Raw genomic sequence first — 55,669 nt, 5'->3', positions numbered from 1 at the left:
CGTCGTGTTCCTCACCGCGAAGGTCGGCAGCCAGGACATCTCCCGGCTCGACGGCCTCGGCGCGACCGGGGTCCTCACCAAGCCCTTCGACCCCCTGCGCCTGTCGGCCGAGCTCGCCGCCGTGCTCGGGTGGGACGCGTGACGGCGACGCCCGGCACCCCGAACGGTCGGCCCGGGGCCGGGCCCGACGGCGAACAGGACGCGGCACGAGGCGACACCGGGCTCGACGACACCGGGCTCGACGAGGCGATCGCCGTCCTCGCCCGCCGGGCGCGCGAGCGCAACCGAGGTCGCGCCCGCCGCCTCACGGAGCTGCTGGCGTCGCCCGCCGCGCTCACCCCGGCGGCCCGCGAGGAGGCCATGCGGCTCTGCCACACGGTGGTCGGCTCGGCGGCGACGTTCGGGGCGGAGGGTCTCTCCGAGGCCGCCGGACGCCTCGGCGCCGCGCTCGGCGCCGGCCGCGACGCCGACGTCCCGGCCGCCCTCGACGACGTGCGCGCGGAGGCCGGGACGGGCTGAGGTGCAGCGCCTCAGCCGGCGGCGTCGGCCACGAGCGAGCGCGCCTCGTCGACCGCGGCCCGGACGGCGGCGCCGCTCTCGGCGCCCGCCCCGCCCGACGTGGCTGCGAGCGCCTCGAGCTCGGCGACGAGCTCGCCGGCCGCGGCGAGGTCGCCGGCCCGCACCGCGAGCTCGACGAGGTAGGCGAGCGCGGGCGCGAGCTCAGCCGCGCCCGTCGCGGCACGGGCGCGGCGGACCGCGCCGCCCAGCGTCTTGCGCGCCTGGGCGACGTCGCCCTTCGAGTCGGCCAGCACGACGGCGTTCTCGGTCGCGCGCGCGAGCGCTCCCCCGCCACCGGCGGTCCACGTCATCGTCCCGCCCTCGCCGGTGGCGAACTCGGTCCCGGGATCCGGGGCGCGCGTGACCCGCACCCAGTTGCCGGCGGGGTCGATCAGGCTGAACCCGCTCAGCCCCGCGTTGTTGGCGCGCCGGCGCGGCCGCGTCACCCGCGGCGCGCCCGACACCGGCAGGCGGCCGTAGAGGGAGCGCAGCCCGGCCGCGAACGACTCGTAGACCGGCTCGGTGTCCGGGACCACGACCACGCAGGTGGAGTGGCTCGCCTCCGGGTCCCAGTCCGGCATCCCGTAGTACTGCAGCTGGATGCCACCGCGCCCGAACGACACGACCGGGTAGGGCCGACGCTGCCGGTACGTCACCTCGAGGCCGAGCGCCGACCAGAACGCGACCATCGCGTCCTGCTCGGCCTCCGAGCCGCCGCAGGGCAGCAGCGCCACGATGAAGGCCCGCGCGGCGACGTCGTCGAACCGTGCGTCCGTCACGCGCCCTGCTCGAGCGTCGCGACCCGGCGCAGGAGGAGCGCCTCGGCCAGGACGACCTTGCGCAGCTCGCCCAGGTGCACCGACTCGTCGGCGCCGTGCGCGCGCGAGTCCGGGTCCTCGACACCGGTGACCAGGACGGCGGCGTCCGGGAAGAACTCGAGCAGGTCGGCGATGAACGGGATCGACCCGCCCACGCCGATGTCCACCGGGTCGGTGCCCCACGCCGCGGCGAACGCGGCGCGCGCGGCGCGCATCGCCGCAGAGTCCTCGGCGGCGTGGAACGCGCGCCCCTGCTCCCCCGGCCGCCACGTGACGCGGGCCCCGAACGGCGCGTGCGCCTCGAGGTGCGTCCGCAGCGCGTCCTCCGCCGCCTGCGGGTCCTGGCCCGGCGGGATGCGCAGCGACAGCTTCGCGGCGGCCCGGGGCGCGATCGTGTTGGACGCGTGCGCGACGCTCGTCGCGTCGATGCCGATCACGGACAGTGCCGGCTTGGTCCACAGCCGCCCGGCGATCGTGCCGGCGCCCGCGAGGGCCACGCCGTCGAGCACCGACGAGTCGGCGCGGAGCGCGGCCTCGTCGTAGTCGACCTCGGGCTCGGGTGCGCTCACCAGGCCGGGCACCGCGACGTTCCCCGCGTCGTCGTGCAGCGTGGCGATCAGCCGCGCCAGCAGCGTGTTGGCGTCCAGCACCGGGCCGCCGAACATCCCCGAGTGCACCGCGTGGGCCAGGGCCTCGACCTCGACGACGCCGTCGACGAGGCCGCGCAGCGAGGTGGTGAGGGCCGGTACGCCGACCTTCCAGTTCGTCGAGTCGGCGACGACGATGACGTCCGCCGCGAGGAGGTCGCGGTGGTCGGCGAGGAACTGGCGGAAGCTCGGGGAGCCCGACTCCTCCTCCCCCTCCACGAACACGGTGATGCCGACGGGCAGGTCGGCGCCCGAGTCCTCGGCCAGCGCGGCGAGGGCGCGCAGGGCGCCGACGTGCGCCACCAGGCCCGCCTTGTCGTCCGCCGCGCCGCGGCCGTAGAGACGGTCGCCCACCTGCACCGGCTCGAACGGGTCCGTCGCCCAGGCGGCGGCGTCGCCGGGCGGCTGGACGTCGTGGTGGGCGTAGAGCAGCACGGTGGGCGCGCCCTCGGACGCGGGACGGCGGGCGACGACGGCGGGCGCGCCGGGCGTCCCGTCGGGGCGGTCCGACCGCAGGATCCGCACGTCGGGCAGCCCGGCCTCGCGCAGCAGCGAGGCCACGGCGTCGGCGCTCGCGACGACGTGCGCCTGGTCGAAGGCCGCGGCGGACACGCTCGGGATGCGCACGAGACGCTCGAGGTCGGCCTGCAGGGCGGGGAACTGCCGTTCGACGTGCGCGCGCAGGGTGGTGGCGTCGTCGGAGGCAGGGGCGTTCGAGGAGGTGGCGTGGGTGTCGGTCACGCGGCTCACGCTACCCGCGCGCTCGACTACGCTGAGAGCGTGTTCTCCCGCAACAAGCCCGACGCGACGCCGTCGTCCCCCGACTCCACCGACCCCGTCGACGCGGCCGCCGAGCTCGAGAAATCCGGCGCGCCGTCCGGCAAGGGCCGCCCCACGCCCAAGCGCAGCGTGGCCGAGGCCGCGAACAAGCGCCCGCTGGTGCCGAACGACCGCAAGGCCGCGACGCGGGCAGCACGGGAGAAGGCGCGCGAGCAGCGCAACATCGAGTACCGCGCGATGCAGACCGGCGACGAGCGCCACCTGCCGCCCCGCGACAAGGGTCCGCTGAAGCGCTACGTGCGCGACTACGTCGACGCGCGCTGGAACCTCGGTGAGTTCTTCCTGCCGGTCGCCTTCGTGTTCATCGTCCTGAACTTCTTCGTCATGAACAACGTGACGCTGGCAGGGCTCGTCCTGATCCTGCTGTACGCCGTCGTGCTGCTCACCATCGCCGACGCCTTCCTGCTGTGGCGCGGCCTCCGCAAGCGGCTGCGGGCCAAGTTCGGCGACGTCCCCAAGGGCACGATGATGTACGCCGTGATGCGCGCGTTCCAGATCCGCCGCTCGCGCCTGCCCAAGCCGTCGTCGAAGAAGCACGGCGTCTGGCCGGAGTGACCGTGCACCGGTCGTCCGTGCCTAGGGTGGGCGCATGGTCAACTACCGGTACCTCGGCAACAGCGGTCTGAAGATCTCCGAGATCACCTACGGCAACTGGCTCACCCACGGCTCGCAGGTGGAGAACGACGTCGCCACGAAGTGCGTGCGCGCCGCGCTCGACGCCGGCATCACCACGTTCGACACCGCGGACGTCTACGCGAACACCACGGCCGAGCAGGTGCTCGGCGACGCGCTGGCGGGCGAGCGGCGCGAGTCGCTCGAGATCTTCACCAAGGTGTACTGGCCGACGGGCCCGGGCGGCCCCAACGACACGGGCCTGTCGCGCAAGCACGTCATGGAGTCGATCAACGGCTCCCTCCAGCGCCTCGGCACGGACTACGTCGACCTGTACCAGGCGCACCGCTACGACACCGAGACGCCGCTCGAGGAGACGATGCAGGCGTTCGCCGACATCGTGCGCCAGGGCAAGGCCCTGTACATCGGGGTCTCCGAGTGGACCGCGGACCAGATCCGCGCGGGGGCGGCCCTGGCGAAGGAGCTCGGCTTCCAGCTCATCTCCTCCCAGCCGCAGTACTCGATGCTGTGGCGGGTCATCGAGGACGAGGTCGTCCCCGCCTCGAAGGAGTGCGGGCTGTCGCAGATCGTGTGGTCGCCGATGGCGCAGGGCGTGCTGTCCGGCAAGTACGTGCCCGGGCAGCCGCTGCCCGCGGGCTCCCGCGCCACGGACGAGAAGGGCGGCGCATCGAGCATCCGCCGCTTCCTCGACGAGGACGTGCTCACCCGCGTGCAGAACCTGCGTCCCGTCGCCGACGAGCTCGGCCTGTCGATGGCGCAGCTCGCCGTCGCGTGGGTGCTGCAGAACGACAACGTCGCCGCTGCCCTCGTGGGCGCCTCCCGGCCGGAGCAGGTCGCCGAGAACGTCAAGGCCTCGGGCGTGACCATCCCGGCCGAGCTCATGGCCCGCATCGACGACGTCCTGGGCGACGTCGTCGAGCGCGACCCGGCGAAGACCGCCGAGAACGCGCCGAAGTCCCGCGTGGCCTGACCGACGTCGCCGACGTCGCGGTGGGTCCTCGTCCTGAGACGGGACGACGATCCACCGCGACGTCGGCGCTACGGTGCCGCCATGCCCCGTCGCGACACCGCCACCGTCCGGCCCGCCCGGCACGACGACGCCGACGCCCTGTGGCCGCTCGCCCGGGACTTCGCGACGAGCTTCCAGCCGCGGCGCGACGCGTTCGACGTCGCGCTCCCTGCGCTGCTCGGTCGTGACGACACCCTGCTCGCCGTCGTCCCGGAGCCGGCGACCGACGTGCCGCTCGGCTATCTCCTCGCGAGCACGCACCTGACGTTCCTCGCGAACGGCCCGGTCTGCTGGGTGGAGGAGGTCATGGTCGACCCGGCGCACCGCGGCCGCGGGCTCGGCGCCGCGCTGATGGACCACGCCGAGCGGTGGGCCGTGTCCCGCGGCGCTGCGTACGTCTCCCTGGCCAGCCGGCGGGCCGGTCCCTTCTACGAGGCCCTCGGCTACGACGGCTCCGCCACCTTCTACCGCCGCACCGTGCCTTCCGCCAAGCGATCCGTCGCGCCATGACGGGGCATAGCGCGACGGATCACTTGGTGAATGGAGGTCAGCGGTCGCGGTGCTCCCGGGCGATGACGTCCAGGGCGCGGGAGATCTCGCGACCGCGCCGTGCGACGTCCGCGCCCGCCGGTGACGGGTCCGAGGTGCGCGCCACGGGGCCGGCCGACTCCGTGAGGCCCGTCGGCACCAGCCACCGCCAGCGCACGGTGGCCTGGACCACGGGGCCCACGCCCAGCGCGTAGGCGATCGTCGCCCAGCCGAACGTCCCGCCGAGCAGGACGCCGACGAGCACCACCGCCACCTCGATGCCGGTGCGCACGAGGCGCACGGACCAGCCGGTGCGGCGCACCAGCCCTGTCATGAGGCCGTCGCGGGGGCCGGGCCCGAGGCGCACGCCGATGTAGGTGGCGGTGGCGACGCCGTTCAGGACGATGCCGCCGACGGCGAGCGCGACACGCGCGACCGGCCCCGGGTCGGGCGCGAGCCACGCCATGGCGGCCAGGCTCGGCCCGATCGCCAGGCTGAGGACCGTGACGTTCGCGACGGTGCCGATCCCGGGCCGCTGCCGCAGCGGCAGCCAGAGGAGCAGCACGAGCACCGACGACAGCGCGACGACGGCTCCGAACCCGAGCCCGGTGCTGCGCACGATGCCCTGGTTCAGCACGTCCCAGGGCATCGCACCCTGACCCGCGTGCAGCACCATCGCCATCGACCACGCGAAGGCGAGCAGCCCGACGACCAGCTGGACCCCGCGACGGACGGGCGCCATCGACGCCGCCCGCGGCTCCGCCGCCGTGCCTGCAGCGGCGTCCGCCGGGGTGCGGGGCGCACCACCCCGGGACGAGGCCGGGCGGGCGGCCGGGCCGGTGCTCGGCAGGACCGGCACGACCCGGCGGCGCGGCGGCGCCGTCCGCGAGGGACGGCGGTGGAGGCGGCGGGGCGTGCGGCGGACGGAGGCGCGTGTCGTGCTCATGGTCCCACCTTCGGGCACCAATGGCCTTGCAATCCATATCCATTCAAGCCACAGTGGCCCCGTGACCGTCGCCTCCCCCTCCCCCGCGTCCGCCGCGCCGCCCGCCGTCCGGCAGCTCTCCCCCGCGGCCACGGCACGGCTCCTCGGCGACTGGCGCGCCGGCGGGCCCGCCTACCTCGCGCTGGCCGACGCCCTGCGCGCCGCGGTGCTCTCCGGCAACCTCCCCCCGCTCACCCGGATCCCCAGCGAGCGGGAGCTCGCGACGGCCCTGGCGGTCTCGCGCACCACGACGTCCGGCGCCTACGCCCGCCTGCGCGAGCTCGGCTTCCTCGCCAGCCGCGTCGGGTCCGGCACGGTCACCACGCTGCCGCGCGGCGCCGGCCCGGTGCACGGGAGCGTCCCCGTCGTCGCGGCGGGCGACGCCCCCGCGGACCCGGCCGGCGACGAGCCGGACGGCACTCCCGTCGATCTCGCCCAGGCGACCCCGTCGGCCACCTCCGCCCTGCACGACGCCTACCTCGCAGCCCTCGAGGTGCTGCCCGGCTACCTCGCCACCGGCGGCTACGCCCACCTGGGGCTGGAGGTGCTGCGCGCGGCGATCGCCGACCGCTACACGGCGCGCGGCGTGCCGACCACGCCGGAGCAGATCCTCGTCACCACCGGCGCGCAGCAGGCGATCTCCGTGCTCACCACGGCGTTCGTCGGGCGCGGCGAGACCGCCGTCGTCGAGTCGCCCACGTACTTCCACGCGCTCGAGCCGGCACGACGGCTCGGCGGGCGCGTGATCGGGGTGCCCGTCGGCGACGTCGAGACGCTCGCCTCGGCGGTGCGACGCGCCCGGCCCCGGCTCGTCTACCTCGTCCCGGACTTCCACAACCCCACCGGTGCCACGATGTCCGCCGAGGCGCGGGCGGCGGTGCGCGACCTCGCCGACCGCACGGGCACGACGATCGTGGGCGACGAGACCCTCACCGACCTCGCCCTCGACCCGGGCGCGCGCGTGCCGGAGCCGTTCGCGGGCGACGGCACGTCCCCGCACGTCGTGACGATCGGGTCGGCGTCGAAGTCGTTCTGGGGCGGCGTCCGCGTCGGCTGGGTCCGCGCCGACCCGCAGGTGGTGCGCCGCCTGGCGCGCGTGCGCGAGTCGGCCGACATCGCGACGCCGGTGCTCGAGCAGCTCGCCGTCGTCGAGCTGCTGCGCCGCGCCGACGCGATCCTGCCGGGCCGTGTCGCGGAGCTCCGGGCGCGGCGCGACCTGCTCGTCGACCTGGTCCGCGACGCCCTGCCGGGCTGGCGGGTGCCCGTGCCGGGGGGCGGGCTGTGTCTCTGGGCCGACCTGGGGCGTCCCCTCGCCCAGGCGCTGGCCGCCGCCGCCGTGCGCCACGGCGTCCTGGTCACGCCCGGGCCGGCGTTCACCCCGGACCGGTCGTCGCGCGACCGCGTGCGGCTGACCTTCACGCGCGAGCCGGACCAGCTCGCCTCCGCCGTGCCCCGGCTCGCCCGGGCCTGGGCGCAGGTGGCACCGGGCGCCTGAGCGCCGGCGCCGCGCTCGCCGTCAGACCGACGGCAGCACCACGCCCGGCGTCGCCTGCGAGCCGTCGTGCAGCAGGCGGGCCAGGGTCGCGCCTGCGGCCGCCAGCTCCCGCCAGTGCTCCCCGAGCCACTGCTCCGCGTCGTACTGCGTCGTGAAGACCGGGCTCGGCACGCTCAGCGCACGGCCGTCGGCGTCGTCCAGCGCCCACTCCCACCGCGGCCGGATCATGCTGCGCTCCCGGAGGCGCCGTCCCCGCGGTCGATGCTGCCGGCCGCGACCGACCCGCGCGTGCGCGTCAGCGCGCGGTTGACGCGCGACGGCCAGAACGGCCCGGAGTAGATGAACGAGGTGTAGCCCTGCGTGAGGTCGGCCCCCGCCCGCAGGTAGGCGCGCACGTCGTCGGCGCTCGCGATGCCGCCGACGCCGATGATCGCTGGGTCTGGCCCGAGGCGCTCGCGCAGCCGCGCGACGACCTGGAGCCCGCGGCGGAGCAGCGGTGGGCCCGACAGCCCGCCCGGACCGCGGTCGTGCCCGATGGTCGTGTTCACGGCGACGACGCCGTCCAGGCCGAGCTCCGTGACCAGGTCGGCCACGGCGTCGACGTCGTCGTCCGCGAGGTCCGGGGCGATCTTCACCAGCAGCGGCACCCGGCGCGTGCCCGCGGCGGCGGTGGCCTCGTCGGCCGCGGTGCGCGCGGCCGTGAGGATCGGGCGGAGCTCGGCCGTGGTCTGCAGGTCGCGCAGCCCCGGGGTGTTCGGGGACGAGACGTTCACCACGAGATAGTCGGCCCACGGGGCAAGCTCGCGCGCGCAGGCGGCGTAGTCGTCGGCCGCGGCCTCGGCGGGCGTCGTCTTGTTCTTGCCGATGTTCGCGCCGACGACGACGGCACGGCCCGCGGGCGTGGCGCGCAGCTCGCGCAGCCGGGCCGCCGCGGCGGCGGCCCCCTCGTTGTTGAACCCCATGCGGTTGCGGATGCCGCGCACGTCGAGCTCGCGCCACATGCGCGGCGTCTCGTTGCCGGGCTGCGGCCGGGGGGTGACGGTGCCGATCTCCACGAACCCGAAGCCGAGCATCGTCAGGCCGCGGATCGCGCGGGCGTTCTTGTCGAACCCGCCCGCCAGGCCGAACGGCGCGGGCACGGTGCGGCCGAGCACCTCGATGCTGCCCGGGCCGCCGCTGCCGCGGCCCAGGTACGGGGCGAGGGCGCCCTGGACGACGTCCCGCACGACCGGGACGCGCCCGGCCAGCGAGATCGCGCCGAACGCGAGCTCGTGCGCGCGCTCGGGGTCCATGCGGCGGAACACGCCGTTGAAGAGCAGGGAGTACGGGCTCATCGGACCTCCGGGTCGGGGGCTGCGGGCGCGGGCCTCGTCGAGGCGTCGTCGTCGGGCGTCGCGCTCGGGCGGGTGCGCCACAGCCACCACAGCCCGACGAACGGCAGCACGAGCGGCACGTAACCGTAGCCCTGGCCGAAGCCGGACCACACGGTCGTCTCGCCGAAGACGTCGGGTGAGGCCGCCGAGGCGGCGCCCACCGCGAGCACGCCGACGGCCTCGAAGCCGACGGTCACCCAGGCGACGACGCGCCAGCGCGGCCCGCCCTTGGCGAGCGCGACGGTCGCGAGCACGTACACCACGGCGGACAGGGTGGACAGGGAGTAGGCGACGGGCGCCTCGGAGAACTTGGTGGCCAGCTCGTACGACGACCGGCCGATCGCCGCGAAGGCGAGGATGCCGTAGACCGTGACCAGCAGACGGCCGAAGCCGGAGCCCGTCCGCCGCCCGCCCGGGGCGGGTGCGGTGCCGCTCATGCCGCCCCCCAGATCTGCCAGAGCCGCCAGTCGAGGAAGGCCACCGTGAGGGCGGCGACCGCCAGCACCACCGACGACCACTTGGTGCGCTCCGCGAACGCCCAGATCGCCGCGATCGGCAGCACCACCAGCGCGGTGGCGACGTAGCCCCAGAACAGCGGCCCGTCGACCGGGTGGTCACGCGTGACCATGAGGACACCGGCCACCACGGCCTGCACGACGACGAGCGCCTCGACGACGGCGGCGCCGATGAGCTGCTTGAGGATCACGGCGCGGTCCTGGACGACGAACCACAGCGCCCACCCGGCGAGCGCGGCGCACGCCAGCAGGACGACGATGAGCAGGGGAAGGACCACGCCCGCAGACTACCGGCCGCCGGCCGCCCGACGGCCGCCGCGGGTCGGGGATAGCATCGGCGCGTGGCAGACCTCACCCTTACCGGCAAGAATCCCAGCTCTCTCAAGGTCGACGCGCTCGTCGTCGGGACGTGCTCCACCTCGGACGGCGTGGCCGTCGTCGCGGACCAGCTGCCCGAGGCCTTCGTGCGCCAGATCGAGACCCTCGCCCCCCGCCTCGGGGTCAGCGGCGCCCGCGACGAGGTGCGGCGCGTGCCCGCCGGCGACGGCGTCGCCGCCGACGTCGTCGTCCTCGCCGGGCTCGGCGAGCGCGCCTCGGACGGCACGTTCCCGCACGAGGTGCTGCGGTCCGCGGCCGGCGCCGCCAGCCGGGAGCTCGCCGGGACCGCCACGGTCGCCGTGGCGCTGCCCGCGGTGGACGAGGACGAGCTCGGCGCGGTCGTCGAGGGCGCGCTGCTCGGCGCCTACTCCTACACGCGGTACCGCACCGGCAAGGACACCAAGGGCGCCGTCGGCAGCATCCAGGTCGTCACGCCGTTCTCGCGTTCCGGGCGTGCCAAGGCCGCGGTCGCGCGCGCCGAGGTGCTCGCCGCGGCCGTGCACGGCACCCGCGACCTGGTCAACGACGCGCCGAACGAGCTGTACCCGGCGGCCTTCGCCGACGCGGCCCGCGCCGCGGCCAAGGGCGTCAAGGGCGTCAAGATCACCGTGCTCGACGACAAGCAGCTCGCGGCCGGCGGCTACGGCGGCCTCGTGGGCGTGGGTCAGGGCTCGTCGCGCGGGCCGCGCCTCGTGAAGCTGTCGTACGCGCCCGCCAAGGCCACCGAAAAGGTCGCCATCGTCGGCAAGGGCATCACGTTCGACACCGGCGGCATCTCGCTCAAGCCGCCGGCCAGCATGCCGACCATGAAGTCGGACATGGCGGGCGCCGCCGCCGTGCTGCACACGGTCCTCGCGGCCGCGCGCCTGGGCCTGCCGGTCGCCGTGACGGGATACCTGTGCCTCGCGGAGAACATGCCGGGCGGCAACGCCCAGCGCCCCGCCGACGTCATCACCATCCGCGGCGGCAAGACCGTCGAGGTCACGAACACCGACGCCGAGGGCCGCCTGGTCATGGCGGACGGGCTCGTCGCCGCCGTCGAGGACGGGCACGACGTCGTCCTGGACATCGCGACCCTCACCGGCGCCCAGATGGTCGCGCTCGGCAGCCGCACCTCCGGCGTCATGGGCACCGAAGCGGTGCGTGACGAGGTCAAGGCCGCGGCCGACGCCGCCGGCGAGCCGTTCTGGCCGATGCCGATGCCCGCCGAGCTCAAGGCGGGCCTCAAGTCCACCGTCGCCGACATGGTCAACTCCGCCCCCAGCCGCTGGGGCGGCATGCTGTTCGCGGCGCACTTCCTCGCCGAGTTCGTCGGTGACACCCCGTGGGCGCACCTCGACATCGCCGGTCCGTCGTACAACGAGGGCTCGTCGTTCGGGTACACGCCCGCCGGCGGCACCGGCGTCGGCGTGCGCACGATGCTCGCGTTCCTCGAGGGGCGCGCCGGCGCCTGACGCCGCCCCCGACGCCGACGGCGCCCGCTCACCGTCCCCGGTGGGCGGGCGTCGTCGCGTCGGCTCAGGTCGCGCGTGCCACCGCCCACCGGAACGCGTTCGCCAGACGGTAGCCCCCGCCCGCGGTGCGGAACGGTGCCGCGGCGGTCAGCACCGCCGGCGCCAGCTCGGCCATCGTCGCCTCGTCCTCGCCGAGCAGGACGCCGCGCACCAGGCGGTCGTCGTCGGGCACGGCCCAGGGGACGTCGACGACGCCCGCGGCCACGACGTCGAGGCCGCCGCCGGCGAGCGCCGCCTCGAGACCGCCCGCCGCGCGCAGCGGGCCGTCGGGCGGCACGTCCTCCTCGTAGGCCGCGGCGACGGCGCGCTCGACGACGTCGAGGTCGTTGCGCGCGCCCTCCGCCCAGCTCGCGATCCCCACCCGGCCGCCCGGGACCAGCACGCGGGCAACCTCGGCCAGGGCGTCGTCGACGTCGTCGGCGAACTGCAGGGCGTTGACCGCGAGGACCGCGTCGAAGGAGTCGTCGGCGAACGGCAGGTGCTCGACGTCGCCCTCCCGGACCGTCGCGCCGGGGTTCCGCTCGCGCGCCCTGCCGGCCATCGCCGGGGCGGGGTCGACGCCCGCGGCGACGGCGCCGGCGCGCACGAGGTGCCCGACCAGCTCACCGGTGCCGCATCCGACGTCGAGCACGCGTGCTCCCGGGCCGACCCGCGCCGTGGTGAGCAGCGGCTCCCACACCGGCGCGGCGAACGAGCCCCACAGCTCGGCCCACGCGTCGGCCACCTCCGACCAGCGCTCGCCGCCGCCGTCCATGCCGCTGCTGCCCGCCCTGCTCAGTGCTTGCGCCGCTGCGCCGACGTCCAGTCGCGCATGCGCTGCGGGTAGCCGGTGAACCGCACGTTGTAGACCGGCACCCCCAGCGACCGCGCCACCTCGAAGCCGGTCCGCTCGTCCGGGACCCGGCGACGCGTCCACTCGCCCGTCGTCGCCACCAGCAGGACGGTCGTCGGGGTCTGCGCGTTCGGCGGTTCCACGTAGGCCTCCACGCCCACCCGGGTGCGGACGAACTCCTGCAGGTGGGCGATCGTCTCGCCCCTCGACCCCGACGACGGCGGTGCACCGGGGGCCGGCGACGACGACCTGCCCAGCAGGCGTCCCAGCGAGGTCCTGAGCGACATGGCGCGAGACTACCTCCGCCGTCGGCGTCACGGTCAGGAGACCGCCCGGAGGTGTCCTGGAGGTCATGGGGCGGTCAGGTGTACCCAGCGTCACACCAACCCGGACCCCCGAACGATTGGGGCGCACCCTGTGGAGGTGACAAGATGGCAGGCAGTGACCAGAACGCGGCAACCCCATGTGTCGCGGGCCGGCAAACCGGCTCGCCTCGGCTCGTCGCCTGACCCACTGATCGAAGGAGACTCCACAGGTCATGTCTGAGAACGTGCAGCTCCCTGCACTCGGCGAGTCCGTCACCGAGGGCACCGTCACCCGATGGCTCAAGGCCGTCGGCGACACCGTCGCCGTCGACGAGCCCCTGCTGGAGGTCTCGACCGACAAGGTCGACACGGAGATCCCCTCGCCGGTCGCCGGCGTGCTCGAGCAGATCCTCGTCGAGGAGGACGAGACCGTCGAGGTCGGCGCCAACCTCGCCGTCGTCGGCGACGGCTCCGGTGCCGGTGGTGGCGACGCCGCCCCGGCCGCCGAGGCCCCCGCCGCCGAGCCCGAGGCCCCCGCGGAGCCCGAGCAGCCCGCCGCCCCGGCCGAGCCCGAGCCTGCCCCGGAGGCCCCGGCCGCCGAGGCGCCCGCCGCCGAGGCTCCCGCCGCCGGTGGTGGCGAGGGCACCGAGGTGACGCTGCCCGCGCTGGGCGAGTCCGTCACCGAGGGCACCGTGACCCGCTGGCTCAAGGCCGTCGGCGACTCGGTCGAGGTCGACGAGCCGCTGCTCGAGGTCTCGACCGACAAGGTCGACACCGAGATCCCGTCGCCCGTGGCGGGCACCGTGCAGCAGCTCCTCGTCGAGGAGGACGCGACCGTCGAGGTCGGCGCCGTCCTGGCGATCGTCGGCTCCGGCGCCGCGGCCCCGGCCGCGCCCGCCGCGCCGGCCGAGCCCGAGCCGGCGAAGGCCCCCGAGCCCGTGGGCGCCCCCGAGAAGCCGGAGCAGCCCGCTGCACCGGCCCCGGCCGCCGAGACCCCGAAGGCCCCCGCACCCGCTGCTCCGGCCCAGGCTCCGGCTCCCGCCGCCCCGGCGGCCCCCGCCCCGGCCTCCGCTCCCGCGGCGGGCAAGGGCTCCTACCTCACGCCGCTGGTGCGCAAGCTGGCCGCGGAGAAGGGCGTGGACGTCTCGGCCATCCAGGGCACCGGCGTCGGCGGCCGCATCCGCAAGGAGGACGTGCTCGCCGCGGCCGAGAAGGCCGCCGCCCCCGCGCCCGCTGCTGCGGCCGCTCCCGCCGCGGCCCCGGCCGCCAAGGCTCCGGCCACGCTGCCGGTCTCCCCGCTGCGCGGCACCACGGAGAAGATGTCGCGGCTGCGCAAGATCGTCGCCGAGCGCATGGTCGAGGCCCTGCACACGCAGGCCCAGCTCACCACCGTGGTCGAGGTGGACGTCACCAAGGTCGCCAAGCTGCGCGCGAAGGCCAAGGAGTCGTTCAAGGCCCGCGAGGGTGCGAACCTCACCTACCTGCCGTTCTACACGCTGGCCGCGGTCGAGGCGCTCAAGGCGTTCCCGAAGATCAACGCCTCGATCGACCAGGACAAGGGCGAGATCACCTACCACCCGGCGGAGAACGTCGGCATCGCCGTCGACACCGAGCGCGGCCTGGTCGTCCCGGTCATCAAGAACGCCGGCGACCTCAACCTGGCGGGCATCGCCCGGCAGATCGGCGACCTGGGTGCCCGCACCCGGGCCAACAAGGTGGGCCCGGACGAGCTGTCCGGCGCGACCTTCACGATCACGAACACCGGTTCGGGCGGCGCGCTCATCGACACGCCGATCGTCCCCGGCGGGCAGGTCGCGATCCTCGGCACCGGCACGATCACCAAGAAGCCGGCCGTCGTGACGGGCCCGGACGGCGAGGAGACCATCGCCATCCGCCAGTTCGCGTACCTGTTCCTCTCCTACGACCACCGCCTGGTCGACGGGGCGGACGCCGCGCGGTTCCTCACCGCCATCAAGGCACGCATCGAGGAGGGCGCGTTCGAGGCCGAGGTCGGTCTCTGACCGCTCCCCGTCCCTGACCGACGAAGGGCGTCCCGGCTGCGGCCGGGACGCCCTTCGTCGTCGAGGCGGCACCCGGAGCCGGGTCAGGACACCTCGGCGACCCGCCAGCCGTCGCTCGTCCAGGCGAGCCGCAGGGTCGCGGAGCGCACGTCCGTCGCGGGGACCGCGGTGACGGTGCCGTCGGCGGCCACCTGCTCGTGGGCGCCGACCACGTAGCGCACGACCACGTCCGCCTCGTCGCCCAGGTCCCGCTCGACGCGCGCGCCCTCCACCCGGGCCTCGGCGCCACGCACGCGCGTACCGGCGCGCTCCGCCTCCTCGAGCAGCGCGGCGTCGGCCTCGTGGGCCGCCGACCCGGGCAGGTCCACGGCGCCCAGCGCCCCGCAGTCCGTCGCCCCGTCGGCGAGCAGCACGACGCGGCGGCGGGTGAGCTCCGCGGCCGCGGACGCGGGGTCTGCGCGCTCCTGCGTGGGGTCCGGCGCCGCCGGTGACGCCGCGTCCTGCGCGGTCACGGCCCCCTGCCCCACGCTCTCCCCCGGCCCGGCACCGGGACCGGCCGCGTCCCCGGGGCCCTGCACCTGGAGGGCGACGGCCGTCAGCACCCCGACCACCCCGACCGCGCCGACCACGCTGACGACGCCGAGCGCCCGCCGCGGGCGAAGGGCACGCCGGGACGGCAGGAGGCGGCGCGACGACCTGCTCGGCGGTCGCCCGACGGCGCGACCGTCCGTGTGCCGGACGGCTCGGCGCCGGCCCCGCCCTCCCGCCGCCGACGCGGGCCCCTGTCCTGCCTCCGGCGTAGGGGGCCGCCGTCCGAGGGACGCCGCCGCGAGCGCGGCCGGCTCGGGCAGGCGCACGGGCTCGCCCGGCACGGCGGCGTCGGCCTGGGCCGCGAGCGTGCCCGCCTCGGGACGCACCCGCGGGTCCGGCGCGGACGCCGGGGCGAGGACGGCCCGCAGCGCGACCGCGTCGTCGTCGCTGCGGTCGCCGAGCAGCTCGGCGACGAGCGTCGCGAGGGCGTGCACGTCCCCCGCCTCGCCGGCCACGGGGTCGGACTCGCCTCCGTCGGCGCCGACCCCGTCCGGGGAGCCCCCGCCCGGCGCGGCACGCGGTCGCAGGAGCGCGTCCCCGCCGGGGGCGAGCACCACGTCCTGGGCCCGCAGGCTCCCCTGCCTCAGGTCCGCGCTGTGCAACGCGGCGAGCCCCCGGGCGACCGCGACGAGGACGCCCGACGCCTCCCGTGACGTGAGCCGTCCTCGGACGGCGAGCACGGTGGGGAGGTCGGTCGCCCCGCCCCCGCGCCGCAGCACAAGGCTCCCGTCGTCGCCCACGTCCGCGGCGACCACGGGCTCCACGCACGGGTGGCGCAGCGAGGTGAGCGTGCGCACCCGTTCCAGGAGGGCGTCGCGCGCGCCGGCGTCGGTCGGGATCGGCAGCGTCTCGGTCGGCACCCGGCCATCGAACACCCTCGGCGCGCCCGGCCGTCGCCGTCATCCACAGGCACGCGGTCTCAGAGGGCGACGCGACGCCCTTCGCGGGCGGACACCCGGGCGGCGTCCAGCACCTCGGCGGTGCGCACCGCGTCGGCGGGGTCGACGGGCGGGGGCTCCTCCCCGTGCAACCACGGACCCAGCGCCCGGTAGAAGTCCGCGTGCCCACCCGGTGCCGCCGGCACGGCCCTCCGATCGCGGCCGCGCGTGAACCAGCCCACCGAGCCCTCGGGCGCGTCGTCGTCCAGCGGCTCGAGCGGAGAGGCGTCCTGCTCGAACGTCGTGACCAAATAGGCGCCCTGCGACCCGAGCACCCGGGTGCGGGGGCCCGGCGCCCCGACGACCGACCCCGCCCAGAGCCGCGACACCACGCCGTGCGGGCTCGCCGCGCGACCCCCGCCGGCCTCGTGCTGCAGCACGAGGAAGACGTCGTCCTCCGTCGGCGTCGTGAGCCTGCGGGTCTGCGCCCAGACGGACTCCACACGGCCGAACAGCTGGGTCGCCGAGTCCACGAGGTGCGGGCCCAGGTCGAGCAGCAGCCCGCCGCCGACCGGGTCGTTCTCCTTCCACCGCTGACGCGGGACCGGCCGCCAGCGCTCCCACCGCCGCTCGAACGTGTGCACGTCGCCCAGCTCTCCCGCGTCGAGCAGGCTGACCAGGGCGAGCTGCTCGGGGTCCCAGCGCCGGTTCTGGAAGACGGTGAACGGGGTGCCGGTGGCGGCCGCCTCCTCGACGACGGCGCGCGCCTGGTGCGCGTCGAGCCCGATCGGCTTGTCGAGCACGAACGGGATCCCAGCGCGGGCGAGGGCCGCGGCCTGCTCGGCGTGCAGGGTGGTGGGGCTGGCGACGACGACCAGGTCGTAGGAGCGGCGAGCCGCGATCAGCTCGTCCAGGTCCGACACCAGCCTGGCCCCGGGCCAGTCCCCCGCGGCCTGGTTGCGCCGTCCGGGGTCGCGCGTCACGACGGCCGTGACGGGCAGCCCGGCCTCCGCGGCCAGGCGGGCATGGATCTCCCGGCCCGCTCCCCCGTACCCGACGATCGCCAGCCGCGGCGGTGCCGCCGTCGCGCCGTCGGTCGCGCCCGCCACTGTCGCCTCGTCCGTGACCATGCCGTCCATCGTGCCCGACGCCGCGCCTCGCGCCGCGGCACCGCCCCGGCGAGCCATGCGGCTGCCGGTGGTGGGCAACCGGCACCTCCCGTAGACCGGAGGTGGGCCGGTGCACGGCCCACCGACGGGTCGACCGGAGGGAGCCACGACGATGGCGACACGACTGAACCAGCCCGGCCTGGAGCAGGCCCGCGCCCTGGTGCGCGAGGGCCGCGTGGTGCGCGACGAGCGGGACGACTGGAGCGAGCACGCCCCGGGCGCCGACGCGGAAAACCGCTTCGTCGACCGCGAGGGCTGGACCGAGTTCCGGCACTGGCACCTGGGCGTGGACGACGACGAGAACCCCGAGACGAAGCAGGCGGTGTCGTTCCCCTACGGCGATCTGTCGAAGGTCCACCGGTGCGCGGTGGTGTCGCTGGAGAGCCGGGCGGGCCAGTACGACCACACCGACATCCGGGACGCCGCCCGCGCGCTGCTGGAGCTCATCGACTCGACGGCGTGACCTCGGACGCGGGCGCGGGCGCCGTCCCGGACGCGCGGCGGCCCAGCCGGGACGGCCACCAGACCCGGTCACCGACGTCGTGCACGAGCGCGGGCACCAGGAGGCTGCGCACGACGAGCGTGTCGACGAGCACGCCGAACGCGACGATGACCGCGAGCTGCGCGAGGAACAGCAGCGGGATCACGCCGAGCGCGGCGAACGTCGCGGCGAGCACGACGCCGGCCGACGTGATGACCGAGCCCGTCACCGCCAGCCCCCTCAGCACGCCCCGGCGGGTGCCCACCTGCAGGCTCTCCTCGCGCACGCGGGTCATGAGGAAGATCGAGTAGTCCACCCCGAGCGCCACGAGGAAGCAGAACGCGTACAGCGGCACGGCCGGGTCGGCGCCCGGGAAGCCCAGCACGTGGTTGAACAGGAGGGCGGCGACGCCGAGGGCGAACCCGAACGAGAGCACGTTCGCCGTCATGAGCAGCACGGCGGCGAGCACCGACCGCAGCAGCAGCACGAGGATCAGGAGGATCACCACGAGCACCACCGGCACGATCACGCGCAGGTCGTGCTGGCCCGCGAGCTGCGTGTCGAGGCGCTCGGCGGCCGCACCTCCCACCAGCGCGTCCGGGCTGACGTCGTGCACCGCGGTCCGCAGCGCGGAGACGGTCTCGACGGCCTCCTGGCTGTCGGACGGGGCCTCGGTGGTGACGTCGACGCGCACCTGCCCGTCCACGACGAGGGGGTCGCCCTGTGCGGGCATGCCCGGCGCGGTGGCCGGCTGGTCCGTCACGACCGTCGCGGCCGTGATCCCGTCGGTGTCCTTCGCGGCCTGCACGATCGCGTCGGCGTCGTCCTGGGGCGCGACGACGATCGCGGGCTGCGCGGAGACACCCTCGAAGTGGCGCGTGAGCGCCTCCTCGCCGTCGACCGAGTCGACCTGCGTGAGGAACACCTCGGAGTCGCCGGTGCCGTTCGCGTCGAGCGTCGGAACGAACGCGGCACCGGCCGCGAGCACGACGGCGGTCACGACCCACACGACGCGGTCGTGGCGACCGACGAACGCGGCGACGCGGGACCACACGCCGTGCCCGGCGATCTCGACGTGCGTGTCGTCCGCAGTGCCCGCAGTGCCCGCAACGCCCGCTCTAGCGACGGCGGTGGTGGCCGTCGTCGGGTCGACGGGCTCCGGCGCCTCGGGGGCGTCGGAGTGCCGGCCGAGCGCGTGCGGGACCCGCGGCCAGAAGACCCAGCGCGCCCGGCGCCCGCCGACGAGCAGCATCGCCGGCAGCAGCGTCATCGCCGACAGGAAGGCCGCGACGATGCCGATGGCCGCGACCGGCCCGAGGCTGCGGTTCGAGGACAGGTCGGACAACAGGAGGCACAGGAGACCGACGATCACCGTGCCCGCGCTGGCCGCGATCGGCTCGATCGAGGCGCGGACGGCGCGCCGCATCGCGGTGTACGGGGAGGCCGTGGCCCGCAGCTCCTCGCGGTACCTCGCCACCAGGAGCAGGGCGTAGTCCACCGACGCGCCCACCACGAGGATCGACAGGATGCCCTGGGACTGGCCGTTCAGCGTCAGCACGTCGTTCGCGGCGAGCTGGTAGACCACCAGGCCGGCGAGGCACAGGGCCAGGACCGCCGTGAAGATCACGACGAACGGCAGGACGGGCGAGCGGTACACGAGCGCGAGGATCACCAGGACCGCGCCGAGGGCGACGAGCAGCAGCACGGTGTCGATCGCGCCGAACGCGCTCACCAGGTCCGCGACGAAGCCCGCGGGCCCCGTCACCCAGGAGTCGAGCCCCGTCCCCGCGAGGCCGCCGTCCGCGACGTCCGACTCGGCGAGCGCGCGCAGCGCCCCGACCGCGAGCTCGGAGCCGCTCGTCTCGTCGGCCCCGAGATCCTCGGACGCCTGGGCGGCGTCGAGCGAGACGACGACCAGAGCGGCCTGCTTGTCCTCGGACGGCACCACGACCGGGTCCGCGATGCTGAGGTCTCCCACGGTGCGCGGCTCGTCGCCCGAGGTCCCCTCGAGGGGCGCGTCGGCGATCGAGTCCGCGAACGCCTGGACGTCGGCGAGCTGTTCGCGCGTGAGGTCGGAACCGTCGGAGGTCTCCGCGACGACCAGGGCGGGCAGCGTCTCGGAGTCCGTGAACTGCTCGGCGAGCTCCGCGGCCTGCGTGGACTCGGCGCTCGCGGGCAGGAACGCCGCGTTGTCGTTGGTCTGGACGCTGCTCAGGTTGCCCTGGGCCTGCCCACCGAACGCGCCGATGGCGAGCCACACCCCGATCGCTGCCAGAATGACGAGGCCTCGCAACAGACCTCGACCCCGATCGCCCCGCGCCCTATTACTCAGCATGCTGAGTATTCTGAGGTGCGACCCTGGGAGGACGCAAGTGCAGCACGACGACGCTCACGGCAGCGCACCCACGCGTGACGGCGGGACCCACGCGTGGCCGGACGCCGTCGACCCCACGAGCGACGACCCCGCCGAGTGGCCCACCGGCAGGCTGCTGTTCACCGTCGTGCGCCGCATCGAGCACGACTGGAACGCCCACCTCGCCGGCTGGAACCTCAACCACGCGGGCTTCCCCGTGCTGTTGCACCTGTTCGCCGGCCCGCGCACGCAGCGCGAGCTCGCGGCGCTCAACGGCGTCACCGAGCAGACGATGAGCCGTATCGTCGCCCGGCTCGAGCGCGCCGGGTACGTCACCCGCGGCGACGACCCGCGGGACCGCCGCCGCCGCGCCGTCGCGGTCACCGACACCGGGCGCAGGGCCGCCGCGGAGGCCGGCCGGCTCCAGCCCGCCGAGGACCTCACCGCCCGGGGGCTCGGCGACGACGACGTCGCACGGCTGCGTGAGATCCTCGTCACCCTGGTGCGGACGCAGCGCGGGGCCGACCAGGACTAGCCTCGGCCGGGTGGACGTGATGACGCTGCCCGGACTGACCGACTACCACGAGGCGTGGGAGCTCCAGCGCCTCGTGCACGCCGACGTCGTCGCCGGCGACCGTCCCGACACGCTGATCGTCGTGGAGCACCCCGACGTCTACACCGCGGGCCGGCGGACCCACCGCGACGAGCGCCCCACCGACGGCACCCCGGTCGTCGACGTCGACCGCGGCGGCAAGATCACCTGGCACGGCCCCGGGCAGCAGGTCGTCTACCCGATCCTGCGCCTCGCGGAGCCCATCGACGTCGTGGCCTACGTGCGCGCCCTCGAGGAGGCCGTCATGGAGGTCTGCGCGGGCGTCGGGCTCCCCACGATCCGGGTCGAGGGCCGCACGGGAGTCTGGCTCGCCGCCGACGCCACGCGGCGCGAGCGCAAGGTGTGCGCGATCGGCGTGCGGACCGCGAAGGGCGTGACGATGCACGGCATCGCGCTCAACTGCGACCCGGACCTCAGCCGGTTCGACAGCATCGTGCCGTGCGGCATCACCGACGCCGACGTCACCTCGCTGACGATCGAGACGGGCCGCCGCGTGACGCTCGACGACGTCCGCACGGTGCTGGTCGACGCCCTCGGCCGCCACCTCGACCCGCTGCGGGCGGCCACACACTCCACCGCCGCCGAGCCCGGCGGTGTTGCTGAGGTCACGTCCACACGGTGAGCAGGCCCCCGCACCGGGACGCGCCGCTCCCGTAGTCTGACCAGGTCCGGCGGTCAGGGTCCGCACAGGCCAGGCCCGCCCGACGTCCACCTGCTCGACGACGACCGGGAGACACCCGTGACGATCGCACCCGAGGGCCGCCGCATGCTGCGCATCGAGGCCCGGAACGCCGCCACCCCCATCGAGAAGAAGCCCGAGTGGATCAAGACCAAGGCCACGATGGGGCCCGAGTACCGGGAGCTCAAGGGCCTGGTCAAGGGCGAGGGCCTGCACACGGTGTGCGAGGAGGCCGGCTGTCCCAACATCTTCGAGTGCTGGGAGGACCGCGAGGCCACGTTCCTCATCGGCGGCGACCAGTGCACGCGGCGCTGCGACTTCTGCCAGATCGACACGGGCAAGCCGGCGGACTTCGACGCCGACGAGCCGCGCCGCGTGGCCGAGTCCGTGCGCACGATGGGGCTGAAGTACTCGACCATCACCGGCGTTGCGCGCGACGACCTGGCCGACGGCGGCGCCTGGCTGTACGCCGAGACCGTGCGCCAGATCCACGCGCTCAACCCCGGCACCGGGGTCGAGCTGCTCATCCCGGACTTCAACGCCATCCCCGAGCTCCTCGACGTCGTCAACGAGTCGCGGCCCGAGGTCATGGCGCACAACGTCGAGACGGTGCCGCGCATCTTCAAGCAGATCCGCCCCGCGTTCCGCTACGAGCGCTCGCTGTCCGTGCTCACCCGGGCGCGCGAGGCCGGCCTGGTCACCAAGTCGAACCTCATCCTCGGCATGGGCGAGACTCTCGACGAGGCCCGCGACGCGCTGCAGGACCTGCACGACGCCGGCTGCGACCTCGTGACGATCACGCAGTACCTGCGGCCGTCGCTGCGCCACCACCCCGTCGACCGCTGGGTGCGCCCCGAGGAGTTCGTCGAGCTGTCCGACGCGGCCGAGGAGATGGGCTTCCTGGGCGTGATGGCCGGGCCGCTGGTGCGCTCGTCGTACCGCGCGGGCCGCCTGTGGGGCCAGGCGATGACGCGCCGCGGCCTGCCCATCCCGGACTCGCTCGCGCACCTCGCGGAGCCGACGACGTCGCGTCAGGAGGCCGCGAGCCTCCTTGCGCCGCGGGCCCACTAGACTGGTTGACCATGGCCCGCACCAAGTCCGACGCCGGCGCGCCCGCCGACGCCACCGGTAAGCAGAAGAAGCCCAAGAAGCAGCGCTGGTACCACCAGGTGTGGGCCGCGTACCAGATGACGCGCAAGCAGGACCCCACGGTGACGTGGCTGATGCTCGGCGTGTTCGTCGGGATCCTCGCGGTCGTCGCCGCGATCGTGCTGCTGCTCGACCTGCCGACCGGCTTCCAGATCCTGTACATCGTCGTGCTCGGCGTGCCCTTCGCCGCGCTGGGCGCGATGTTCACCCTGACGCGCAAGGCCGAGAAGGCCGCCTACACGCAGATCGAGGGCCAGCCCGGCGCCGCCCGCGCCGCCCTCGGCACGGTCCGCGGTGGCTGGGAGTTCGCGGACGAGCCGGTCGCGATCAACCCCCGCACGCAGGACTTCGTCTTCCGGGGCGTCGGCCGTCCCGGTGTCGTCCTCGTCTCGGAGGGCCCGTCCCACCGGGTGCAGCGCCTCCTCGAGGACGAGCGCCGCAAGACGGCGCGCGTGCTGCCGAACGTGCCGATCACCCTCATCCAGGTCGGCAACGAGGAGGGGCAGGTCCCGCTCCCCAAGGTCGCCAAGAAGGTGCAGAAGCTCAAGCGCACCCTCACCCGGCCCGAGGCGGACCAGGTCAAGAAGCGGCTCAAGGCGCTCGGTGGCGCCCGCCTGCCGATCCCCAAGGGTGTCGACCCGATGAAGGCGCGGCCGGACCGCAAGGGCCTTCGCGGGCGCTGACCGGCGTCCCCACGAGATCGACCCACCCGCCGCGAGATCGACCCACCGAGGGTCGACGTCGCGACGGGTGGGTCGATCTCGTGACAGCCGGCGTGCTCGTAGGGCGTCAGCGCCGCACGAGCACCGTGCCCGCCGCACGGTCGTGCAGCCCGCGCCCGTCGCCGTCCCACACGACGGCGGGGATCACGAGGCACAGGAGAAACGTCCGGACCGCGCCGCGCACGAACCCGGGGGCGACGCCGTCGGGAGCGCCGAGCGTCCGCACCTGCATCCCGAGCAGGCGGTGGCCGATCGTGAAGCCGACGGTGCTCACGAGCAGCAGGTTCTCCAGCGCGAAGACGCCGAGGGTGACCCAGGAGTTGAGCTCCGCGAACGACGCCGGGCTCGTCACCAGGTAGGCGATCAGTGTCGCCACCGCCCAGTCCACGACGAGCGCCACGGCCCGGCGTCCGAGCCGGGCGAGCGACCCGGAGCCGGTCTCGGGGAGGCCCAGGCGTCCGCTCCCGGCGTCCTCCCGCCGTCCGCCCTCGAGCCACGAACCCATGTCCTCCCGCGATGCCATGCGTCAAGGCTACGCGGCGCTCCGGGCGCGACCGCCGTAACGTGTTCGAAACAATCGCGCCATGCCGGAGAAACGCCGCCGCCCTACGGTCGTGGTCGTCGAGCGGTGAGCACGAGCCCGCCGCACCCGTCCTTCGGAACCGTCCGGCGGCCCCGACCGAACGGCACCATCCACGCAAGGAGTGCATGCATGTTCACGAACGCCGAGGAGGCCATCGCCTTCACCCGTCGCGAGGGGGTGGAGTTCATCGACGTCCGCTTCATCGACCTGCCGGGCGTGATGCAGCACTTCAACATCCCCGTGGAGCAGTTCTCGGAGGACTCCTTCACCGAGGGCCTCATGTTCGACGGCTCGTCGATCCGCGGCTTCCAGGCGATCCACGAGTCCGACATGAAGCTGGTGCCGGACGTCACGACGGCGTACCTGGACCCGTTCCGCAAGCGCAAGACGCTCATCGTGAACTTCTCGATCGTCGACCCGTTCACGGACGAGCCCTACGCGCGGGACCCGCGCACGATCGCCGCCAAGGCGGAGGCGTACCTGAAGTCGACCGGCATCGCGGACACGGCGTTCTTCGCCCCCGAGGCCGAGTTCTACATCTTCGACGACGTGCGCTTCTCGACGAACCAGCACGAGAGCTTCTACAGCCTGGACTCCGTCGAGGCCGCGTGGAACACGGGGCGCGAGGAGGAGGGCGGCAACCTCGGGTACAAGACCCGCTACAAGGGCGGCTACTTCCCCGTCTCCCCCAACGACCAGTTCGCCGACCTGCGTGACGAGATGTGCGCGGTCCTGGCGGAGGTCGGGCTCGACGTCGAGCGCGCGCACCACGAGGTGGGCACCGCCGGCCAGCAGGAGATCAACTACCGGTTCAACACCCTGCTGCACTCGGCCGACGACCTGATGAAGTTCAAGTACGTCATCAAGAACGTCGCCTGGCAGCACGGCAAGACCGTCACGTTCATGCCGAAGCCGATCTTCGGCGACAACGGCTCGGGCATGCACTCCCACCAGTCGCTGTGGCTGAACGGCGAGCCGCTGTTCTACGACGAGAAGGGCTACGGCGGCCTGTCCGACACGGCCCGCTGGTACATCGGCGGCCTGCTCAAGCACGCGCCGTCGCTGCTGGCCTTCACCAATCCGTCGGTGAACTCCTACCGCCGCCTGGTGCCGGGCTACGAGGCCCCGGTCAACCTGGTCTACTCGGCCCGCAACCGCTCCGCCTGCATCCGCATCCCGGTGACCGGCTCCTCGCCGAAGGCCAAGCGCGTCGAGTTCCGCGTGCCGGACCCGACGGCCAACCCGTACCTCGCGTTCGCTGCGCAGCTCCTCGCGGGCATCGACGGCATCAAGAACCGCATCGAGCCGCCGGCGCCGATCGACAAGGACCTGTACGAGCTGCCCCCCGAGGAGCACGCGCAGATCGCCCAGGTGCCCGCGTCCCTCGAGGAGGCCCTCGACAACCTCGAGCGCGACCACGAGTTCCTCACGCAGGGCGACGTCTTCTCCGAGGACCTCATCGCCACCTGGATCGACTACAAGCGCAGCAACGAGATCGACCCGATCCGCCTGCGCCCGCACCCCCACGAGTTCGAGCTGTACTACGACATCTGATCGGCGGCCCTGGTAGGGCCCGCTGACGTCGCCCGAACGGCGGCCCACCCTGCGGGGTGGGCCGCCGTCCGTCGTCTTCTCGCCGACACGGCACGGCAGCCGGGCGCAGGGAGAGCGTCGGCGGAAGCCCTCAGGCCATCCGCCCGATCGGCGGCACCCGACCGTCCGTCGGCCGGTCCTTCCCGCACCGGGCGCAGAGGAGGTACTGGGAGTCCTCGTTCTGGCGTCGGAGCCACTTGTGCATACCGAGCATGCAGCGCACGTCCCTCATGACGTGCTCCTCTCGACGGCGCGGACGCGGCGACGGCCGCCACGGGTCGCAGTCTCAGGCTAGGTCGCGGGCGGCCCGCTCGACAGCCGTGCGCGACGGCACCGGCACGACGGCCGGCCACCGCGAGGGGCTCGCTCCTTCGTGACGCCCCTCGCCGTCAGCGCGTGACCGGTGCGTCGCCGACGGCGATGCGCCGGTAGCACCTCTCCTGCTCAGCGCCGCCTCACCGCGCCCGCCCACAGCCAGACAAACCCTTCCCGTCCGTGGGAGTCGACGTAGCGCACGTGCACCTGCGCGTCGGTCCAGGCCGTCGCCTCCCCGTCCACGAGCTGCTCGCCGGACTGGCGAGACGTGATCCAGGCGCGCACGGGGATCCCGCGCTCGGGGCGCGTGACACGCGCGCCGTCGCGGGACCTCCCGGGCGCTCCCTCCGCGGCGTCGCGCAGGGGCACCCTGTCGATCGGGCCGTGCGGCCCTTCGGTCCTGTCACGTCGCCTGCTTGCCACGGAAGCAGGATAGCCCTTGTTCGAACACCTGTTCTATCGCCCGAGGGTGAGGATCACCCTGCCCGCTCCACCTCGCGGGTCGCGGCGGCGAGCGCGGCGTCGTCGGGCACGTAGCCGGCGACGTGCCGCTCGGGCACGCCGTCGTAGGCGCTGAGCGGCCGGATCAGGGCGTTGGAGGCGAGCTGCTCCTGGACGTGCGCCGTCCAGCCCGCGATGCGCGACGCGACGAAGATCGGGGTGAACAGCTCGGTGTCGAAGCCGATGAGGTGGTACGCGGGTCCCGACGGGTAGTCGAGGTTGGGGTAGATGCCCTTGCGCCCCACGAACTCCGCCTCGAGCGCATCGTAGAGGTCCGCCAGGTCGGGGCGGTCGTAGTGCTCGACCAAGGTGTCGAGGGCGGTCTTCATGGTCGGCACGCGCGAGTCGCCGCGCTTGTAGACCCGGTGGCCGAAGCCCATGACCTTCCGCTTCTCGGCGAGCGCCTCGTCGAGCCAGGCGGACGCGCGGTCGGCGGACCCGATCTCGGCGAAGGTGTGCATGACGGCCTCGTTCGCCCCGCCGTGCAGCGGGCCCTTGAGGGCACCGATCGCGGCCACGATCGCGCTGTAGTAGTCCGACAGGGTCGAGGCCACGACGCGCGCCGCGAACGTCGAGGCGTTGAACGAGTGCTCGGCGTACAGGGTCATCGAGACGTCGAACGCCCGGCACGCGACCTCGTCAGGCTCCTCGCCGAACGACATCCATAGGAAGTTCGCGGCGTAGCCCAGGTCGTCGCGCGGGGCCACGGGCTCCAGCCCACGACGGCGGCGCTGGACGTGGGCGACGACGGTCGGCAGCTGCGCGTACAGCGTGAGCGCCTTGTCGAGGACGGCGTCCGGCGCGTGGTCCCAGGCGTCCGGGTCGTCGGTCCCGAGGATGCTCACGGCCGTGCGCACCACGTCCATCGGGTGGGCTCCCGACGACAGCCCGTCGATCACCCGCACGAGGTCGGGGTCGAGCGCGCGCCGGCGCCGTTCCGCCGCCGTGAAGCGCGCCAGCTCCTCGGCGTCGGGCAGCTCACCGTGCCACAGCAGGTGGACCACCTCCTCGAACGAGGAGGTCGCGGCGAGCTCCTGCACCGGGTACCCGCGGTACAGCAGAGAGTTGGTCGCGGCGTTGACGGACGAGACCGCGGTGCGGTCGACCGTCACCCCGGCGAGGCCCTTCTTGATCTCGACGGTGTCGTTCATGGTCGCTCCTTCACGACGAGGGGAACGGGTGGGAAACAGGGGGTCAGCGGCTGCTGACAGTCCCGAAGCGGCGCGCGACGGGCGCGACGACGACGGGACGCAGTGCGGCGGCCGCACCGGCGATGACGACGACGGAAACTCCGAACAGCACGACGCCGATCCAGGTGCCGTCGTCGCTGGCGGCGAACATGTGCTCGAGGTTGCGCCGCGCCCCGGTCGCGAGCACGAGCCCGACGTGCAGGACGACGAACGCGACGAAGTAGAGCATCACCGGGAAGTGGACCCGCCGGGCGAGCCCGATCGGCACGAGCCGGTCCGCCACGGGCCGCGACCGCCAGTACACGCTCATGCGCAGGCCGCTGAGGATCGCCAGGGGTGCGGCGACGAACACCGTGGCGAAGTAGGCCAGCTGCTGCAGGCCGTTGTAGTGCACCCACCCGTCCTCGGTGGGCCACTGCAACGTCAGGTACTGGATCCCGGCCGACAGCGCCTCCGGCACCACGGTCCAGCTGGTCGGGACGATCCGCATCCACTGCCCGGTCGCGAACAGCAGCACCACGTAGGCGAGACCGTTGACCACCCAGAGCACGTCGAGCGCCTGGTGCGCCCAGGCCATGAGCCCGATCCTCGCCCCCGGGTTCGCGCGCGGGGCCCACGACGCCGCGGGGCGGCGCTGCAGCCGCACCTGCAGCCCGGTCCGCACCGCCAGCACCAGCAGGAACACGTTGAAGAAGTGCTGCCACGCCAGCCACGCGGGGATGCCCACCGGGGCGTCGGAGGGCATCGGGGCGGTGCCCGGGTAGGCCGCGAGGAACTGCTGCCCCGTGCCGGTGCCGACCCACCAGCGCGCGACCAGGACGAGCAGGCCGAGGACGACCACCGCCCCGGCGGCCAGCACCGCGGCGCGGGCCGCCCACGCCGGGAGGCGTCGGGGGCGCGGCGCGGGGGCGGCCGGCGGGGTCGACGTCGGGGTCGACGTCGGCCCGGTGTCGGGCGGCGACACGGTGGGCCGGTCGACCCCTGGCGTCGTGGTGCCCGACCTGCCCGCACCCTCGACGACGTCGGAGAGGGGCGACCCGGAGCCGGTGACGGACCCCTCGTCGACGGCGGCCGGGCCCGCGCCGATCTGGTCGACGACGGCCGGGCCGGCGTCGACCGCGAGCACGGCCGGGCCGTGTCCCGCGGGCGCGGTACCCGCCGGCGGCCACGGCTCCGCGCCGGCGACCCTCGGCAGCCCACGGCGCAGGGGCGGTCCCCCTGCGGTGTCCGGCCCGGTCGCGACGTCGGATCCGGGTCCGTGCCCCGCGCCGGCCGCCGGGACGCCGCCCGCCGCGGACGCGGGGACGCGCGGGAGGCCACGGCGGACCCCGGCGGGCGCAGCGTCGTCCGCCGTCCGGGTGCTCGTGCTCCCCGCCACGCTCGCTGCGCCGGGCGCCGGGGCCGCCGCGTCGGTCCGCGCGGCATCCACGGGCGGCCACGGCGGCCCGCCTGGGCGGCGGGGCAGACCCTGCCGGGTCATGCGTCCCGCCTCGCCTCGAGCGCCGCGACGAGCTGTGGCACCACCTCGAACACGTCGCCCACCACGCCGAAGTCCGCGATCTCGAACAGCGGCGCGTGCTCGTCGGAGTTGACGACGACGATCGTCTGGGCGGTCTGCATGCCGGCGAGGTGCTGGATCGCGCCCGAGATGCCCAGCGCCACGTACAGCCGGGGAGACACGGTCACCCCCGTCTGCCCGACCTGGCACGACGCCGGCACATAGCCCGCGTCGACCGCAGCCCGGGACGCGCCCACCGCGCCCCCGAGGGCGTCGGCGAGGCGCTCGACCAGCGCGAACCCCTCGGCCGACCCCAGCCCGCGGCCGCCGGAGACGACGGTCGCCGCCCCGCGCAGCTCGGGCCGCGCGGAGCCGGACTCGACCGCCTCGACGCCGAGCACCGTGGCGGCGGGCAGCCCCGACGCCGGCACCTCGAGCTCCTCGACGCGCACGTCGTCGACGGCGGGGGCACGGTCGTCGACCGCGCCCACGCGCAGGGTGACGACCGGGGCGCCGAAGGTCGCCGCCGAGTCGACGAGGTAGGTGCCGCCGTAGGCCGCGTGGTGCGCGACGACGCCCTCGGCGTCCCGGGACACCCCCACGGCGTCGAGCGCCAGCGCCGAGCGCGACCGGACGGCGTAGCGCGCCGCCGCCTCCCTCCCCTCCACCGAGTGCGAGGCGAGCACCGCGGCGGGCCGGACGAGCTCTGCGGCGGCGGCGAGCGCGTCCACGACGGGGACCCCGAGCCGGTCCGCGTCGCCCGGGGCGAGCAGCACGCGGCGGGCGCCGAAGCCGGCCGCCAGCGCAGGGGCCTGGTCATGCGGCGGGTCATCCCCGGCACCGTCGGCACCGTCGACGCCGTCGAGCCCTTGCCCGACCACGAGCGCCACCGGGCTGCCGATCGACGCCGCTGCGGCCAGCAGCCCGGCGGACGACCGCGCGAGCCCTCCCTTCGGGTCCCGGTCGAGCAGCACCAGGACAGGTTCCTCCCGGACGTCGGTCATCGTCGTCCCCTCCTCAGGCCAGTCGGTTCTCGACGAGGTAGCGCGCCAGCTGCTCGCCGGCGTCGCCCGTGTCGACGATCCTGGTGCCGGCGGTGCGCGGCGGCCGCCGGGTGATCGCCGTCATGATCGACCGCGCGGAGCCGGGGGGCTCGGGGTCCACGCCCAGGTCGGTCGCCGTGACGGTCTCGACGACCTTCTTCTTCGCCGCCATGATCCCCTTGAAGCCGGTGAGCCGGGGGCCCGGCGCGGCCTCGGTCACCGAGACGACCGCGGGCAGCGGGGCCGAGACCCGGAGCGTGGCGCCGTCCGACGCCCGCACGCCCGTGACCTCGCCGTCCGTGATCGCCACCTCGCTCAGGGCCGTCGCGCACGGCAGGCCGAGGACCTCCGCGACGGCGGCGGGCACGGCTCCCCCGGCTCCGTCGGTGGAGGCGTCACCGGCCAGCACGAGGTCGGCGCCCACGTGCCGCACCGCAGCGCCGAGCACCTCGGCCGTCAGCACGACGTCGGCGCCGACCAGACGCTCGTCGACCACCTGGAGCGCCGACGCCGCGCCCATCGCGAGCGCCTTGCGCAGGCTGGTCTGGGCGAGCTCGGGCGCCATCGCGATCACGACCACCTCGGTGTCGGGGTGGCCGTCCGCGTGGGCCAGGGCCGCCTCGAGCGCCCGCTCGTCGATCTCGTCGAGCACGGCGTCGTCGGCGGTCCGCTCAGCGAGGCCGGTCTCGAGGTGCAGCGTGCGTTCCCCGTACGTGTCCGGGACCACCTTCATCAGGACGGCGATCTTCATCGGTCTCCTCTCTCGTGCGCCTGCTCGTGCCGGTCCAGCGCGTGCGCGGCGGCCGCGGCGAGCGCGGGGACACCGTCGGCGAGCGTCGGCGCGAAGTCGTCGTCGGGACGCTGCCCGTCGAGCCATCGGGTGTACATCGCCTCACAGAAGATCGCAGACTTCCACAGGGCGAGCGCCTCGTACCAGCCGAGGGCGGAGACGTCGGCGCCGGAGCGCGCGGCGTAGCGTTCGACCAGGTCGGCGCGCGAGGGGAAGCCGGGCAGCGCGGTCACCGGTGTGAGGTCCATCGGCGTGGGCTCGGACCCCGGGGCGGAGTAGGTCGCCACGAGGTAGCCGAGGTCGGCGAGCGGGTCACCGAGCGTCGCCATCTCCCAGTCCAGGATCGCCGCCAGCCGCCCGGGGGCGGCGAACATGAGGTTCCCCAGGCGGTAGTCGCCGTGCACGACGGCGGTGCGCGCCGAGGTGGGCACGGTGGCCGCCAGCCGGGGGCCGAGCTCCTCGACGCGGGGCACCGAGCGGCGCGTGTTCAGGGGCCACAGCTGCGCGAAGCGGCGCACCTGACGGTCGAGGTACCCGGCGGGCCGGCCGAGGGCGGCGACGTCGCCGTCCAGCGGGACGGCGTGCAGGTCGGCGAGCGCGTCGACCGCGGCGTGCACCAGGGCGGCCCGGTCGCCGGGACCGTCGAACCCGGCCGGGAGGTGATCGGTCACCACCTCCCCCTCGACGAGCTCCATGAGGTAGAACGGCGCGCCCACGACGGCGGGGTCGTCGCAGACCGCCCGCACGGCCGGCACCGGCACCCCCGCCGCCCCGACCGCGGCGACGACGCGCGCCTCGCGCACCATGTCGTGGGCGGACGGCGGGAACGGCGGCCGTGGCCCGCGCCGCAGCACCACCCGCTCCCTTCCGCGCCGCAGCTCGAACGTGACGTTCGCCTGGCCGTCGCCGATGCGCCGCCACTCCAGGTCCCCGGCGGGCATCCCGGCGTCGTCGAGGAAGCGCCCCAGGGACTCGAGGACGAGCAGCGGCGCGCGCTCGGGAGCGGCGGCGCCGTCATCGGGGGCGCGGACGTGCACGACGTCCACGCCGTCGGGGGTGCTCGCGAGCACCGTCATCGTCGTCCCTCCGCCCGGTCCAGGACCTTCTCGCCGGCCTCGACCTCGCGGCGCCGGCGCGCGACGGCGCGCCGGGCGATCGCCCAGCGGTGCGTCTCGCTCGACCCGTCGTACACGCGGAACGGACGGACCTCGTCGAGGAACGCGGCCAGGGGCAGCTCGAGCGTGACGCCGTCTCCCCCGCACAGCTGCACGGCCCGGTCGACGACGCGCCCCACGGCCTCGGAGCAGTGCACCTTGGCGATGGACGAGGCCTGGGTGCCCGCCCGGGGGTCGCCGCCCTCGAGGGCCTGCGCCGCCCGGTCGATCAGGGCGGCGCTGCTGGCCAGGTCGATCTCGGAGTCGGCGAGCAGGCCCTGGGCGATCCCGAGGTCGGCGAGCGAGGAGCCGAACAGCTCGCGGTGCCGTACGCGGTCGAGCGCCGTGTCGTGGGCGCGCCGGGCGAGCCCGAGCCACCGCATGCAGTGCGTCAGCCGGGCGGGCCCGAGGCGCACCTGCGCGTGCCGGAACCCGTCGCCCGGGGTGCCGAGCACGTCGGCGTCGGCCACGAAGCACTCCGTGTAGGAGACGTGCGGGTGCCCGCCCGTGATGGCACGCTCCAGCGTGCGGATCCGGTGCCCGACCTGGACGCCGGGGGCGTCCGTCCGCACGAGGAACAGGGTGGCGGCGTCGTCCCCGAGCTCCGGCGTCCTCGCCATGACGATGGCGAAGTCGGCCTCCTCGGCCCCCGAGATGAACCGCTTCTCCCCGTCGAGGACCCAGCCGCCGTCCACGCGGCGGGCCGTCGTCGCCAGCGCGGCGGGGTCGGACCCCGCGCCGGGGTGCGGCTCGGTCATGGCGAAGCAGGAGCGCGCCTCGCCCGCGGCGAGCGGCGCGAGGAACCGCTCCTGCTGCTCCTCGCCGGCGATCTTCTCGAGCAGCAGCATGTTGCCCTCGTCCGGGGCCATGCAATTGAGCGCGGCCGGCCCGACCGGCGAGTACCCCGCCTCCTGGAAGACCGCGGACCACGCGCTCAGCGGCAGCCCGAGCCCGCCGAACCGGACCGGCACGTGCGGGGCGAAGACGCCCGCGTCACGGGCCTGCTGCTGGAGCGCACGCCGACCGGCGGCGTCCAGGGCCGTGCCGGCCGCGGGCTCCGCCGGGAGCACGACGTCGCGCACGAACCGTCGGGTGCGCGCGACGACGTCCCCGACGTCACCGACGTCTCGACCGGTCCCGGCGCTCATGCGGTCCCTCCCGCGGCCAGGAGGCCGCCGTCGAGCGTGAGCACCTGGCCGGTGACCCAGCTCGCCTCGTCGGAGCAGAGGTAGGCCGCGGCGGCAGCGACGTCGTCCGGCCTGCCCAGCCGCCGCATCGGGTAGGTCGCGGTCACCTCCTCCTCGCGCCCCTCGTACAGCGCGCGGGCGAACTGCGTGCGCACGACCGCCGGAGCGAGCGCGTTGACGCGGACCCGGGGGCCCAGCTCCGCGGCGAGCGTCACGGTGAGGTGGGAGACCGCCGCCTTGCTCACGCCGTACCACCCGATCCCGGGCGACGGGACCGACCCGGCCACGGACGACAGGTTGAGCACGGCGGCACCCTCGCGTGCGCCGAGCCCCGCGGCGCACGCCTCCTGGACCCACCCGAGCGTGCCCAGCACGTTGACGTCGAGGATCTTGCGGGCAGCGTCGTGGTCCAGGTCGACGAGGGGACCGTAGACGGGGTTGATGCCGGCGTTGTTCACCAGCACGTCCAGGCCGCCGAACTCGTCCACGGCCGTGCGGATCGCCTCGCGGCGGTGCTCCGGGTCCTGGGCGCGGCCTGCCACCACGCGCACGGGCACGTCCCCGAGCTCCTCCGCCGCCTCCTGCAGGGCCTCCGGCTTCCGGGCCGTCAGCACGAGGGCCGCGCCCTCGGCGGCGAACCGCCCGGCGATCGCTCGCCCGATGCCGCGGCTCGCCCCGGTGACGACCGCCACCCGGCCGCGCAGGCGGCCGCCCGTCGTCGACGACGGCTGGTCTCCCATGTCACGCTCCCTTGCGCGATTCGCTTAATGAAGATTCAAACCTTCGGGCCATCGCACCATGAGACGAGGCTGAGTTTCAACCCCTGTCCGCCACACTTTCTAACATGGTATAAAAAGTACCGAGGTCAGGATCAAGGACGATCGGAGACAGCATGACCGGCATCATCGGGCCGCGTGACCTGTACGAGGACGAGCACGAGCAGTTCCGCGACATGGTGCGCGCCTTCGTCGAGCAGTACGCCCGCCCGCACGCGGACCGCTGGGAAGCCGAGGGGCGGGTCGACCGCAAGCTCTTCGTGCAGGCGGCCGAGGCAGGGATCCTCGGGTTCGGCATCCCCGAGCGCTTCGGCGGCGGGGGCTCCGACGACTTCCGCTTCAACGCGGTGATGGGAGAGGAGCTGGCGCGGAACCCCGTGTCGTCAGGGATGGCCGGCATCGCGCTGTCGAACGACATCGTCATCCCCTACTTCACCGACCTGACCACCGAGGAGCAGAAGGAGCGCTGGCTGCCCGGCATCGCCGCCGGCGAGTCCGTCGTCGCCGTGGCGATGTCCGAGCCCGGCACCGGCAGCGACCTCGCGGGCATCCGCACGTCCGCGGTCCGCGACGGGGACGACTACGTCGTCGACGGCTCCAAGATCTTCATCTCCAACGGGCAGAACGCCGATCTCGTGGTCACGGCCGTCCGCACGGGCGAGCACCCGCACCGGGGGCTGAGCCTGCTGGTGATCCCCGCGGACTCCCCCGGGTTCTCGCGGGGCCGCTGGCTCGACAAGATCGGCCTGCACGCGCAGGACACCAGCGAGCTCGCCTTCCAGGGCGTGCGCGTCCCGGCGGCGAACCTCCTCGGCGAGGAGGGCACCGGCTTCGCGGGGCTCATGCGCAACCTCCCGCAGGAGCGCATCTCCATCGCCGCCGCGGCCGTCGCCTCCAGCGAGGGGGTGCTGGAGCGCACGCTCGAGTACGTCAAGCAGCGGCAGGCCTTCGGGCAGCCGATCGGGTCGTTCCAGAACACCCGCTTCGAGCTGGCCGAGATGGTCACGTCGGTGCGCGCCGGGCGCGCCCTGATCGACGACTGCCTGAAGCGGCACGCCGCGGGCACCCTGGACCCCGAGGACGCCGCCGCGGCGAAGTTCTGGACCACCGAGCAGTACGTCGACGTCGTGGGCCGCTGCCTGCAGCTCCACGGCGGCTACGGCTACATGCGCGAGTACCGCATCGCGCGCGACTACGAGGACGCCCGCATCACCACCATCTACGGAGGCACGACCGAGATCATGAAGGAGATCGTCGGCCGGGGCCTCGGGCTGTGAGGACACCCGTGACAGAGGCATACATCTACGACGCCGTGCGCACACCGCGCGGCAAGAACCGCGGCGGGGCGCTCCACGGGGTCAAGCCCGTCGACCTCGTGGTCGGGCTGATCCACGCGCTCGAGGAGCGCCACCCGACGCTCGACCCCGCGGCCGTCGACGACATCGTGCTCGGCGTCGTCTCACCGGTGGGCGAGCAGGGCGGCGACATCGCCCGCACCGCCGCCCTGGTCGCGGGGCTCCCCGAGACCGTCGCCGGGGTCCAGCTCAACCGGTTCTGCGCGTCGGGCCTGGAGGCCGTCAACGTCGCCGCGCAGAAGGTCGCCAGCGGCTTCGAGGACCTCGTCCTCGCGGGCGGCGTCGAGTCCATGTCGCGGGTGCCGATCGGCTCCGACGGCGGCGCGTACGTGCAGGACCCGACCACGAACTACGACCTCTACTTCGTCCCCCAGGGCATCGGCGCGGACCTCATCGCCACGCTCGACGGGTTCTCCCGCGAGGATGTCGACGCCTACGCCGTGGAGTCCCAGCGGCGCGCCGACGAGGCCTGGAACGAGGGCCGGTTCGCCCGGTCGGTCGTGCCCGTGCGCGACCTCAACGGCGTCGCCCTGCTCGACCACGACGAGCACCGGCGCCCCGGCTCCACGGTGGAGAGCCTGGGCCACCTCAAGCCGGCGTTCGAGATCCCCGGCGCGCAGGCGGGCTACGACGCGGTGGCCCTGCAGAAGTACCACTGGCTGGAGTCGATCGACCACGTGCACACGGCCGCCAACTCCTCGGGCATCGTCGACGGCGCGGCCCTCGTCGTGGTCGGCGGCCGCGAGGTCGGCGAGCGCTACGGGCTCACGCCGCGGGCGCGCATCGTGGCGACCGCCGTCACCGGCTCGGAGCCCACCATCATGCTCACCGGGCCCGCGCCCGCCACGCGCAAGGCGCTGGACCGCGCGGGCCTCACGGTCGACGACATCGACCTGTTCGAGCTCAACGAGGCCTTCGCCTCGGTCGTCATGCACTGGGAGCGCGAGCTCGGCATCCCGCACGACAAGGTCAACGTCAACGGCGGCGCGATCGCCATGGGCCACCCGCTGGGCGCCACCGGCGCCATGATCCTCGGCACCCTGCTCGACGAGCTGGAGCGCCGCGACCTGCGGCGCGGGCTCGCCACGCTGTGCGTCGGGGCGGGCATGGGCATCGCCACCATCATCGAGCGGGTCGAGGAAGGGGAGACGGCATGAGCGTCATCGAGGACCGGGCGAGCGTGCAGGGCGGGTACGCCTGGGACGAGGACGGCGACGGCGTCGTCACCCTCACCATGGACGACCCCGACCGCGGCGCCAACACCATGAACGCGCACTTCCGGGCCGCGCTCGAGGCGAGCGTCGAGCGTCTGGAGGCCGAGCGCGAGCGGATCTCCGGGGTGATCCTCGTGTCCGCGAAGAAGAGCTGGTTCGCCGGCGGCGACCTCGAGCTGCTCCGCTCCGCGGACCCGGCGCGGTCGGCCGAGGAGACCGCGGACATCGAGCACGTGAAGTCGCTGTTGCGCCGGATCGAGAAGCTCGGCCGGCCGGTGGTCGCCGCGATCGACGGCACGGCCCTCGGCGGCGGCCTCGAGGTCGCGCTCGCCACCCACCACCGGATCGCCGCCGCCGACGTCAAGGGCCTGCGGCTCGGCCTCCCCGAGGTCTCGCTCGGCCTGCTGCCCGGCGGCGGCGGCGTGAGCCGCACCGTGCGGATGCTCGGGCTGCAGAAGGCCCTGGCGGACGTCATCCTGCCGGCCACCAAGTTCACGGCCGAGGGCGCGCTCGAGGTCGGGCTCGTCGACGAGCTCGCACCGGCCGCCGAGCTCCGCGAACGCGCGCGGACGTGGATCCTCGCCCACCCCGAGCCGGTCAAGCCGTGGGACGTCAAGGGCTTCCGGCTGCCCGGCGGGGCGCCGACCTCGCCGTCGCTCGCCCAGGCGCTCGCCGCCATGCCCGCGATGCTGCGCCGGCAGGTCAAGGGGGCGCCGATGCCCGCGCCGCGTGCGGCGATGGCGGCGGCGGTCGAGGGCGCGTACGTCGACTTCGACACGGCCTCCACGATCGAGACCCGCTACCTGGTGCAGCTCACGCACTCGCCGGTCGCGAAGAACATGATCAAGGCGTTCTTCTTCGACCTGGAGAGCATCAACGCGGGCGCGAGCCGGCCCGCGGGGTACCCGACGTTCCGCGCCACGAAGGTCGGCGTCGTGGGCGCCGGGATGATGGGCGCCGCCATCGCCTACGTGGCCGCCCGCAGCGGCATCGACGTCGTGCTCAAGGACACCTCGCTCGACGCCGCGGAGCGGGGCAAGGACTACGGGCGTCGCCTCGAGGAGAAGGCGCTCGCCCGCGGGAAGACGACGCCGGAGGCGAGCGCGGCGCTCCTGGAGCGGGTCGTCACGACCGAGGACCCCGCGGGCTTCGCGGGCGTCGACTTCGTCGTCGAGGCCGTCTTCGAGTCGGTCGACCTCAAGCAGTCGGTGTTCCGGGAGATCCAGGACGTCGTCGAGCCGGACGCGGTGCTCGGCTCGAACACGTCGACGCTGCCGATCTCGCTGCTGGCCGAGGGCGTGGACCGCGCCGAGGACTTCATCGGGATCCACTTCTTCTCCCCCGTCGACAAGATGCCGCTGGTCGAGATCGTCCGCGGCGCGCGCACGAGCGACGCGGTGCTCGCGAAGGTGTTCGACTTCGTGCTGCAGATCCGCAAGACGCCGATCGTCGTCAACGACGCCCGCGGCTTCTTCACCTCGCGCGTGATCGGCCGCTTCATCGACGAGGCCGTCGCGGCCGTGGGCGAGGGCGTCGAGCCCGCGTCCGTGGAGCAGGCCGCGCTCCAGGCCGGGTACCCCGCGGGGGCGCTGCAGCTTCTCGACGAGCTCACGCTCTCCCTCACCCAGAAGATCCGCACCGAGACCCGCGCGGCGGCGGAGGCCGAGGGCAAGACGTGGGTCGAGCACCCCGCCGAGGCCGTCGTCGACTGGATGGTCGACGACCAGGACCGGCCGGGCCGCAGGGCTCGCCGCGGCTTCTACGACTACGACGAGGCGGGCCGGCGCACCCGCCTGTGGCCCGGGCTGCGCGAGCGGTACGACTCGGGGAGCGCCCGGGTGCCCCTGGTGGACCTGCAGGAGCGGATGCTCTTCGCCGAGGCCCTCGACGCCATCGCCTGCCTCGACGACGGGGTGCTGACCTCGGTGGCCGACGCGAACATCGGGTCGATCTACGGCATCGGCTTCCCCGCCTGGACCGGCGGCGTCCTGCAGTACGTCAACCAGTACGAGGGCGGGCTGGCGGGCTTCGTCACGCGGGCGCACGAGCTCGCCGACACCTACGGCGAGCGGTTCCGCCCGCCGGCGTCGCTCGTCGCGCGGGCCGCGACCGAGGAGACCTTCGAGTGAGCAGGAGGACCCGATGATCAGCACGCGGTTCACCGAGGCGTTCGGGATCGAGCACCCGGTCGTCCAGGGCGGCATGATGTGGGTCGGCCGGGCAGAGCTGGCCGCCGCGGTGTCGGAGGCCGGCGGCCTCGGCATCATCACGGCCCTGACCCAGCCGACCCCGGCCGACCTCGTCAAGGAGGTCGAGCGGGCCCGCCGCCTCACGGACAAGCCCCTCGGGGTCAACCTCACGATCCTGCCCGCGATCGACCCTCCGCCCTACGACGAGTACCGCAGGGCGATCGTCGACGCCGGCATCACGATCGTCGAGACCGCCGGCTCCAACCCCGAGCCGCACATGGAGATGTTCGGCGCCCACGGGGTCCGCGTGATCCACAAGTGCACCAGCGTGCGCCACGCGCTCAAGGCGCAGGCGGTCGGGGTCACCGCGGTGACGATCGACGGGTTCGAGTGCGCCGGCCATCCCGGCGAGGACGACGTGCCCGGCATGGTGCTGCTCCCGGCCGCGGCCGACCGGCTGACGATCCCGTTCCTGGCGTGCGGCGGCATCGCCGACGGCCGGGGGCTCGCGGCCGCCCTGGCGCTGGGGGCCGACGGCGTGACGATGGGCTCGCGGTTCCTGTGCACGGTGGAGTCGCCCGTCGCGGCGGCGGTGAAGGAGCGGATCGTCGCGGGGTCGGAGCTCGACACGAACCTCATCTTCCGGTCCCTGCGCAACACGGCGCGGGTCGCGAAGAACGCCGTCAGCGACGAGGTCGTCGAGATCCTGGCGCGGGGCGGGCAGTTCGAGGACGTGCGCGAGCTGGTCGCGGGCGCCCGCGGCCGGAAGGTCTTCGAGGACGGGGACCTCGACGCGGGGATCTGGACGGTCGGGCTCGCACAGGGGCTCATCCACGACGTCCCGACCGCGGGTGAGGTGGTGCGGCGCACGGTGGCCGAGGCCGAGGACGTGCTGCGGGCCAGGCTGGAGCTGGTCAGCCGGCCCCGGCTCCGTGCCTGACCATCCCCTGCGCGGTCGCCACCAGCTCGTCGAGGGACCGCGTGCGCGGGTTCCACCACTCGACGACCCAGTTCATCGCCCCCAGCAGGAGCAGGCGGAAGGTGTTGACGTCGAGGTCGGCGCGCACCTCCCCGGCCTGCTGGGCGGCGACGAACAGGTCGCGCCACAGCCGGCTGTAGAGCGCCTCCTCGGCCGCCGGCCGCACCCGCAGCTGCTCCGGGACGTGCCCGGCGTTGCGGATCGAGGCCGTGGCGTAGTCCGACACCTGCAGCTCGTACCGCAGGTGGGCGTCGACGGCCACGAGCAGCCGATCCATCGCGGAGCTGTCGTCGGGCATCGCCTCGAGCATCTCCTCGACGTGGACCCGGACGCGGTGCGCGCCCTCCCACATGACCTCCTCGACGAGCCCGTCGCGCGAGGAGAAGTAGTAGTAGATCGCCGGCGCCTGGACGCCGGCCACCGCGGCGACGTCGGCGAGGCGCGTGCCCGCGTACCCCTTGCGCGACAGCACCTCCGCCGCCGCGTCCAGGATGCGCTGGCGCGTCTGCGCCGACTTCGACGCCGGTCGCGTCGTCTCCGTCCCGGTGAGGTCCATCACCCGATGGTAGCGGAGTTTCTAACCGAGATTAGAGAAATCCTTGCGCGTCGCCCCGGGCCGACCCTAGAGTGTGACTCGCGATTTACTTGTCTTGCTCGACGTGGAGTAGGAGACCGGCGATGACCCTTGCGGACCAGACCTCCCCCGGGCGGGCGGCCGAACAGCTCACGACGCACCGCCCCGTCGACGGCGAGCCCGTCGCCACCTATCCGGTGGCCGACGCCGCCCAGGTCCGCGCCGCCGTGGCCGCCGCCCGGGACGGCGCCCGCTGGTGGCGCGAGCAGGGCCCCGCCGGGCGGCGCACCCACCTCCTGCGCTGGAAGTCGCAGATCGCGCTGCGCGCCCAGGAGCTGGCCGACCTCATCTCGGCCGAGACCGGCAAGCCCGCCGGGGACGCGCTGCTCGAGGTCATGCTCACCCTCGGGCACCTCGACTGGGCGGCGAAGAACGCGGCCCGCGTGCTGCGCCGCCGCCGGGTGCGCGCCGGCCTCATCAACTACAACCAGCACGCCACGGTCGGCTACGAACCGTACGGCGTCGTGGGCGTCATCGGGCCGTGGAACTACCCGCTGTACACGCCGATGGGCTCGATCTCGTACGCGCTCGCGGCCGGGAACGCCGTCGTCTTCAAGCCCAGCGAGCTGACCCCCGGCCCGGCGGTCTGGCTCGCCGAGCGCTGGCAGGAGGCCGTGGGCCACGACGTGCTCGTCGCCGTGACCGGCGACGGGGCGACGGGCGCGGCGCTCGTCGCGGCCGACGTCGACAAGGTCGCGTTCACGGGCTCGACGGCGACGGCGAAGAAGGTCATGGCCGCCGCCGCCGAGCGCCTGGTGCCGATCGTGGCCGAGTGCGGCGGCAAGGACGCCCTGCTCGTCGCGGCGGACGCCGACCTCGACGCCGCCGCCGACTTCGTCGTCTTCGGGGCGATGGGCAACGCCGGCCAGACGTGCGTGGGCGTCGAGCGCGTGTACGTCGTCGAGGCGGTGCGTGACGCCCTCGTGGCGCGCGTCGTGGAACGGGCACGCCGCCTGCGCACCTCGGGCCCGGACGCGCAGTACGGGCCGATGACGCTCGCCGCGCAGTCCGACGTCGTCCGCCGGCACGTCGAGGACGCGGTGCGCTCGGGGACGGCCGTGCTCGGCGGGCCCGACAGCGTCCGGGGCCGGGCGATCGACCCGATCGTCGTCACCGACGTGGACGAGAGCTCGCTGGCCGTGCAGCACGAGACGTTCGGCCCGCTCGTCGTCATCAACACCGTCGCCTCCCTCGACGAGGCGGTCGAGCGCGCGAACGCGACCGCGTACGGCCTCGGCGCGGCGGTCTTCACCAAGGACACCCGGGCGGCGGCCGCGGCCGCCGACGCGCTGCGCGCCGGCGTCGTCACGGTGAACTCGGTGCTCGGGTTCGCCGCGGTGGCCGCACTGCCCTTCGGCGGCGTCAAGGAGTCCGGCTTCGGGCGCATCCACGGCGCGGACGGCCTACGGGAGTTCAGCACCGTCAAGTCCGTGGCGCGGCAGACGCGCAAGGCGGCGCTGAACCTCCTGACGATGAACCGCACCGAGAAGGACATGCACCTGGTCGCGCGGATGATCCCGCTGCTGCACGGGCGCGCGAAGGGTTCCCGGGACTAGGCGCCGAGCACGGTCTCCAGCACGGCCCCGATCCACCGCTTCGCCTCGGGTCCCGGGCTGCGCCGCAGGGCGACGCTCAGGTCCGCAACCACGTTGAAGCCGGCGTGCACGAGGAACCGCAGCTCCCGGGGGTCGCCGCCCGGCCGCACCCGCTCGAGCAGCTCGACCCAGTCGTCGACGTGCGCCCGCTGCAACCGTCGCAGACGGCGCTGGTCCTCGGGGTCGAGCGCCCCGACGTCGGCCGTGTACACGTCCATGAGGTCGCGGTCCTCGACGGCGAAGCGGACGTATGCCGCCTCCAGGCTGCGCAGCGCCTCCCGAGGGTCAGGGTGCCCGAGGGCGTCCTCCGCCGCCGCGTCCAGGGTCGCCGCGGCCCGCTCGCACGCCGTGCGCAGGATCTCGGACTTGCCGCTGAAGTGCCGGTAGACGCCGGACGGCGTGAGCCCCACGGCGGCCGCGATCTCCTCGATCGAGGCCTCGTGGTAGCCGCGCCGCGCGAACGCGGCGATCCCCGCCTGCGCGAGCTGGTCGCGGCGCCGGCCCGGCTGGCCGGCCTCGTCCGGCGCGTCACCGTCCCCGGACGCCGAGACCGACGGCGCCGGTCCGGGCGCGTCGGTGAGCACGCGCAGCGCGGCCTCGCGCAGGAGCGTCTGGAGGGGACCGACGGCCATCGGGGTGCGATGGGCCGTGACGCTCGCGATCACGCTCAGCGCGGCCAGGGCGACGAGGTCCAGCGTCGCCGGGTCGAGGTCCGGCCGCAGCGTCGCGGCCGGCTCGGACAGGCGGCACCGCAGCGCCGTGAACTCCGCGGCGAGGGCCTTGCGGTCCTCGGGGCGCAGGTAGCGGCTCTCCCAGCGGTAGATGTTGCCGGACGACCGCATCGCGACGGTCTCCCCGGAGACGGCGTCCAGGACGGCCTCGGCGTCGGCGCGCGCGGCGCCCGGCGTCCGGTCGGCCGGGCTCGTCACGGCCGCGGTGGCGTTCGTGAGCCGGGCGACGAGGTCCATCGCGATCTCGCGGAACAGCTCGTACTTGTTGTCGAAGTGCCGGTAGAGCGCCGCGGCGGTGATCCCGACGGCGTCCGCGACGTCCTGCATCGCCACGCGGTGGTAGCCCCGCTCCGCGAAGGCGACCGCCGCGGCCGCCTCGATGGTCTGCCGCCGGTCACGAGGGCGCCTCCTGACCGGTTCCGCCGCCCTCGCCTCGCTCACGGTGGACACACTAACGCCGGGTCTGCCCAGGGTCTGGCACTCCGATGTGAATGGTGAGTAACATGACTTCCGTCGGTCCCCGCGGCCGGCGCGAACGGACGGGACGGGGCGACGGAGCCACGTCACCGACTCGGCTCACGTACGAAGAGGTGCATGCCATGAGCGACGTCACTGCCGCCATCCCCCCGGGGCTCCGGCGCAACCACTGGATGAACCAGGTCCTGACCCACGCCGCCAACAAGCCCGACGCCACCGCGTTCTCGTTCCAGGGCGAGGTGACCACGTGGGCCGACGCGGCCCGTCACATGGACGCCCTCGCCGCGGCGCTGCAGCGGCGCGGCGTCGGGTTCGGTGACCGGGTGCTGCTCCTCACCCTCAACCACCCCCTGGTGGTCGAGACCGTCTTCGCGATCAACCGCCTCGGCGCGATCGCCGTCCCGATCAACATCCGCCTCTCCCCCGCCGAGGTGGCCTACATCGTCGACGACGCGGACGCCGACGTCATCGTCGTCGACCAGCCGCTGGTCCCGCTCGTCGAGGCCGCGCGGTCGATCACCGACCGCCTCCGGCGGGTGCTGGTGGCGGGTGAGGCCACCGGCGACCAGGAGAGCCTCGCCGACCTCCTGGCCGAGCCCCTGGACGGCTTCGCGGCGCCCGACGTCCCCGAGGACACGACCTGCCTCATCATGTACACCTCGGGCACGACGGGGCGGCCCAAGGGCGCGATGCTCGACCACCTGAACCTGGCCGCCCAGTCGCTCACCTGCATCCGCGTGAACGAGATCGTCGACGAGAGCGACGTCGCCTACCTGACCGCGCCCCTGTTCCACATCGCCGGGCTCGGCTCGATCTCCGCAAACTTCATCGTGGGCATCCCCACCGTCATGCACCCGCTGGGAGCCTTCGACCCCGAGGCGCTCGTCGACGCGTGGGAGCGCGAGGGCGCCACCATCGTGTTCAACGTGCCGCAGCAGTGGCAGGCGATCTGCGCCGTCCCGGGCATCCGCGAGCGCAACCTGCGCCTCAGGGTGATCAGCTGGGGGGCCGCGCCCGCGTCCGACACGGTCCTGCGCGCGATGTCGGAGACGTTCCCGGACGCGCTCAACGTGGCGGTCTTCGGGCAGACCGAGCTCTCACCCATCACGTGCGCGCTGCGCGGCGAGGACGCGCTGCGCAAGCTGGGGTCCGTCGGCCGCCCGATCCCCACCGTCCAGGCGCGGGTCGTGGACGCCGAGCTGAACGACGTCCCGCCCGGGACGGTCGGGGAGATCGTCTACCGCGGGCCGAACCTCATGAAGGGGTACTGGCGCAAGCCCGCCGAGACGGCCGCCGCGTTCGACGGCGGCTGGTTCCACTCGGGCGACCTCGTGCGCCAGGACGAGGACGGCTTCGTCTGGGTCGTCGACCGGCTCAAGGACATGATCATCTCCGGCGGCGAGAACGTGTACTGCGCCGAGGTGGAGAACGCCCTGTTCGCCCACCCGCGGATCGTCGCGGCGGCGGTGTACGGCCGCCCCGACGAGCGCTGGGGCGAGGTCCCGGTCGCCGCCGTCGTGCTGACCCCCGGCGACCCGCTGAGCCTCGAGGAGCTGCAGGCCTGGCTCGGCGACACCCTCGCCCGGTTCAAGCAGCCCAAGGACCTCGTCGTCCTCGACGCCATCCCCACGAACGCCTCCGGCAAGGTCAACAAGGTGGCGCTGCGCCAGGGCGACCGCGCCGGCGTGGCCGTCGCGTCCTGACCCGCACGATCCGACGAGGGCGTCCGCCCGGCACCCGCCGGGCGGACGCCCTCGTCAGGCCCGCGGGCCGTCGGTGGGCTCGGTGTGGTCGGCAGCGTGGTCGGCAGCGTGCTCCTCGCCGTGCTTCTTCCCGAACGGCAGCACGTGCATGACGGCGACGACGACGGCGCCCACGATCACGCCGACCAGGGCGGAGAAGAACGTGTTGACGAGCCAGCCGAGGAAGCCCCCGATGCCGGGCACGGCGTGCGCGACGGCCTCCTCGAGGTGGTGCACGAAGTCGTAGGGCGCGTGCCAGCCGAGCTCGTGGGTACCGGTCAGCAGGATGTGCCCACCGACCCACAGCATCGCGACCGTGCCCACGACGGAGATCACGGCGAGGACCTTGGGCATCCCCGTCACGAGGGCGCGGCCCACGCGCTGGCTGCCCCGCGAGTCACGGCCCGCGAGCGCCAGGCCCATGTCGTCCATCCGCACGATGAGGCCCACGACGCCGTAGACGATCACGGTGATGGCGAGCGCGACGACCAGCAGGATGACCAGGCGCGAGAAGAACGGCTCGTGCGCCACCTCGTTCAGGGCGATGACCATGATCTCGGCGGACAGGATGAGGTCGGTGCGCACGGCGCCGGCGACGAGGCTCTTCTCGGCGTCCGGGCCCACGGTCGCGGCGGGCTTGTCGTGGCCCTCATGGCCGCGCAGCCGGCCCCAGATCTTCTCCGCGCCCTCGAAGGCCAGGTACGTGCCGCCCACCATGAGGATCGGCGTGAGGAGCCACGGCGCCCACTGGCTGAGGATCAGGGCGATCGGGAGGATGATCAGCACCTTGTTGCGGATCGAGCCCCACGCGATCTTCTTGACGATGGGGATCTCGCGGTTCGCCGCCACACCGTGCACGTACTGCGGGGTCACCGCGGTGTCGTCGACGACGACCCCCGCCGCCTTCGCGGTCGCCTTCGCGGCCGCGGCCCCGACGTCGTCGAGCGAGGCGGCGGCGAGCTTCGCGATCGCCGCGACGTCGTCGAGCAGGCCGAGCAGGCCGGCGCTCACGCGACGGCTCCGGAGGGTCGACGGCCGGCGGACGGTGCGCCCGCGGGCGACGGCATGGGCTGGTGCATGCCCCAGATTCTGCCGTACCCGGGGGCACCTCCGGGAGGGGTCTCAGCACGGCCCTGCGCCACGCCCGACTCCATGGCCCGGCAGCGCGGCGAGGTCACTCCTCGCCGTAGAAGACGCGTTCCATGACGGCCCGGGCGCGGCGAGCGGTGCGCAGGTACAGCTCCTCCAGCTCTCCCCCGGTCCCCACGTCGCCCAGCAGGGCGGCGACGCCGGTCAGGTCGCGCGAGTCGTGCGGCAGCCGGTCGGTCTGCGCGCCGGTGGTGCGCCCCGACCAGAGCACGACGGCGGACCGCAGGCGGGAGGCCAGCACCCACGCGTCGCGCAGTTGCGCCGAGTCCTCGGGATCGAGCAGGCCCGCCGACGTCGCGGCGTCGAGCGCCGCGACCGTGCCGGTGGTGCGCAGCCCGGGCACCTCGGCCGCGTGCTGCAGCTGCAGCAGCTGCGCGGTCCACTCGACGTCGGACACCCCGCCGCGCCCCAGCTTGAGGTGCCGCGCCGGGTCGGCCCCGCGGGGCAGGCGCTCCGCCTCCACGCGGGCCTTGATGCGGCGCACCTCCCGCAGGCGCGCGTCGTCGAGCCCGCCCGGCGGGTAGCGCAACGGGTCGACCAGGGCCCGGAACCGGTCACCGAGCGCACCCTCGTCCCCGGCGCCGTCCGCACCGGTGCCGACGTCGCCCGCCACCGGACGGGCGCGCAGCAACGCCTGCGCCTCCCACACGCTCGACCAGCGCCCGTAGTACTCGGCGTACGAGTCGAGGGTGCGCACGAGCGGCCCCTGCCGGCCCTCGGGGCGCAGGTCGGCGTCCACGGGCAACGCCGGCTCGGGGCCCACCTCGGACAGCAGGGCGCGCAGCCGCGTGGCCGTCCGGGTGGCGAAGTCCTGCGCGAGCTGCGGCTCGGCGCCCGGCAGCGGCTCGTGCACGAACATGACGTCCGCGTCCGAGCCGTACCCCATCTCCCGCCCGCCGAGCCGTCCCATCGCGACGACCAGCAGCCGCGTGGGGTTCGCCTCCCGCGAGCCGCCCAGCCCGAGCTCGGCGCGCGCCGCGTGCTCGGCGACCCGCAGGCCACCCGCCAGGACGACGTCCGCGGCGTCCGAGACCGCCGCCGCGGCATCCACCGGCGGCAGCAGGCCGAGCACCTCGGCCGCCCCTGTCCGGGCCAGCTCACGGCGGCGCAGGGCGCGCAGTCGCTGCGCGGCCGGCTTCGGCTCGTCCGCGCGGGTGAGGAGCGCGTCCGCCTCCGCCGCCAGCCGCTGCGGCCCGCGCGGCTCGAGCCCCGACGTGTCCGCCAGCCAGCGCACCGACTCCGGCGAGCGGGCCAGCGCCTCGGCGAGGTACGTGGACGAGGCCAGCAGGCGGGTCAGGTGGTAGGCCGCGTTCTCGGAGTCGCGCAGCAGCCGCAGGTACCAGGGCGTGGTGCCCAGCTCGTCGGACAGCTTGCGGAACGCGAGCAGCCCGGCGTCCGGGTCGGCCCCCTCGGCGAACCAGCCGAGCAGCACCGGCAGCAGCTGGCGCTGCAGCGCGGCCCGGCGCGACGTGCCCGCCGTCAGGGCCTCGACGTGCCGCATCGCGCCGTCGGGGTCGCGGTACCCGACCGCGGCGAACCGCTCACGCGCGACGTCCGGGGACAGCGAGAGCTCGGCGTCCGACAGCTGTGCCGACGCGGGCAGCAGCGGCCGGTAGAAGACCTCCTCGTGCAGCGCCCGGACCTCGCGCCGGGTCGCGCGCCACCGCTCGAGGAGGCCGGACGCCCCCTCCGCCCGCATGCCGAGCGACCGTGCCAGACGGCGCAGGTCCTCCTCCGTCGTCGGCAGCAGGTGCGTGCGCCGCAGCCGGTACAGCTGCACCCGGTGCTCCAGCGCGCGCAGGAACCGGTAGCAGACCGCCATCCGCGCGGCGTGCTCCCGCCCGACGTACCCGCCGGCCGCGAGAGCGGCGAGAGCGGACAGCGTGTGCGGCGAGCGGATCTGCGGGTCGGCGCGGCCGTGCACGAGCTGGAGCAGCTGCACGGTGAATTCGACGTCGCGCAGCCCGCCCTTGCCCAGCTTGATCTGCCGGTCCGCCTCGGCGGCGGGGACGTGCTGCTCGACGCGGCGGCGCATCGCGCGGGCGTCCTCGACGAAGTGCTCGCGGTGCACGGCCGACCAGATGAACGGGTCGACGGCCGCCCGGTAGTCACGCCCCAGCGCCGCGTCCCCGGCCACCGGTCGCGCCTTGAGCAGGGCCTGGAACTCCCACGTCTCGGCCCAGCGCTCGTAGTACGCCACGTGGCTCGCGAGCGTGCGCACCAGGGGCCCCTGCGCCCCCTCCGGCCGCAGCGCCGCGTCGACGGGCCACAGCGCCGGTTCGGCGGAGGCGGCCGAGCACACGCGCTGCAGCCCGCTCGCGAGGCGCGTGCCGACGGCGAGCGCCGTCTCCTCGTCGAGGACCTCGCCGCCCGGCAGCTCCCCGGGCTCGCAGACGTACACGACGTCGACGTCGGAGACGTAGTTCAGCTCGCGTCCGCCGGTCTTGCCCATGCCGACGACGGCGAGTCGCACGCCCGCGCCGTGGTCCTCCAGGTCGGCCCGCGCGACGGCGAGCGCGGCCTCGAGCGCGGCGGAGGCGAGGTCCGCCAGCGCCGCACCGACCACCGGCAAACGGGTCAGCGGCTCGCTCGCGGTGAGGTCGTCCGCGGCCAGCGCCAGCAGCCGTGCGCGATACGCCCGGCGCAGCGCGTCCGTCGTGGTCGCCGCGCCCGTGTCGGGCCAGCCCGTGCCCGGCCCGGCGGCCGGGTCGGCGGCGACCGGCACCGCGGCGTCCGGGTCCGCGCCGACGGCGCGCAGCAGCGCGGCACGGACCTGCGCCGGACCCGTCACGGTGCGCGGGCCCGGGTCGCCGTCCCCCTGCTCGGCGTCGTCGGCACCGTCGGCGTCGTCGGCACCGCCGTCATCGCCGGGGTCCCCGAAGTCGTCGTCCCCGCCCCGCGACGCTCCGTCGGGCGTCGCGAGCACGTCGAGCAGCTCGGGCCGGCGCACCACCTCGTCGCCGAGGGCGGACGACGCCCCGAGCACGGCCAGCAGCCGGGTGCGCGCCCGCGGCGGCGCGTCCGCGTCGAGCAGACCGCCGAGCCGCGCGCGGGCCTCGGGGTGCTCCGCGAGGCGCACCAGCTGCAGGAGCGCCATGTCCGGGTCGGCGCAGGTGCCGATCGCGCCCAGGAGCGCGTCCTGGCGCCCCGGTTCCGCGAGCGCCTCCTGCAGGCCGGCGTCGGACCACAGCGACGCCGACCGGGTGAGGTCCGCGAAGCCCGCGTGCAGCAGCCGGCTCGTGAGGGTCGGCGGACGGGCGGTCACAGGTTCTGCAGGAACCGGCGCAGCTCGTAGGGCGTGACCTGCGCGCGGTACGCGTCCCACTCCTGCCGCTTGTTGCGCAGGACGAAGTCGAAGACGTGCTCACCGAGCGTCTCGGCCACCAGCTCGGAGCGCTCCATGAGCTCGATCGCCTCGTCGAGCGACTGCGGCAGCGGCGCGATGCCGAGGGCGCGGCGCTCGCGGTCCGTCAGCTCCCAGACATCGTCGCCCGTGGCCTCGGGCAGCTCGTAGCCGTCCTCGATGCCCTTGAGCCCGGCGGCCAGCAGCACCGCGAACGCCAGGTACGGGTTGGCCGCCGAGTCGAGCGCGCGGTACTCCACCCGCGCCGAGTTGCCCTTGCCCGGCTTGTACATGGGCACGCGCACGAGGGCGGACCGGTTGTTGTGGCCCCAGCAGATGTAGCTCGGCGCCTCGGCGCCGCCCCACAGGCGCTTGTACGAGTTGACGTACTGGTTGGTCACGGCCGTGATCTCGGCCGCGTGCACCAGCAGGCCGGCGATGAACTGCCGGGCCGTCTTGGACAGCTCGAACTGCGCTCCGGGCTCGTGGAAGGCGTTCTGGTCGTCCTCGAACAGGGAGAGGTGCGTGTGCATGCCGGAGCCCGGCTGGTCGGCCATCGGCTTGGGCATGAACGACGCGAACACGCCCTGCTCCAGCGCCACCTCCTTGACCACCGTGCGGAAGGTCATGAGGTTGTCGGCCGTGGTCAGCGCGTCGGCGTACCGCAGGTCGATCTCGTTCTGGCCGGGCCCCGCCTCGTGGTGGGAGAACTCGACCGAGATGCCCATCGACTCGAGCATCGTGATCGCGGCGCGGCGGAAGTCGTGCGTGCTGCCGCGCGCCAGGTGGTCGAAGTAGCCCCCGTTGTCGACCGGCACCAGCGGGTCCTCCGGCGCCGCGAGCTGGTTGAACAGGTAGAACTCGACCTCGGGGTGCGTGTAGAAGGTGAAGCCGCGGTCGCTGGCCTTGGCGAGCGTCCGCTTGAGCACGTTGCGGGAGTCCGCGAGGGAGGGCTCGCCGTCGGGCGTGAGGATGTCGCAGAACATGCGGCCGGTGCCGTGCCGCTCGCCGCGCCAGGGCAGCACCTGGAACGTGGTCGGGTCGGGCTTGGCGATCATGTCCGCCTCGTAGACCCGCGTCAGCCCCTCGATGGAGCTGCCGTCGAACCCGATGCCCTCCGTGAACGCCTGCTCGAGCTCGGCCGGGGCGACCGCCACCGACTTCAGCACCCCGAGAACGTCGGTGAACCAGAGCCGGATGAAGCGGATGTCGCGCTCCTCGACCGTGCGGAGCACGAACTCCTGCTGCCTGTCCATGGACCCATCCTGCCCGAGAAGTGTTAACGGGGTATGTCCTGGCACCTCGTCCGCGCCTCGTCCGCCTCTCCCCCGCGCCCGCCGGGCCAGGACCTGGACGGATACCCGGTACCGGGCGTCGGAGGCATAGGCTGGCCGCCATGTCGAACCCCGGTCACGACGCCGCCGCCGACGTCGCCGCAGCACCTTCGCCCGCCGCCGACCTCACCCGCCGCCGCCGCGTCCGGGTCCACCACCTGGCCGAGGCCAAGGAGCGGGGCGAGAAGCTCACGATGCTCACGGCGTACGACGCCGTCACGGCCCGCCTCTTCGACGCCGCGGGCCTGGACCTGCTGCTCGTCGGCGACTCGATCGGCAACACGATGCACGGCCACCCGACCACGCTCCCGGTCACCCTCGACGACATGATCCCGCCGGCCCGTGCCGTCGCCCGCGCCGCCGAGCACGCGCTCGTCGTCGTCGACCTGCCGTTCGGCACCTACGAGGCCGGCCCCGAGCAGGCCCTCGCCTCCGCCGTCCGCGTGATGAAGGAGACCGGCGCCGCCGCGGTCAAGCTCGAGGGCGGCCGCCGGTCCGCCGCGCAGATCCGCGCCCTCACCGACGCGGGCATCCCCGTCGTCGGGCACCTCGGCTTCACGCCGCAGTCGGAGAACATCCTGGGCGGGCCGCGCGTGCAGGGCCGGGGGGACGACGCCGCGGAGACCCTGTGCGAGGACGCGCTCGCCGTGCAGGAGGCCGGGGCGGTCGCCGTCGTGCTGGAGATGGTGCCGGTGGAGGTCGCCGCGCGCGCCACGGAGATCCTGCGCATCCCGACCATCGGCATCGGCGCGGGGCCGCGCGTCGACGGGCAGGTGCTGGTCTGGACCGACATGGCCGGGATGACGGACTGGTCGCCGCGGTTCGCGCGCCGGTTCGCCGAGGTCGGCAACCTGCTGCGCCAGGCGGCGCAGGACTACGCTGCCGAGGTCCGCGGGGGCACCTTCCCCGACGCCGCGCACTCCTTCGAGCGCTAGACGTACCGACTCGAGACGTCGCCGTCCGGCAGCGCGAGCATCGCCGCCGCGACCCGGCCGGCGTCGTCGTCGCGGACCGTCGTCGACGCGCCCTCGAGGACCAGCAGGCGCGCGCCCGGGATGTCGCGGGCCAGCGCCTCCCCGTTGCCGACCGGGAAGAACGGGTCCCGGCGGCCGTGCACCACGAGCGTCGGCGCGGTGACCTCGCGGAGGCGCTCGCGCCAGCGCGGCGAGCAGTCGAGGCGGGCGAAGACCGTGCCCTGCTGGTTGGCCGCCCGCACCGCGGGCGACGCGCCCGGCGTCCGGTCCCACACCCGGCCGGCGAGGACGCGCGCCGCGGCCGGGTCGTCCCCGAGGATCTCGGCGCTGCGGGCGGCATGGTGGGCCACGGCGTCGCGCTCGGACCAGTCGGGATCGGGCAGCGAGAACAGCCGCTCCATGGCCGCCGCGTCGTGGTCGGGCAGGTCGTCGTCGACCGGGCCGGGAGCCACCGCCCGCGTCCCGACGAGCGTCAGGGCCGCGAACGCACCCGGGTGCTCGACCACCGCGACCTGCGCCACCATCCCGCCGACGCCGAGGCCCGCCAGGTGCGCCGGCCGGTGGTCGAGCTCGCGCGCCAGCGCCGCGGCGTCCGCCGCGAGGTCCCGCAGCGTGTAGCGCGGCGCCTCGGGGTCCCCCGTCGTGGACGCCCCCGCGTCGCGCAGGTCGTACCGCACCACGTGGCGTCCGCCGCGCGCCACCGCCTCGCAGAGCGCGTCGGGCCACGACAGCATCGTCGTGCCGCCCGCGCAGAGCACCAGCGGGGCCGTCTCCTCGCCGAAGTGCTCCACGCCGAGCGTGACCCCGTTCGCCTCGACCGTCGTCGTCCCGTCAGCCGTCATCCCGTCACCTCCGTCGTGACGGTCGACGACGGACACGTCCGGGACTCATCGGTCCGCGGCGAGGCGCCGCTCAGTCGCGGCCGCGCCAGTCGGCGTCCTCGCCCTCCCACTCGTCGTTGCGGCGTTGCGCGGAGTCCAGGGCGTTGCGGGCCGCCTCGCGGGTGGGGTACGGGCCCATGCGGTGGCTCCAGCTGGAACGGTCGTGGCTCTCCTCGACCTCGCCGGTCTTGGTGTTGTACCAGTACTGCGCCGGGCTTGTGTCGCTCATAGGACGATCCTGCATCAAGATGGGGCCCATGGTGGAGGCAACGCAGCAGGTCGCGTTCGGCATCGACATCGGCGGGTCCGGCATCAAGGGGGCGCCGGTCGACCTGGCGACCGGGGAGTTCGCGGACGAGCGCCGCCGCATCCCCACCCCCGAGAGCTCGACGCCGGAGGCCGTGGCGGGCGTGCTGGCCGAGCTGGTCGACTCGTTCGAGCTGCCGGCCCACGTGCCGGTCGGCGTCGCCTTCCCCGCCCCGATGGACCACGGCGTCGTCCGGTTCATCGCCAACCTGCACCAGTCGTGGCAGGGCGTCGACCTGCCTGCCCTCGCCCGCGAGGCGACGGGGCGCGAGGTGACCGCGGTGAACGACGCCGACGCCGCGGGGGTCGGCGAGCAGCGGTACGGCGCCGCCGAGGGCCGGGACGGGGTCGTCCTCGTGGTCACGCTCGGCACCGGGATCGGGTCCGCGCTGCTCGTGGACGGCGTGCTCGTGCCCAACACCGAGCTGGGCCACCTCGAGATCGACGGGCACGACGCCGAGTCGCGGGCCGCCGAGTCCGCCCGCGAGCGGCACGACCTGTCATGGCACCAGTGGGCAGAGCGGCTGCAACGCTACTTCGAGACGGTGGAGATGCTGCTCTCCCCCGAGCTGATCGTCGTCGGCGGCGGTGTGAGCAAGCACCACGAGAAGTTCCTGCCGCTGCTCGACCTGCGGGCACCGATCATCCCCGCCACGCTGCGCAACCGCGCCGGCATCGTCGGTGCCGCTGCGCTGGCCGCCAGCGGTCGCGACCACTGACCCCGTCGATCTCCGACGCCGAAGGGCTCAGCCGGCGAGGCTGCGCGGCACGGCCCGGGTCGGCGCCGTCCGAGGCGTGGCCCGGTCGGTGACGGCACCCACCGCGGTCGTGTCGCCCGTCACGTCGAGGTCGAGCATCCGCAGGACGTCGAGGACGGCGTCGGGCGGGCGGTGCAGCGACACGCGCAGGCCCTCGTCGCGGCCGATCCGGCAGAGCTGGACGAGGAAGGCGACCCCGGCGGAGTCGATGAACGTCACGCGCGACGTGTCCACCACCACGGGGAGGTCACGCTCGAAGGCCCTCGCGAGCGCGGCGCTCGCCTCGTTGCGCAGGGCGATGTCGATCTCGCCCCACATGTCCACCACGCTCACGTCGGCCCGCTCCACCAGGGCGATTCCCCCGGCCTGCGCCTCGTCGGTGAAAGTCACTGCCACACCTTCGTCCCACGTCCTGCGTCCCTGCGCGCCTCGGTCTCGAGCGCTGCGTCCCGGACTCGCGACCTCGTTGTCACGACGCCCGCCACGTTACACCTGTGCCGACCAGGAACGGAACCACGGCATAGGAATTCTTTACGTAGCGTTCACACGTGCGGGACCTCGCGCCGGCCCTCCGGTTCCACCGTGAAGGGCACGCGGAACGCCAGCCGGCCGCCGCCGCCGGGGTTCGTGCCCAGCGTGAGGGTGCCGCCCCGGTACTCGATGCGTTCGCGGTGGCGGCGGAGCCCGTGCATCGGCGGCGCCGGCCGCGGCGGCCCGCTCCCGTCGTCGTCGACCACGGTGACGAACACCCACCGGTCGGGGTCGTCCGTCGGTTCGGCGTCGGCGTGGACCCGCACCCTGCTCGCGTGCCCGTGGCGCAGCGCGTTGGTCACCGCCTCCTCGACGGTGTAGATCACGACGAGCCGCTCGGCCATGGGCATCCGCAGGCCGTCGTCGGCCACGAGCGTCTGGTAGTTGTCGCCCAGCTCGACCGCCGCGTCGATCTGGGGCGGGAGGCGGCGGAGCAGGACCTGGATCGCCTCCTGGGTGCCCATGTCGGCCCCGGAGGGGAACACCGCGTGGCTCAGGGAGCGCACGTCCTGCTCGCGGATCTCCTCCAGGGTCTCCGCCCAGTGGCGCAGGTCCGCGGCGTGCGCGTCGTCGCCCGACGCGGCGAGCTCGTCGGCGACCCGGTCGAGGCCGGCGGTCACCGTGACGAGGTGGAACTGCAGCGTGCCGTGCAGCTGGTCGAAGACGTGCCGGCGCACCCGGACCTCCTCCCCCTGCAGCTCCTCCACCACCCGGGCGGCGCGCAGCGCCTCCTCCTCGCGGCGCTCCTGCTCGGTCCGCGCGCGGTCCACGAGGGACGCCGACAGCAGGCCGGCGGTCATGCCCACCACGCCCGCCAGCAGCCCGAGCGTGCCGACCGCAGCGACGTAGGCGCCGCTGGACGGGGTGCTCGTGAGCGCGGCGAGGGCCAGGATGCGCGGCACCGACGCCACCGCCGCCACGCAGGTGACCACGAGGACCCGGGCGGGCCACGGGCGGTCCAGCGGGCGGAAGGCGAGCGTCCCGGCGATCACGGCCGCGCCGAAGGCGAGGTTCACGAGCAGCACGACGACGCCGTCGAGCACGACGCCGAGGGTGCCGCGCTCGACGGCCACCGCGGCGTGCAGGCCGCCCCATCCGGCCCAGCCGGCCAGGGAGACCAGCGCGTACAGCACGAAGTTCGTCCCCGCGACGAGGACCGTGAGACGCAGCCGGTCCCGCGCGCGGACCGCGGCGGCCGGGTCGCCCTCGACCGGCGTAGCCCCGCGCTCGACGGGGGCCGTCATGCGCGCCACGACCGGCCCGTCTGCTCGAGGAACGCCAGCACGGCGGCGACGCGCCGGTTGTGGTCGCCGCCGTCGATCCCGAGCCGCTGGTAGATCGACTTCAGGTGGCTCTCGACCGACCGTTCGTTGATCCCCAGGCGGTCCGCGGCGGCGTGGTTCGACAGGCCCTCCGCGACGAGTCGCAGCACGCCGAACTGCGCCCGGGTGAGCTCCGCGACGGCCGAGCCCGGCCGGGGCGTGGACCGCTGGACCAGGTACGGGTCGAGCACGACCTGGCCCTGCGCGGTCGCGACGATCGCCCGGACCAGGACGTCTCGCGCGAAGCTCGACCGCTTGGAGAGGTAGCTCCAGGGGCGGCTGGCCTCGTCCTGGACGGTGGTGAACATCCCCATGACGTCCTCGCTGGACAGCAGCATGACGGCCAGCCGCGGGTCGGCGCGCTGCAGGGTCAGGCCGAGCGCCACCCCGTTGCCGTCGGGCAGGTTCACGTCCAGCACCGCCACGTCGCACGACCCGG

The 55,669-nt window shown here is 74.5% G+C and carries 54 protein-coding genes (2 of these 54 cut by a window edge); 22 read left to right on the top strand and 32 right to left on the bottom strand.

What is annotated here, in order from left to right:
* Positions 1–142 carry the final stretch of a response regulator gene (locus tag ACH436_RS02350; RefSeq protein ID WP_430558568.1) on the top strand. It extends 218 nt beyond the left edge of the window, so only the last 142 of its 360 coding nucleotides appear in the window; its start codon lies off the left edge, out of view; the stop codon is at positions 140–142.
* On the top strand, positions 139–519 hold the full coding sequence (locus ACH436_RS02345) for an Hpt domain-containing protein (RefSeq protein ID WP_430558567.1): 381 nt from the start codon (positions 139–141) through the stop codon (positions 517–519). The genes ACH436_RS02350 and ACH436_RS02345 overlap by 4 nt, the downstream gene beginning before the upstream one ends.
* Before the next feature lie 11 nt (positions 520–530).
* Here ACH436_RS02345 and ACH436_RS02340 read toward each other — a convergent pair whose 3' ends face one another.
* On the bottom strand, positions 531–1,337 hold the full coding sequence (locus ACH436_RS02340) for a hypothetical protein (RefSeq protein ID WP_430558566.1): 807 nt from the start codon (positions 1,335–1,337) through the stop codon (positions 531–533).
* Positions 1,334–2,764 carry a dipeptidase gene (locus ACH436_RS02335; protein WP_430558565.1) on the bottom strand — a complete coding sequence of 477 codons (1,431 nt, stop codon included), beginning with the start codon at positions 2,762–2,764 and terminating at the stop codon, positions 1,334–1,336. Before ACH436_RS02335 ends, ACH436_RS02340 begins: the two co-directional genes overlap by 4 nt.
* Positions 2,765–2,803: 39 nt before the next feature.
* Here ACH436_RS02335 and ACH436_RS02330 point away from each other — a divergent pair, with 39 nt between their 5' ends.
* From ACH436_RS02330 to ACH436_RS02320, 3 genes are all read left to right on the top strand, one after another.
* Positions 2,804–3,418, top strand: coding sequence for a DUF3043 domain-containing protein (locus ACH436_RS02330; RefSeq protein WP_430558564.1), 615 nt, complete (start codon positions 2,804–2,806; stop codon positions 3,416–3,418).
* Between the two features lie 34 nt (positions 3,419–3,452).
* Positions 3,453–4,466 (top strand): aldo/keto reductase family protein, encoded by a 1,014-nt coding sequence (locus tag ACH436_RS02325; RefSeq protein WP_430558563.1) that lies wholly within the window; start codon positions 3,453–3,455, stop codon positions 4,464–4,466.
* 81 nt (positions 4,467–4,547) lie between these two features.
* Positions 4,548–5,015: a GNAT family N-acetyltransferase gene (locus ACH436_RS02320; protein ID WP_430558562.1), complete on the top strand. Its 468-nt coding sequence runs from the start codon at positions 4,548–4,550 to the stop codon at positions 5,013–5,015.
* A gap of 37 nt (positions 5,016–5,052) precedes the next feature.
* Here ACH436_RS02320 and ACH436_RS02315 read toward each other — a convergent pair whose 3' ends face one another.
* Positions 5,053–5,979 (bottom strand): YitT family protein, encoded by a 927-nt coding sequence (locus ACH436_RS02315; RefSeq protein ID WP_430558561.1) that lies wholly within the window; start codon positions 5,977–5,979, stop codon positions 5,053–5,055.
* Between the two features lie 61 nt (positions 5,980–6,040).
* Here ACH436_RS02315 and ACH436_RS02310 point away from each other — a divergent pair, with 61 nt between their 5' ends.
* On the top strand, positions 6,041–7,513 hold the full coding sequence (locus ACH436_RS02310) for a PLP-dependent aminotransferase family protein (protein ID WP_430558560.1): 1,473 nt from the start codon (positions 6,041–6,043) through the stop codon (positions 7,511–7,513).
* Positions 7,514–7,534: 21 nt separating this feature from the next.
* Here the strand turns inward: ACH436_RS02310 and ACH436_RS02305 are convergent, their stop codons facing one another.
* From ACH436_RS02305 to ACH436_RS02290, 4 genes are read right to left on the bottom strand one after another with little or no spacing between them, the layout of a single operon-like run.
* Positions 7,535–7,741: a hypothetical protein gene (locus ACH436_RS02305; protein ID WP_430558559.1), complete on the bottom strand. Its 207-nt coding sequence runs from the start codon at positions 7,739–7,741 to the stop codon at positions 7,535–7,537.
* A complete protein-coding gene (locus ACH436_RS02300) occupies positions 7,738–8,847 on the bottom strand; it encodes a quinone-dependent dihydroorotate dehydrogenase (protein WP_430558558.1) in 1,110 nt (369 codons plus the stop codon). Before ACH436_RS02300 ends, ACH436_RS02305 begins: the two co-directional genes overlap by 4 nt.
* Complete coding sequence (locus tag ACH436_RS02295) at positions 8,844–9,323, bottom strand: hypothetical protein (protein ID WP_430558557.1); 480 nt, start codon at positions 9,321–9,323, stop codon at positions 8,844–8,846. The genes ACH436_RS02300 and ACH436_RS02295 overlap by 4 nt, the downstream gene beginning before the upstream one ends.
* Entirely contained in the window at positions 9,320–9,679 is a 360-nt protein-coding gene (locus ACH436_RS02290; RefSeq protein ID WP_430558556.1) for a hypothetical protein, read from the bottom strand. The genes ACH436_RS02295 and ACH436_RS02290 overlap by 4 nt, the downstream gene beginning before the upstream one ends.
* Before the next feature lie 63 nt (positions 9,680–9,742).
* Here ACH436_RS02290 and ACH436_RS02285 point away from each other — a divergent pair, with 63 nt between their 5' ends.
* Complete coding sequence (locus ACH436_RS02285) at positions 9,743–11,233, top strand: leucyl aminopeptidase (RefSeq protein WP_430558555.1); 1,491 nt, start codon at positions 9,743–9,745, stop codon at positions 11,231–11,233.
* A 64-nt stretch (positions 11,234–11,297) separates the two neighbouring features.
* On the opposite strand, the gene ACH436_RS02280 is transcribed toward ACH436_RS02285, so the two are convergent.
* Complete coding sequence (locus ACH436_RS02280) at positions 11,298–12,047, bottom strand: class I SAM-dependent methyltransferase (protein ID WP_430558554.1); 750 nt, start codon at positions 12,045–12,047, stop codon at positions 11,298–11,300.
* Positions 12,048–12,067: 20 nt separating this feature from the next.
* Positions 12,068–12,412 carry an oxidoreductase gene (locus ACH436_RS02275; protein WP_430558553.1) on the bottom strand — a complete coding sequence of 115 codons (345 nt, stop codon included), beginning with the start codon at positions 12,410–12,412 and terminating at the stop codon, positions 12,068–12,070.
* Positions 12,413–12,663: 251 nt separating this feature from the next.
* On the opposite strand from ACH436_RS02275, the gene sucB reads away from it, so the two are divergent.
* Positions 12,664–14,451: a 2-oxoglutarate dehydrogenase, E2 component, dihydrolipoamide succinyltransferase gene (gene sucB, locus ACH436_RS02270; protein WP_430558552.1), complete on the top strand. Its 1,788-nt coding sequence runs from the start codon at positions 12,664–12,666 to the stop codon at positions 14,449–14,451.
* Between the two features lie 83 nt (positions 14,452–14,534).
* On the opposite strand, the gene ACH436_RS02265 is transcribed toward sucB, so the two are convergent.
* A complete protein-coding gene (locus tag ACH436_RS02265) occupies positions 14,535–15,902 on the bottom strand; it encodes a hypothetical protein (RefSeq protein ID WP_430558551.1) in 1,368 nt (455 codons plus the stop codon).
* A 59-nt stretch (positions 15,903–15,961) separates the two neighbouring features.
* On the bottom strand, positions 15,962–17,050 hold the full coding sequence (locus ACH436_RS02260) for a Gfo/Idh/MocA family protein (protein ID WP_430558550.1): 1,089 nt from the start codon (positions 17,048–17,050) through the stop codon (positions 15,962–15,964).
* A gap of 151 nt (positions 17,051–17,201) precedes the next feature.
* On the opposite strand from ACH436_RS02260, the gene ACH436_RS02255 reads away from it, so the two are divergent.
* Positions 17,202–17,552, top strand: a complete 351-nt coding sequence (locus tag ACH436_RS02255; RefSeq protein WP_430558549.1) for a hypothetical protein — start codon at positions 17,202–17,204, stop codon at positions 17,550–17,552.
* On the opposite strand, the gene ACH436_RS02250 is transcribed toward ACH436_RS02255, so the two are convergent.
* Entirely contained in the window at positions 17,533–19,830 is a 2,298-nt protein-coding gene (locus ACH436_RS02250; protein ID WP_430558548.1) for an MMPL family transporter, read from the bottom strand. The genes ACH436_RS02255 and ACH436_RS02250 overlap by 20 nt on opposite strands.
* A 112-nt stretch (positions 19,831–19,942) precedes the next feature.
* On the opposite strand from ACH436_RS02250, the gene ACH436_RS02245 reads away from it, so the two are divergent.
* The 4 genes from ACH436_RS02245 (at position 19,943) to ACH436_RS02230 (ending at position 23,047) form a co-directional block, all read left to right on the top strand.
* Positions 19,943–20,458 (top strand): MarR family winged helix-turn-helix transcriptional regulator, encoded by a 516-nt coding sequence (locus ACH436_RS02245; RefSeq protein ID WP_430558547.1) that lies wholly within the window; start codon positions 19,943–19,945, stop codon positions 20,456–20,458.
* A gap of 19 nt (positions 20,459–20,477) precedes the next feature.
* A complete protein-coding gene (lipB, locus tag ACH436_RS02240; RefSeq protein ID WP_430559134.1) occupies positions 20,478–21,158 on the top strand; it encodes a lipoyl(octanoyl) transferase LipB in 681 nt (226 codons plus the stop codon).
* Between the two features lie 117 nt (positions 21,159–21,275).
* Positions 21,276–22,286: a lipoyl synthase gene (gene lipA, locus ACH436_RS02235; protein ID WP_430558546.1), complete on the top strand. Its 1,011-nt coding sequence runs from the start codon at positions 21,276–21,278 to the stop codon at positions 22,284–22,286.
* A gap of 11 nt (positions 22,287–22,297) precedes the next feature.
* A complete protein-coding gene (locus ACH436_RS02230) occupies positions 22,298–23,047 on the top strand; it encodes a DUF4191 domain-containing protein (protein WP_430558545.1) in 750 nt (249 codons plus the stop codon).
* Between the two features lie 106 nt (positions 23,048–23,153).
* Here ACH436_RS02230 and ACH436_RS02225 read toward each other — a convergent pair whose 3' ends face one another.
* The gene (locus ACH436_RS02225) at positions 23,154–23,609 is read right to left on the bottom strand and encodes an RDD family protein (protein ID WP_430558544.1); all 456 of its coding nucleotides are present in this window, start codon (positions 23,607–23,609) and stop codon (positions 23,154–23,156) included.
* A gap of 189 nt (positions 23,610–23,798) precedes the next feature.
* On the opposite strand from ACH436_RS02225, the gene glnA (ACH436_RS02220) reads away from it, so the two are divergent.
* Positions 23,799–25,223 (top strand): type I glutamate--ammonia ligase, encoded by a 1,425-nt coding sequence (gene glnA, locus ACH436_RS02220; RefSeq protein WP_430558543.1) that lies wholly within the window; start codon positions 23,799–23,801, stop codon positions 25,221–25,223.
* A gap of 130 nt (positions 25,224–25,353) precedes the next feature.
* Here glnA (ACH436_RS02220) and ACH436_RS02215 read toward each other — a convergent pair whose 3' ends face one another.
* The 9 genes from ACH436_RS02215 to ACH436_RS02175 all read right to left on the bottom strand — a co-directional run bounded on the left by ACH436_RS02215 (position 25,354) and on the right by ACH436_RS02175 (position 33,680).
* Complete coding sequence (locus tag ACH436_RS02215) at positions 25,354–25,494, bottom strand: hypothetical protein (protein ID WP_430558542.1); 141 nt, start codon at positions 25,492–25,494, stop codon at positions 25,354–25,356.
* A 212-nt stretch (positions 25,495–25,706) separates the two neighbouring features.
* The gene (locus ACH436_RS02210) at positions 25,707–26,000 is read right to left on the bottom strand and encodes a hypothetical protein (RefSeq protein WP_430558541.1); all 294 of its coding nucleotides are present in this window, start codon (positions 25,998–26,000) and stop codon (positions 25,707–25,709) included.
* A gap of 53 nt (positions 26,001–26,053) precedes the next feature.
* On the bottom strand, positions 26,054–27,229 hold the full coding sequence (locus tag ACH436_RS02205) for a bifunctional 2-methylcitrate synthase/citrate synthase (protein WP_430558540.1): 1,176 nt from the start codon (positions 27,227–27,229) through the stop codon (positions 26,054–26,056).
* 43 nt (positions 27,230–27,272) lie between these two features.
* Positions 27,273–28,748 carry a cytochrome b/b6 domain-containing protein gene (locus ACH436_RS02200; protein ID WP_430558539.1) on the bottom strand — a complete coding sequence of 492 codons (1,476 nt, stop codon included), beginning with the start codon at positions 28,746–28,748 and terminating at the stop codon, positions 27,273–27,275.
* Complete coding sequence (locus ACH436_RS02195) at positions 28,745–29,770, bottom strand: electron transfer flavoprotein subunit alpha/FixB family protein (protein ID WP_430558538.1); 1,026 nt, start codon at positions 29,768–29,770, stop codon at positions 28,745–28,747. Before ACH436_RS02195 ends, ACH436_RS02200 begins: the two co-directional genes overlap by 4 nt.
* Before the next feature lie 13 nt (positions 29,771–29,783).
* Complete coding sequence (locus ACH436_RS02190; RefSeq protein WP_430558537.1) at positions 29,784–30,560, bottom strand: electron transfer flavoprotein subunit beta/FixA family protein; 777 nt, start codon at positions 30,558–30,560, stop codon at positions 29,784–29,786.
* A complete protein-coding gene (locus ACH436_RS02185; RefSeq protein WP_430558536.1) occupies positions 30,557–31,675 on the bottom strand; it encodes a phosphotransferase family protein in 1,119 nt (372 codons plus the stop codon). The genes ACH436_RS02190 and ACH436_RS02185 overlap by 4 nt, the downstream gene beginning before the upstream one ends.
* Positions 31,672–32,901: an acyl-CoA dehydrogenase family protein gene (locus ACH436_RS02180; RefSeq protein WP_430558535.1), complete on the bottom strand. Its 1,230-nt coding sequence runs from the start codon at positions 32,899–32,901 to the stop codon at positions 31,672–31,674. The genes ACH436_RS02185 and ACH436_RS02180 overlap by 4 nt, the downstream gene beginning before the upstream one ends.
* Positions 32,898–33,680 (bottom strand): SDR family oxidoreductase, encoded by a 783-nt coding sequence (locus tag ACH436_RS02175; RefSeq protein ID WP_430558534.1) that lies wholly within the window; start codon positions 33,678–33,680, stop codon positions 32,898–32,900. Before ACH436_RS02175 ends, ACH436_RS02180 begins: the two co-directional genes overlap by 4 nt.
* A 152-nt stretch (positions 33,681–33,832) precedes the next feature.
* Here ACH436_RS02175 and ACH436_RS02170 point away from each other — a divergent pair, with 152 nt between their 5' ends.
* The 4 genes from ACH436_RS02170 to ACH436_RS02155 are packed head-to-tail and all read left to right on the top strand — an operon-like array spanning position 33,833 to position 39,414.
* Positions 33,833–34,993, top strand: a complete 1,161-nt coding sequence (locus ACH436_RS02170) for an acyl-CoA dehydrogenase family protein (protein WP_430558533.1) — start codon at positions 33,833–33,835, stop codon at positions 34,991–34,993.
* Positions 34,994–35,001: 8 nt separating this feature from the next.
* On the top strand, positions 35,002–36,228 hold the full coding sequence (locus ACH436_RS02165; protein ID WP_430558532.1) for an acetyl-CoA C-acetyltransferase: 1,227 nt from the start codon (positions 35,002–35,004) through the stop codon (positions 36,226–36,228).
* Positions 36,225–38,414, top strand: a complete 2,190-nt coding sequence (locus tag ACH436_RS02160; protein ID WP_430558531.1) for a 3-hydroxyacyl-CoA dehydrogenase NAD-binding domain-containing protein — start codon at positions 36,225–36,227, stop codon at positions 38,412–38,414. Before ACH436_RS02165 ends, ACH436_RS02160 begins: the two co-directional genes overlap by 4 nt.
* A gap of 13 nt (positions 38,415–38,427) precedes the next feature.
* The gene (locus ACH436_RS02155; RefSeq protein ID WP_430558530.1) at positions 38,428–39,414 is read left to right on the top strand and encodes an NAD(P)H-dependent flavin oxidoreductase; all 987 of its coding nucleotides are present in this window, start codon (positions 38,428–38,430) and stop codon (positions 39,412–39,414) included.
* Here the strand turns inward: ACH436_RS02155 and ACH436_RS02150 are convergent.
* On the bottom strand, positions 39,389–40,009 hold the full coding sequence (locus tag ACH436_RS02150; RefSeq protein WP_430558529.1) for a TetR/AcrR family transcriptional regulator: 621 nt from the start codon (positions 40,007–40,009) through the stop codon (positions 39,389–39,391). The two genes, ACH436_RS02155 and ACH436_RS02150, sit on opposite strands and share 26 nt — an antisense overlap.
* Before the next feature lie 122 nt (positions 40,010–40,131).
* On the opposite strand from ACH436_RS02150, the gene ACH436_RS02145 reads away from it, so the two are divergent.
* The gene (locus ACH436_RS02145; RefSeq protein ID WP_430558528.1) at positions 40,132–41,643 is read left to right on the top strand and encodes an aldehyde dehydrogenase family protein; all 1,512 of its coding nucleotides are present in this window, start codon (positions 40,132–40,134) and stop codon (positions 41,641–41,643) included.
* Here the strand turns inward: ACH436_RS02145 and ACH436_RS02140 are convergent.
* Positions 41,640–42,854, bottom strand: coding sequence for a TetR/AcrR family transcriptional regulator (locus ACH436_RS02140; protein ID WP_430558527.1), 1,215 nt, complete (start codon positions 42,852–42,854; stop codon positions 41,640–41,642). The two genes, ACH436_RS02145 and ACH436_RS02140, sit on opposite strands and share 4 nt — an antisense overlap.
* A 158-nt stretch (positions 42,855–43,012) precedes the next feature.
* On the opposite strand from ACH436_RS02140, the gene ACH436_RS02135 reads away from it, so the two are divergent.
* Positions 43,013–44,593, top strand: a complete 1,581-nt coding sequence (locus tag ACH436_RS02135) for a long-chain-fatty-acid--CoA ligase (RefSeq protein WP_430558526.1) — start codon at positions 43,013–43,015, stop codon at positions 44,591–44,593.
* Between the two features lie 54 nt (positions 44,594–44,647).
* On the opposite strand, the gene ACH436_RS02130 is transcribed toward ACH436_RS02135, so the two are convergent.
* From ACH436_RS02130 to glnA (ACH436_RS02120), 3 genes are all read right to left on the bottom strand, one after another.
* Entirely contained in the window at positions 44,648–45,643 is a 996-nt protein-coding gene (locus ACH436_RS02130) for a DUF808 domain-containing protein (RefSeq protein ID WP_430558525.1), read from the bottom strand.
* Between the two features lie 163 nt (positions 45,644–45,806).
* Complete coding sequence (locus tag ACH436_RS02125) at positions 45,807–49,046, bottom strand: bifunctional [glutamine synthetase] adenylyltransferase/[glutamine synthetase]-adenylyl-L-tyrosine phosphorylase (protein WP_430558524.1); 3,240 nt, start codon at positions 49,044–49,046, stop codon at positions 45,807–45,809.
* The gene (glnA, locus tag ACH436_RS02120; RefSeq protein ID WP_430558523.1) at positions 49,043–50,380 is read right to left on the bottom strand and encodes a type I glutamate--ammonia ligase; all 1,338 of its coding nucleotides are present in this window, start codon (positions 50,378–50,380) and stop codon (positions 49,043–49,045) included. Before glnA (ACH436_RS02120) ends, ACH436_RS02125 begins: the two co-directional genes overlap by 4 nt.
* 140 nt (positions 50,381–50,520) lie before the next feature.
* On the opposite strand from glnA (ACH436_RS02120), the gene panB reads away from it, so the two are divergent.
* Positions 50,521–51,393 (top strand): 3-methyl-2-oxobutanoate hydroxymethyltransferase, encoded by an 873-nt coding sequence (panB, locus tag ACH436_RS02115; RefSeq protein WP_430558522.1) that lies wholly within the window; start codon positions 50,521–50,523, stop codon positions 51,391–51,393.
* Here panB and ACH436_RS02110 read toward each other — a convergent pair.
* Together ACH436_RS02110 and ACH436_RS02105 are read right to left on the bottom strand one after the other, a co-directional pair.
* Positions 51,390–52,274: an alpha/beta fold hydrolase gene (locus tag ACH436_RS02110; protein WP_430558521.1), complete on the bottom strand. Its 885-nt coding sequence runs from the start codon at positions 52,272–52,274 to the stop codon at positions 51,390–51,392. The genes panB and ACH436_RS02110 overlap by 4 nt on opposite strands.
* Positions 52,275–52,344: 70 nt before the next feature.
* Complete coding sequence (locus tag ACH436_RS02105) at positions 52,345–52,542, bottom strand: SPOR domain-containing protein (RefSeq protein WP_430558520.1); 198 nt, start codon at positions 52,540–52,542, stop codon at positions 52,345–52,347.
* A gap of 28 nt (positions 52,543–52,570) precedes the next feature.
* Between ACH436_RS02105 and ppgK the strand changes: the two genes are divergently transcribed.
* Positions 52,571–53,338, top strand: coding sequence for a polyphosphate--glucose phosphotransferase (gene ppgK, locus ACH436_RS02100; RefSeq protein ID WP_430558519.1), 768 nt, complete (start codon positions 52,571–52,573; stop codon positions 53,336–53,338).
* A 27-nt stretch (positions 53,339–53,365) separates the two neighbouring features.
* Here the strand turns inward: ppgK and ACH436_RS02095 are convergent, their stop codons facing one another.
* From ACH436_RS02095 to ACH436_RS02085, 3 genes are all read right to left on the bottom strand, one after another.
* Positions 53,366–53,767 carry an STAS domain-containing protein gene (locus ACH436_RS02095; protein WP_430558518.1) on the bottom strand — a complete coding sequence of 134 codons (402 nt, stop codon included), beginning with the start codon at positions 53,765–53,767 and terminating at the stop codon, positions 53,366–53,368.
* Positions 53,768–53,919: 152 nt separating this feature from the next.
* Positions 53,920–55,152, bottom strand: coding sequence for a sensor histidine kinase (locus ACH436_RS02090; RefSeq protein ID WP_430558517.1), 1,233 nt, complete (start codon positions 55,150–55,152; stop codon positions 53,920–53,922).
* Positions 55,149–55,669: the 3' portion of a response regulator transcription factor gene (locus tag ACH436_RS02085; RefSeq protein WP_430558516.1), read on the bottom strand. Its footprint extends 145 nt past the window's final position; 521 of the gene's 666 nt are visible here — the last part of the coding sequence; the start codon falls outside the window, past its right edge — the gene reads right to left on this strand; its stop codon occupies positions 55,149–55,151. The genes ACH436_RS02090 and ACH436_RS02085 overlap by 4 nt, the downstream gene beginning before the upstream one ends.

It is taken from the genome of Isoptericola sp. NPDC019693, assembly GCF_044389085.1.
Taxonomy (GTDB): domain Bacteria; phylum Actinomycetota; class Actinomycetes; order Actinomycetales; family Cellulomonadaceae; genus Isoptericola.
This window is presented reverse-complemented; position numbering and strand designations above follow the sequence as displayed.

Excerpts from the sequence above, each read along its gene's own strand:
- ACH436_RS02325 (WP_430558563.1), top strand. The coding sequence starts at position 3,453 with ATGGTCAACTACCGGTACCTCGGCAACAGCGGTCTGAAGATCTCCGAG.
- ACH436_RS02320 (WP_430558562.1), top strand. The coding sequence starts at position 4,548 with ATGCCCCGTCGCGACACCGCCACCGTCCGGCCCGCCCGGCACGACGAC.
- ACH436_RS02315 (WP_430558561.1), bottom strand. The coding sequence starts at position 5,979 with ATGAGCACGACACGCGCCTCCGTCCGCCGCACGCCCCGCCGCCTCCAC.
- ACH436_RS02305 (WP_430558559.1), bottom strand. The coding sequence starts at position 7,741 with ATGATCCGGCCGCGGTGGGAGTGGGCGCTGGACGACGCCGACGGCCGT.
- ACH436_RS02300 (WP_430558558.1), bottom strand. The coding sequence starts at position 8,847 with ATGAGCCCGTACTCCCTGCTCTTCAACGGCGTGTTCCGCCGCATGGAC.
- ACH436_RS02295 (WP_430558557.1), bottom strand. The coding sequence starts at position 9,323 with ATGAGCGGCACCGCACCCGCCCCGGGCGGGCGGCGGACGGGCTCCGGC.
- ACH436_RS02280 (WP_430558554.1), bottom strand. The coding sequence starts at position 12,047 with ATGGACGGCGGCGGCGAGCGCTGGTCGGAGGTGGCCGACGCGTGGGCC.
- ACH436_RS02275 (WP_430558553.1), bottom strand. The coding sequence starts at position 12,412 with ATGTCGCTCAGGACCTCGCTGGGACGCCTGCTGGGCAGGTCGTCGTCG.
- sucB (WP_430558552.1), top strand. The coding sequence starts at position 12,664 with ATGTCTGAGAACGTGCAGCTCCCTGCACTCGGCGAGTCCGTCACCGAG.
- ACH436_RS02260 (WP_430558550.1), bottom strand. The coding sequence starts at position 17,050 with ATGGTCACGGACGAGGCGACAGTGGCGGGCGCGACCGACGGCGCGACG.
- ACH436_RS02255 (WP_430558549.1), top strand. The coding sequence starts at position 17,202 with ATGGCGACACGACTGAACCAGCCCGGCCTGGAGCAGGCCCGCGCCCTG.
- lipB (WP_430559134.1), top strand. The coding sequence starts at position 20,478 with ATGACGCTGCCCGGACTGACCGACTACCACGAGGCGTGGGAGCTCCAG.
- ACH436_RS02230 (WP_430558545.1), top strand. The coding sequence starts at position 22,298 with ATGGCCCGCACCAAGTCCGACGCCGGCGCGCCCGCCGACGCCACCGGT.
- ACH436_RS02225 (WP_430558544.1), bottom strand. The coding sequence starts at position 23,609 with ATGGCATCGCGGGAGGACATGGGTTCGTGGCTCGAGGGCGGACGGCGG.
- glnA (WP_430558543.1), top strand. The coding sequence starts at position 23,799 with ATGTTCACGAACGCCGAGGAGGCCATCGCCTTCACCCGTCGCGAGGGG.
- ACH436_RS02215 (WP_430558542.1), bottom strand. The coding sequence starts at position 25,494 with ATGAGGGACGTGCGCTGCATGCTCGGTATGCACAAGTGGCTCCGACGC.
- ACH436_RS02205 (WP_430558540.1), bottom strand. The coding sequence starts at position 27,229 with ATGAACGACACCGTCGAGATCAAGAAGGGCCTCGCCGGGGTGACGGTC.
- ACH436_RS02200 (WP_430558539.1), bottom strand. The coding sequence starts at position 28,748 with ATGACCCGGCAGGGTCTGCCCCGCCGCCCAGGCGGGCCGCCGTGGCCG.
- ACH436_RS02195 (WP_430558538.1), bottom strand. The coding sequence starts at position 29,770 with ATGACCGACGTCCGGGAGGAACCTGTCCTGGTGCTGCTCGACCGGGAC.
- ACH436_RS02190 (WP_430558537.1), bottom strand. The coding sequence starts at position 30,560 with ATGAAGATCGCCGTCCTGATGAAGGTGGTCCCGGACACGTACGGGGAA.
- ACH436_RS02185 (WP_430558536.1), bottom strand. The coding sequence starts at position 31,675 with ATGACGGTGCTCGCGAGCACCCCCGACGGCGTGGACGTCGTGCACGTC.
- ACH436_RS02180 (WP_430558535.1), bottom strand. The coding sequence starts at position 32,901 with ATGAGCGCCGGGACCGGTCGAGACGTCGGTGACGTCGGGGACGTCGTC.
- ACH436_RS02175 (WP_430558534.1), bottom strand. The coding sequence starts at position 33,680 with ATGGGAGACCAGCCGTCGTCGACGACGGGCGGCCGCCTGCGCGGCCGG.
- ACH436_RS02170 (WP_430558533.1), top strand. The coding sequence starts at position 33,833 with ATGACCGGCATCATCGGGCCGCGTGACCTGTACGAGGACGAGCACGAG.
- ACH436_RS02160 (WP_430558531.1), top strand. The coding sequence starts at position 36,225 with ATGAGCGTCATCGAGGACCGGGCGAGCGTGCAGGGCGGGTACGCCTGG.
- ACH436_RS02155 (WP_430558530.1), top strand. The coding sequence starts at position 38,428 with ATGATCAGCACGCGGTTCACCGAGGCGTTCGGGATCGAGCACCCGGTC.
- ACH436_RS02150 (WP_430558529.1), bottom strand. The coding sequence starts at position 40,009 with ATGGACCTCACCGGGACGGAGACGACGCGACCGGCGTCGAAGTCGGCG.
- ACH436_RS02145 (WP_430558528.1), top strand. The coding sequence starts at position 40,132 with ATGACCCTTGCGGACCAGACCTCCCCCGGGCGGGCGGCCGAACAGCTC.
- ACH436_RS02135 (WP_430558526.1), top strand. The coding sequence starts at position 43,013 with ATGAGCGACGTCACTGCCGCCATCCCCCCGGGGCTCCGGCGCAACCAC.
- glnA (WP_430558523.1), bottom strand. The coding sequence starts at position 50,380 with ATGGACAGGCAGCAGGAGTTCGTGCTCCGCACGGTCGAGGAGCGCGAC.
- panB (WP_430558522.1), top strand. The coding sequence starts at position 50,521 with ATGTCGAACCCCGGTCACGACGCCGCCGCCGACGTCGCCGCAGCACCT.
- ACH436_RS02110 (WP_430558521.1), bottom strand. The coding sequence starts at position 52,274 with ATGACGGCTGACGGGACGACGACGGTCGAGGCGAACGGGGTCACGCTC.
- ACH436_RS02105 (WP_430558520.1), bottom strand. The coding sequence starts at position 52,542 with ATGAGCGACACAAGCCCGGCGCAGTACTGGTACAACACCAAGACCGGC.
- ppgK (WP_430558519.1), top strand. The coding sequence starts at position 52,571 with ATGGTGGAGGCAACGCAGCAGGTCGCGTTCGGCATCGACATCGGCGGG.
- ACH436_RS02090 (WP_430558517.1), bottom strand. The coding sequence starts at position 55,152 with ATGACGGCCCCCGTCGAGCGCGGGGCTACGCCGGTCGAGGGCGACCCG.